The sequence below is a fragment of the Halodesulfurarchaeum formicicum genome (genome assembly GCF_001886955.1).
Taxonomy (GTDB): domain Archaea; phylum Halobacteriota; class Halobacteria; order Halobacteriales; family Halobacteriaceae; genus Halodesulfurarchaeum; species Halodesulfurarchaeum formicicum.
This window is the reverse complement of the sequence record NZ_CP016804.1, coordinates 1,326,897-1,381,278: the sequence shown is the minus strand read 5'-3', so window position 1 is coordinate 1,381,278 and position 54,382 is coordinate 1,326,897. Positions and strand designations below refer to the sequence as shown.

58 protein-coding genes (2 of these 58 only partly in view) are annotated in these 54,382 nt (G+C 64.2%); 31 read left to right on the top strand and 27 right to left on the bottom strand.

Translation table 11 applies throughout. From position 1 onward, the window contains the following. Positions 1–1,872, bottom strand: the 5' portion of a protein-coding gene (locus HSR6_RS07165) for a glycine betaine ABC transporter substrate-binding protein (protein WP_071933225.1). Its footprint begins 153 nt before the window's first position; the window shows 1,872 of its 2,025 coding nt (coding positions 1–1,872); its start codon is at positions 1,870–1,872; its stop codon lies off the left edge, out of view. Positions 1,873–1,896: 24 nt separating this feature from the next. Then, positions 1,897–2,298, bottom strand: a complete 402-nt coding sequence (locus HSR6_RS07160; RefSeq protein WP_083426117.1) for a chemotaxis protein CheW — start codon at positions 2,296–2,298, stop codon at positions 1,897–1,899. A gap of 128 nt (positions 2,299–2,426) precedes the next feature. On the opposite strand from HSR6_RS07160, the gene HSR6_RS07155 reads away from it, so the two are divergent. Next, complete coding sequence (locus HSR6_RS07155) at positions 2,427–2,768, top strand: ArsR/SmtB family transcription factor (RefSeq protein WP_070365222.1); 342 nt, start codon at positions 2,427–2,429, stop codon at positions 2,766–2,768. Positions 2,769–2,832: 64 nt separating this feature from the next. Beyond that, on the top strand, positions 2,833–3,123 hold the full coding sequence (locus tag HSR6_RS07150) for a DUF7521 family protein (protein ID WP_232502973.1): 291 nt from the start codon (positions 2,833–2,835) through the stop codon (positions 3,121–3,123). A 1-nt stretch (position 3,124) separates the two neighbouring features. Here the strand turns inward: HSR6_RS07150 and HSR6_RS07145 are convergent, their stop codons facing one another. The 8 genes from HSR6_RS07145 to HSR6_RS07110 all read right to left on the bottom strand — a co-directional run bounded on the left by HSR6_RS07145 (position 3,125) and on the right by HSR6_RS07110 (position 11,223). Then, positions 3,125–4,042, bottom strand: a complete 918-nt coding sequence (locus HSR6_RS07145) for a MinD/ParA family ATP-binding protein (protein ID WP_070365221.1) — start codon at positions 4,040–4,042, stop codon at positions 3,125–3,127. Between the two features lie 47 nt (positions 4,043–4,089). Continuing rightward, positions 4,090–5,814 carry an archaellar assembly protein FlaJ gene (gene flaJ, locus HSR6_RS07140; protein ID WP_071933223.1) on the bottom strand — a complete coding sequence of 575 codons (1,725 nt, stop codon included), beginning with the start codon at positions 5,812–5,814 and terminating at the stop codon, positions 4,090–4,092. A gap of 1 nt (position 5,815) precedes the next feature. Then, a complete protein-coding gene (locus tag HSR6_RS07135; protein WP_070365219.1) occupies positions 5,816–7,639 on the bottom strand; it encodes a type II/IV secretion system ATPase subunit in 1,824 nt (607 codons plus the stop codon). A 1-nt stretch (position 7,640) separates the two neighbouring features. Then, positions 7,641–8,405, bottom strand: a complete 765-nt coding sequence (locus HSR6_RS07130; RefSeq protein ID WP_070365218.1) for an ATPase domain-containing protein — start codon at positions 8,403–8,405, stop codon at positions 7,641–7,643. After that, positions 8,402–8,854: a flagellar protein G gene (locus HSR6_RS07125; protein WP_071933222.1), complete on the bottom strand. Its 453-nt coding sequence runs from the start codon at positions 8,852–8,854 to the stop codon at positions 8,402–8,404. Before HSR6_RS07125 ends, HSR6_RS07130 begins: the two co-directional genes overlap by 4 nt. Further along, positions 8,854–9,318: a hypothetical protein gene (locus HSR6_RS07120; protein WP_071933221.1), complete on the bottom strand. Its 465-nt coding sequence runs from the start codon at positions 9,316–9,318 to the stop codon at positions 8,854–8,856. Before HSR6_RS07120 ends, HSR6_RS07125 begins: the two co-directional genes overlap by 1 nt. Then, on the bottom strand, positions 9,302–10,867 hold the full coding sequence (locus tag HSR6_RS07115) for a FlaD/FlaE family flagellar protein (protein WP_070365215.1): 1,566 nt from the start codon (positions 10,865–10,867) through the stop codon (positions 9,302–9,304). The genes HSR6_RS07120 and HSR6_RS07115 overlap by 17 nt, the downstream gene beginning before the upstream one ends. A gap of 161 nt (positions 10,868–11,028) precedes the next feature. Beyond that, positions 11,029–11,223: a hypothetical protein gene (locus tag HSR6_RS07110; protein WP_070365214.1), complete on the bottom strand. Its 195-nt coding sequence runs from the start codon at positions 11,221–11,223 to the stop codon at positions 11,029–11,031. A 130-nt stretch (positions 11,224–11,353) separates the two neighbouring features. Between HSR6_RS07110 and HSR6_RS07105 the strand changes: the two genes are divergently transcribed. The 15 genes from HSR6_RS07105 (at position 11,354) to hemE (ending at position 26,215) form a co-directional block, all read left to right on the top strand. Continuing rightward, positions 11,354–12,055, top strand: coding sequence for a TorD/DmsD family molecular chaperone (locus HSR6_RS07105; protein WP_070365213.1), 702 nt, complete (start codon positions 11,354–11,356; stop codon positions 12,053–12,055). A 134-nt stretch (positions 12,056–12,189) separates the two neighbouring features. Then, complete coding sequence (locus tag HSR6_RS07100) at positions 12,190–12,831, top strand: helix-turn-helix domain-containing protein (protein WP_071933220.1); 642 nt, start codon at positions 12,190–12,192, stop codon at positions 12,829–12,831. Between the two features lie 69 nt (positions 12,832–12,900). Continuing rightward, on the top strand, positions 12,901–13,536 hold the full coding sequence (locus HSR6_RS07095) for a helix-turn-helix domain-containing protein (RefSeq protein ID WP_071933219.1): 636 nt from the start codon (positions 12,901–12,903) through the stop codon (positions 13,534–13,536). A gap of 103 nt (positions 13,537–13,639) precedes the next feature. Further along, entirely contained in the window at positions 13,640–14,914 is a 1,275-nt protein-coding gene (gene extH / locus HSR6_RS07090) for a selenite/tellurite reduction operon rhodanese-like protein ExtH (protein ID WP_071933218.1), read from the top strand. Positions 14,915–15,180: 266 nt separating this feature from the next. Then, entirely contained in the window at positions 15,181–17,484 is a 2,304-nt protein-coding gene (locus HSR6_RS07085; RefSeq protein ID WP_070365209.1) for a molybdopterin-containing oxidoreductase family protein, read from the top strand. A gap of 2 nt (positions 17,485–17,486) precedes the next feature. Next, positions 17,487–18,152, top strand: coding sequence for a 4Fe-4S dicluster domain-containing protein (locus HSR6_RS07080; RefSeq protein ID WP_070365208.1), 666 nt, complete (start codon positions 17,487–17,489; stop codon positions 18,150–18,152). 2 nt (positions 18,153–18,154) lie between these two features. Further along, entirely contained in the window at positions 18,155–19,297 is a 1,143-nt protein-coding gene (nrfD, locus tag HSR6_RS07075) for an NrfD/PsrC family molybdoenzyme membrane anchor subunit (protein WP_070365207.1), read from the top strand. A gap of 1 nt (position 19,298) precedes the next feature. Further along, entirely contained in the window at positions 19,299–19,964 is a 666-nt protein-coding gene (locus HSR6_RS07070) for a TorD/DmsD family molecular chaperone (RefSeq protein WP_070365206.1), read from the top strand. Position 19,965: 1 nt separating this feature from the next. Continuing rightward, positions 19,966–20,574 (top strand): helix-turn-helix domain-containing protein, encoded by a 609-nt coding sequence (locus HSR6_RS07065; RefSeq protein WP_071933217.1) that lies wholly within the window; start codon positions 19,966–19,968, stop codon positions 20,572–20,574. Between the two features lie 40 nt (positions 20,575–20,614). Beyond that, on the top strand, positions 20,615–21,604 hold the full coding sequence (locus HSR6_RS07060; RefSeq protein WP_071933216.1) for an NAD-dependent epimerase/dehydratase family protein: 990 nt from the start codon (positions 20,615–20,617) through the stop codon (positions 21,602–21,604). Between the two features lie 62 nt (positions 21,605–21,666). Continuing rightward, positions 21,667–22,725 (top strand): NAD(P)-dependent glycerol-1-phosphate dehydrogenase, encoded by a 1,059-nt coding sequence (locus HSR6_RS07055; protein ID WP_070365203.1) that lies wholly within the window; start codon positions 21,667–21,669, stop codon positions 22,723–22,725. An 83-nt stretch (positions 22,726–22,808) separates the two neighbouring features. Beyond that, entirely contained in the window at positions 22,809–22,931 is a 123-nt protein-coding gene (locus HSR6_RS11295; RefSeq protein ID WP_257785450.1) for a hypothetical protein, read from the top strand. Between the two features lie 68 nt (positions 22,932–22,999). Then, positions 23,000–24,055 carry a guanosine monophosphate reductase gene (locus HSR6_RS07050; RefSeq protein WP_071933215.1) on the top strand — a complete coding sequence of 352 codons (1,056 nt, stop codon included), beginning with the start codon at positions 23,000–23,002 and terminating at the stop codon, positions 24,053–24,055. Positions 24,056–24,103: 48 nt separating this feature from the next. After that, complete coding sequence (locus HSR6_RS07045; RefSeq protein WP_070365201.1) at positions 24,104–25,159, top strand: glycosyltransferase; 1,056 nt, start codon at positions 24,104–24,106, stop codon at positions 25,157–25,159. A gap of 48 nt (positions 25,160–25,207) precedes the next feature. Beyond that, positions 25,208–26,215 carry a uroporphyrinogen decarboxylase gene (gene hemE, locus HSR6_RS07040; protein ID WP_071933214.1) on the top strand — a complete coding sequence of 336 codons (1,008 nt, stop codon included), beginning with the start codon at positions 25,208–25,210 and terminating at the stop codon, positions 26,213–26,215. Here hemE and hemH read toward each other — a convergent pair whose 3' ends face one another. Together hemH and purH are read right to left on the bottom strand one after the other, a co-directional pair. Then, positions 26,216–27,262, bottom strand: a complete 1,047-nt coding sequence (gene hemH / locus HSR6_RS07035) for a ferrochelatase (protein ID WP_071933213.1) — start codon at positions 27,260–27,262, stop codon at positions 26,216–26,218. Positions 27,263–27,305: 43 nt separating this feature from the next. Beyond that, positions 27,306–28,913, bottom strand: coding sequence for a bifunctional phosphoribosylaminoimidazolecarboxamide formyltransferase/IMP cyclohydrolase (gene purH / locus HSR6_RS07030; protein WP_071933212.1), 1,608 nt, complete (start codon positions 28,911–28,913; stop codon positions 27,306–27,308). A gap of 169 nt (positions 28,914–29,082) precedes the next feature. On the opposite strand from purH, the gene purB reads away from it, so the two are divergent. Beyond that, complete coding sequence (gene purB, locus HSR6_RS07025) at positions 29,083–30,462, top strand: adenylosuccinate lyase (RefSeq protein WP_071933211.1); 1,380 nt, start codon at positions 29,083–29,085, stop codon at positions 30,460–30,462. Here the strand turns inward: purB and HSR6_RS07020 are convergent, their stop codons facing one another. The 6 genes from HSR6_RS07020 to dapA are packed head-to-tail and all read right to left on the bottom strand — an operon-like array spanning position 30,463 to position 36,076. After that, positions 30,463–31,536 (bottom strand): M20/M25/M40 family metallo-hydrolase, encoded by a 1,074-nt coding sequence (locus tag HSR6_RS07020; RefSeq protein ID WP_070365196.1) that lies wholly within the window; start codon positions 31,534–31,536, stop codon positions 30,463–30,465. Next, positions 31,533–32,360, bottom strand: a complete 828-nt coding sequence (gene dapF, locus HSR6_RS07015; RefSeq protein WP_071933210.1) for a diaminopimelate epimerase — start codon at positions 32,358–32,360, stop codon at positions 31,533–31,535. The genes HSR6_RS07020 and dapF overlap by 4 nt, the downstream gene beginning before the upstream one ends. Further along, complete coding sequence (gene lysA, locus HSR6_RS07010) at positions 32,357–33,583, bottom strand: diaminopimelate decarboxylase (RefSeq protein ID WP_071933209.1); 1,227 nt, start codon at positions 33,581–33,583, stop codon at positions 32,357–32,359. The genes dapF and lysA overlap by 4 nt, the downstream gene beginning before the upstream one ends. Further along, positions 33,580–34,410, bottom strand: a complete 831-nt coding sequence (locus tag HSR6_RS07005; RefSeq protein ID WP_070365193.1) for a 2,3,4,5-tetrahydropyridine-2,6-dicarboxylate N-succinyltransferase — start codon at positions 34,408–34,410, stop codon at positions 33,580–33,582. Before HSR6_RS07005 ends, lysA begins: the two co-directional genes overlap by 4 nt. Further along, a complete protein-coding gene (gene dapB / locus HSR6_RS07000; protein WP_070365192.1) occupies positions 34,407–35,189 on the bottom strand; it encodes a 4-hydroxy-tetrahydrodipicolinate reductase in 783 nt (260 codons plus the stop codon). Before dapB ends, HSR6_RS07005 begins: the two co-directional genes overlap by 4 nt. After that, positions 35,186–36,076 (bottom strand): 4-hydroxy-tetrahydrodipicolinate synthase, encoded by an 891-nt coding sequence (dapA, locus tag HSR6_RS06995; RefSeq protein WP_070365191.1) that lies wholly within the window; start codon positions 36,074–36,076, stop codon positions 35,186–35,188. The genes dapB and dapA overlap by 4 nt, the downstream gene beginning before the upstream one ends. A 295-nt stretch (positions 36,077–36,371) precedes the next feature. Here dapA and HSR6_RS06990 point away from each other — a divergent pair, with 295 nt between their 5' ends. Genes HSR6_RS06990 through HSR6_RS06960 form a run of 7 tightly spaced genes read left to right on the top strand, consistent with a single transcriptional unit; the run spans position 36,372 to position 41,918 of the window. Continuing rightward, positions 36,372–37,031, top strand: a complete 660-nt coding sequence (locus HSR6_RS06990) for a metallophosphoesterase family protein (protein WP_071933208.1) — start codon at positions 36,372–36,374, stop codon at positions 37,029–37,031. A gap of 24 nt (positions 37,032–37,055) precedes the next feature. Further along, positions 37,056–37,553 carry a LabA-like NYN domain-containing protein gene (locus tag HSR6_RS06985; RefSeq protein ID WP_070365189.1) on the top strand — a complete coding sequence of 166 codons (498 nt, stop codon included), beginning with the start codon at positions 37,056–37,058 and terminating at the stop codon, positions 37,551–37,553. A gap of 45 nt (positions 37,554–37,598) precedes the next feature. Continuing rightward, positions 37,599–38,027 (top strand): universal stress protein, encoded by a 429-nt coding sequence (locus HSR6_RS06980; RefSeq protein WP_070365188.1) that lies wholly within the window; start codon positions 37,599–37,601, stop codon positions 38,025–38,027. Continuing rightward, the gene (locus HSR6_RS06975) at positions 38,024–40,288 is read left to right on the top strand and encodes an amino acid permease (RefSeq protein WP_071933207.1); all 2,265 of its coding nucleotides are present in this window, start codon (positions 38,024–38,026) and stop codon (positions 40,286–40,288) included. The genes HSR6_RS06980 and HSR6_RS06975 overlap by 4 nt, the downstream gene beginning before the upstream one ends. A 37-nt stretch (positions 40,289–40,325) precedes the next feature. Beyond that, positions 40,326–40,784 (top strand): PUA domain-containing protein, encoded by a 459-nt coding sequence (locus HSR6_RS06970; RefSeq protein ID WP_071933206.1) that lies wholly within the window; start codon positions 40,326–40,328, stop codon positions 40,782–40,784. Between the two features lie 46 nt (positions 40,785–40,830). Further along, the gene (locus HSR6_RS06965) at positions 40,831–41,202 is read left to right on the top strand and encodes a nascent polypeptide-associated complex protein (RefSeq protein ID WP_071933205.1); all 372 of its coding nucleotides are present in this window, start codon (positions 40,831–40,833) and stop codon (positions 41,200–41,202) included. Further along, positions 41,199–41,918, top strand: a complete 720-nt coding sequence (locus tag HSR6_RS06960) for a methyltransferase domain-containing protein (RefSeq protein ID WP_071933204.1) — start codon at positions 41,199–41,201, stop codon at positions 41,916–41,918. The genes HSR6_RS06965 and HSR6_RS06960 overlap by 4 nt, the downstream gene beginning before the upstream one ends. 236 nt (positions 41,919–42,154) lie before the next feature. On the opposite strand, the gene HSR6_RS06955 is transcribed toward HSR6_RS06960, so the two are convergent. Then, positions 42,155–42,469 (bottom strand): transcription factor S, encoded by a 315-nt coding sequence (locus HSR6_RS06955; RefSeq protein ID WP_070365184.1) that lies wholly within the window; start codon positions 42,467–42,469, stop codon positions 42,155–42,157. 90 nt (positions 42,470–42,559) lie between these two features. On the opposite strand from HSR6_RS06955, the gene HSR6_RS06950 reads away from it, so the two are divergent. Next, positions 42,560–43,813, top strand: coding sequence for an MFS transporter (locus HSR6_RS06950; RefSeq protein ID WP_070365183.1), 1,254 nt, complete (start codon positions 42,560–42,562; stop codon positions 43,811–43,813). A 39-nt stretch (positions 43,814–43,852) separates the two neighbouring features. Continuing rightward, positions 43,853–44,329 (top strand): DUF5797 family protein, encoded by a 477-nt coding sequence (locus HSR6_RS06945; RefSeq protein WP_070365182.1) that lies wholly within the window; start codon positions 43,853–43,855, stop codon positions 44,327–44,329. Here the strand turns inward: HSR6_RS06945 and HSR6_RS06940 are convergent. Both HSR6_RS06940 and HSR6_RS06935 read right to left on the bottom strand, forming a co-directional pair. After that, positions 44,278–45,351, bottom strand: coding sequence for a DUF5787 family protein (locus tag HSR6_RS06940; protein ID WP_071933203.1), 1,074 nt, complete (start codon positions 45,349–45,351; stop codon positions 44,278–44,280). The two genes, HSR6_RS06945 and HSR6_RS06940, sit on opposite strands and share 52 nt — an antisense overlap. After that, positions 45,348–45,773: a bis(5'-nucleosyl)-tetraphosphatase gene (locus HSR6_RS06935; RefSeq protein WP_070365180.1), complete on the bottom strand. Its 426-nt coding sequence runs from the start codon at positions 45,771–45,773 to the stop codon at positions 45,348–45,350. Before HSR6_RS06935 ends, HSR6_RS06940 begins: the two co-directional genes overlap by 4 nt. 111 nt (positions 45,774–45,884) lie before the next feature. Here HSR6_RS06935 and HSR6_RS06930 point away from each other — a divergent pair, with 111 nt between their 5' ends. Continuing rightward, a complete protein-coding gene (locus tag HSR6_RS06930; RefSeq protein WP_071933202.1) occupies positions 45,885–46,199 on the top strand; it encodes an uS10/mL48 family ribosomal protein in 315 nt (104 codons plus the stop codon). Between the two features lie 18 nt (positions 46,200–46,217). Here HSR6_RS06930 and HSR6_RS06925 read toward each other — a convergent pair whose 3' ends face one another. From HSR6_RS06925 to HSR6_RS06915, 3 genes are all read right to left on the bottom strand, one after another. After that, the gene (locus tag HSR6_RS06925; protein ID WP_071933201.1) at positions 46,218–46,484 is read right to left on the bottom strand and encodes a DUF7513 family protein; all 267 of its coding nucleotides are present in this window, start codon (positions 46,482–46,484) and stop codon (positions 46,218–46,220) included. Then, a complete protein-coding gene (locus tag HSR6_RS06920) occupies positions 46,481–47,953 on the bottom strand; it encodes a Na+/H+ antiporter NhaC family protein (RefSeq protein ID WP_233488533.1) in 1,473 nt (490 codons plus the stop codon). The genes HSR6_RS06925 and HSR6_RS06920 overlap by 4 nt, the downstream gene beginning before the upstream one ends. 289 nt (positions 47,954–48,242) lie before the next feature. Continuing rightward, a complete protein-coding gene (locus HSR6_RS06915) occupies positions 48,243–49,610 on the bottom strand; it encodes a geranylgeranyl reductase family protein (protein ID WP_071933199.1) in 1,368 nt (455 codons plus the stop codon). A gap of 113 nt (positions 49,611–49,723) precedes the next feature. Here HSR6_RS06915 and HSR6_RS06910 point away from each other — a divergent pair, with 113 nt between their 5' ends. Next, entirely contained in the window at positions 49,724–50,044 is a 321-nt protein-coding gene (locus HSR6_RS06910; protein ID WP_070365175.1) for a 2Fe-2S iron-sulfur cluster-binding protein, read from the top strand. Here the strand turns inward: HSR6_RS06910 and phoU are convergent, their stop codons facing one another. Continuing rightward, complete coding sequence (gene phoU, locus HSR6_RS06905) at positions 50,045–50,725, bottom strand: phosphate signaling complex protein PhoU (RefSeq protein WP_070365174.1); 681 nt, start codon at positions 50,723–50,725, stop codon at positions 50,045–50,047. It abuts the gene before it with no gap. Positions 50,726–50,821: 96 nt separating this feature from the next. Here phoU and HSR6_RS06900 point away from each other — a divergent pair, with 96 nt between their 5' ends. After that, on the top strand, positions 50,822–51,352 hold the full coding sequence (locus tag HSR6_RS06900; protein ID WP_070365173.1) for a molybdopterin-dependent oxidoreductase: 531 nt from the start codon (positions 50,822–50,824) through the stop codon (positions 51,350–51,352). 3 nt (positions 51,353–51,355) lie between these two features. On the opposite strand, the gene HSR6_RS06895 is transcribed toward HSR6_RS06900, so the two are convergent. After that, positions 51,356–53,206, bottom strand: a complete 1,851-nt coding sequence (locus tag HSR6_RS06895) for a coiled-coil domain-containing protein (RefSeq protein ID WP_071933198.1) — start codon at positions 53,204–53,206, stop codon at positions 51,356–51,358. Between the two features lie 65 nt (positions 53,207–53,271). Continuing rightward, entirely contained in the window at positions 53,272–54,111 is an 840-nt protein-coding gene (locus HSR6_RS06890) for an MBL fold metallo-hydrolase (RefSeq protein ID WP_199399057.1), read from the bottom strand. Between the two features lie 90 nt (positions 54,112–54,201). Here HSR6_RS06890 and dph2 point away from each other — a divergent pair, with 90 nt between their 5' ends. Beyond that, positions 54,202–54,382 carry the beginning of a diphthamide biosynthesis enzyme Dph2 gene (dph2, locus tag HSR6_RS06885; protein WP_071933197.1) on the top strand. The gene runs 854 nt beyond the window's last position, so only the first 181 of its 1,035 coding nucleotides appear in the window; its start codon is at positions 54,202–54,204; its stop codon lies beyond the right edge, outside the window.

Below are 54,382 nucleotides of genomic sequence, written 5' to 3'. Positions count from 1 at the left end.
CTGGACCAGGTCGTTTCGAACCAGCGGTGCCGGGTTGTAGATCGGGAAGAACTGTCGCCGATCGTCGAGTTCCTCCAGGTCGTGGATGTCGATGAGGGCGTCGACGGTCAGCCCCATGGTCACATCGACCGTCGACCGGCCGATCATCTCGTAGCGCTCCTCCGAGGCGTCGATCGTTGCCGTTCGCTCCCAGACTGCATCCTGGACGTCGGGCTCGAAACCGTGGGTCTCAAGCAGGCCGCGCCAGCCGTCGTCCCGGTCCCGGAAGTCCGGCCCGACCACGGCGGTGACTTCGCCGTCGTGCTCGTTAGCGTAGGTCGCCAGGTCGTCCAGGGAGTGGACACCCGTCTCCTCACACCAGACCCGGGGAGCGAGGATGCCGTAGGTGTTGTTATGGGTGGCTCGTTCGCCGTAGGTTAGCTTGTATGTCGACTCGATTCCCTGCTTGGCCGCCTCGTAGAGTTTGTGAGTGTCCGTGATGGACTCGGTTCGGTCGAGGAACTCCCCGTAGATCGTACCGGTGTACTCCCAGTAGAGGTCCAGATCGCCGTTCCGTAGCTGTCGGAAGTTCTCCTCGGTGACTCCGGTCCCCACCTGATCGACCGGTGAGAGGTCGGTTTCGGCTTCGAGAAGTTCGTAGGCGAGATAGGCGAGGATCTTGTTCGCGGTGAAGGGCTTGGAGCCGATGACGATCGGGGTGGATTCGGCTGCTCCGACACTCTCGCGAGTCTCCGAGTCGAGGGTGGTGACACCCTGGACGTTTCGGTAGTCGTACTCCCCGAGTTGCTCCTCGAGGACGGTGGCCTGTGCGGAGAGTGTCTTCACGTCGTGACCGATCGCGGCGAACTCGCCCTCCTGGGACTCCATCGATTGGACGACGCTGTCTGTCTCCTCGGTCGTCTGCTGGGCCAGGTCATACAGTTCGTCGGCCATCTGTGAGACCTGCTGGGCCGCTTCTGCCTGCTCGGCGGTCGCGTCGTTGATCTCCTGAACCCCGACGTTGGTCTCGGTGGCCTGGTCGGCGATTTGCTCCAGTGATTGGAGGGCCCCCTCGACAGTCTCGATTCCGCTGGAGACGTTCTCGGCCGTCGCGTCGAGTTCGGCCGCGGTGTCCTCGGCGTGACTGTGCACGTCGGTCAGCAGGCTCCCGATCTCGTCGGTCGCCTCCTGGGTCTCCTCCGCGAGGGACTTGATCTCCTCGGCGACGACGGCAAACCCGTCCCCGGCCTCGCCCGCCCGGGCAGCCTCGATGGAGGCGTTCAACGCGAGCAGGTTGGTCTGATCGGCGATGTCAGCGATGAACTCGACGACCTCGTCTATTTCGGCGGTCTGGTCGGTGAGATGCTCTGCAGTCTCGCGAGCCCCGGAGACGCCTGTTTCGATCTGATCGAGTTCCGCAACGGCTCGTTCCGCCGCTTTCCCGCCTTTCTCTCCCCGTTCGGCCATCCGTTCGGACTGATCGGCCACGTCGTCGGCAGTGGCCGTGACTTCCTCGATGGTCGCCGAAACGTTTGCCATCTCCGCGGAGACGGCCTCGACGTTGTCCTCCTGCTCGTCGGTCGCCTCGCTGATCGCCTCGGTCGATTGGCGGACGACCTGGCTCTCCTGGCGGACGTCCTCGATGCCGCGGGTCGCTTCCTGGCTCGTGTCGGTGACATCCCCGGCGAAGCGGTCGACGGTCGCGAAGGTGTGTTCGAGCGATTCGGCGACCGTATCCAGCAGCGATACCGCTTCGGCGAGTTCAGGGTCGTCCGGCGAGACGGCCGGTCTGGCCGTGAAGTCCCCCTCGGCCATGGCCCGAAGTACGGACTGGATCTCGCCGATTGCTTCGCGTCGGTCGTCCCTGGACTCCTCCCGGTCGGTGTCTGTCATTGATGTCGCGTTCATGAGTGTCTTTTACCCGAGTAGCGCCGACGGCTCGACCCAGACCACGAACCGATCATCCACTCTGATGACCCCGCGTGTGGTCGCCGAACTGGTCGACTCGTCGACGGCTGCCGACGTGACCGACAACACCTGGTGAACGTCGTCGATGAGCAGGCCGGTCCCGTCTTCGTCTGCCAGGACGACGATCCGCTGGCCGCTGGTTGTCGTGTCTACATCCAGGGCGACCGTGGGATCGATGATTGTGGTCGTCTCCCCGCGGAGATCCACGACGCCTTCGACTTCCGGAGCCGCGTTCGGAACGGCCGTGATCTCCTCGTCGGCGTCGACGATTTCTTCGACCTGTGTGATGTCGATGCAATATCGGTCGTCTCCCAGCGAAAATTCGAGGACACTTGTATCTTCGTTACTCATTATCAATCTGCTCATACCGGAACCGAATAAGGATTGGGGCTTGGCCCGTTAACTGGTAACTGTCAGCACATTTTCCCACGGAATAACGCCGGTACTCTTTTGCCACCCCCATGATTTGTCGTCAAGTGATGGATCCGGAGGCGGTGTTGCGTGTCCTTGGAAACAAGTACAATGCCCAGATACTTCGGGCAACCCACAAGCCGAAGTCCGCACAGGACCTCTCGGAGGAACTGGATATTCCGATTGCCACCTCCTATCGCCGAATCGAGGAGCTGCAGGACCACGACTTGCTGGCCCTCGAGGGCCAGGAGTTCTCGGATGAGGGCCGCCGGACCAAAGTCTATCGCCGCAAAATCGACGAGATTTCGGTCACCTTCGGCAACGGCGACTGCGAACTGGACCTGACCCGTCGGACGGAGGCCAAGAACAACCTCGTCGACGTATGGTCGGATTTACGGGACCAGGCCTGATTATTGAATGTTGTAATCGGTGGGCAAATTTTAAGTGCCAGTTGCAGGGATTTCTGCGTGTACCGTGGCCCCCATAACACTTATCGAGGCCCTCTTTGCAGCCTTCAGCGGCACGCTCGCCCTCGCTGGTCTCTCGGTTGTCGCGCTCGCCATTCAGGCCTACGCCGACGTCCGACAGGCCGCGATGCTCCACCTGTCGATCGGGTTCGTCCTGATCGTCGCGGCCGCGCTCGGGACGACAATCAGCACGTTCCTCGGCGATTACTCACAGGTGGTCGGTCTCCTGACGGTCAACTACGCCATCACGACCGTTGGGTTTCTCTTCGTCATGTACAGCATCGTCTCGCGAAACTAGCTCATCGCTCGAACCAGGACCGAACCCGACCGAGAAGCTGGGTTCGATCCGCTTCGTTTTCGAGTCCGGCCTCGTCGATGAGCGTCTCGAGGGGGACCTCCATGACCGGACCGGGGTCCTCGTCGATCTCCGCCCCGCTTTCCGGATCGACCCACTCGAATCCATCCGGATCCGCCGGTGAGTCCTCGCCGAATTCGAGTGTCTCCGCGAGCGATGCGGCGAGCCGTCTGTAGGCGACGGCTGCCGGCGTGGATTCGTTCTCGAAGACGACCGGAACGCCCGTTCGAATGCTCTTTTGAACTTCCCTGTCGGCCGGGACGCTGACCGTCACCGAGCCGGTGGTTCCGAGGGCCGTCGCGAGTCCCTCCACGTCGTCGAAGGACCCGGAGCCAGTCCCAGTGAGGACAGCTCCGACGACAGGCACTTCCAGCCGCTCGACGAGTTCGCCGGTCTTGGACGCGTCTGTCAGGGCGTGTAGCTCTGCCGTCGTGACTAAAAGGACGCCATCTGCCACGTCGAGTGCGGCGGCGACGTCGTCGCTCAACCCGGCTCCGGCGTCGAGGACGACCACGTCGAACCTCGATTTGAGTTGGGCGATAACCGCTTCGAGTGACTCCGTGCCGGCGTCGGCGTACTCGCGCAGGTCGGTCGCCCCAGGAACGACCGTGAGCCCGCGGGCCTCGTGCAGTGCGGCTGAGAGCGGTGCTCGCTCGGCGAGGACGTCATGAACCGTCGCCTCGGGCTGGGTGAGTCCGACCATCGCGCCCAGATTCGCCATCCCGAGGTCGACGTCGACGACCGCGACACGGTAGTCTCCGGCCAGGGCCGCACCGAGATTCACCGCGGTCGTCGTCTTGCCGACGCCACCCTTCCCGGAGGCGATCGCCAGGGCGTAGCCATCAGCGTCCGCGTCCGGCATGCTGTCCAGTGTTTTCTGTGTTTTATACATAAGTGTGCCTGCTGCGATCAGATCCCCAACAGGGTGCCAACGAGTTCCAGCGTCCCGGACCCGATGATGGCTCCCAGCCAGGTGAGCGCGACGAAGTGCAGGTAGCTGTTCACCGTGTGGCCCCCGTCGACGACCCGGACCATGAGTGCGGAGATGAGGGCGTTGATCAGGACGGTCACGGTGAGCAGGAATTCGATCAGACCGACGTTGTACACTTCCGTGTGGATGAGCGAGTTGAAGTCGAAACTCCCCGTCGAGGCGAGCCCGGCCGACAGGCCCGAAAGCTGTTCGACGATCCCCAGCCCGATGAAGAAGGCAAACGTGGCGGCGGCGGAGATCCCATAGAGGACGCCGATCAGGGTCATCGTCGACTGGCTTCGGCGCTCTCTCAACTGGAGCACCTCGTTCATGTTCTCGCTAATGAGCTCTCCGAGATGTTTGGGATCGCCACCCATCTGTCGCCCGATGAGGTACATCTCGCTGAACTTCTGGATGAGATAGGAGTGGGCGTCGGCGGTGAAAAACCGCCAGGCTTCCTCGGGCGAGAGCCGCATCTTCAGGCGCGTGTAGAGGTCGGTAACGTTCTCGGTCAAGGGACCGAAGTCCTTCTCGCGAAGCCCCTCCAAAACCGCCGTCGTGGTGGTCTGCTGGGCGGTTTCGCTCGACCCGAGCGCGCGAATGAAACTCACGTACTCGCTGTCTCGATCTTTGATGTCTCCTTCCTCCTGGCGGGCGACCAGCCCCGGTATCAGCAGCGGTGTCGTCGGGAAGGCGGCGTAGATCGGCAGCGGCACGGTGTCTGGGTCGATTCCGGTCGCCCCGAGCATCACCACGAGCGTGGCAGCGATCGCAAGGATGGACAGCGACCCACCCACCAGGACCGCCCGTTGCATACGTCGTTCCGTGGCTGTCGTGTGCTGCTCGGGCACGTACCAGACCGGGTCTGTCGGGGAGACGGTGTAGATCGCGTAGAGAAAGCCCAGTTGGATGAACGAGTACATCACGACGACGGCCGTGACCGTGATCGTGGGATCGGTCCCGGAGATGATCGGCAGCACGGTGCCAAAGACCAGCGCAAAGGTGACCGAGAGGATCATCGAGAGGTACAGATCTTTCATCACTTCCAGGTTCTCCAGTTGCCCCTCGTAGATGGTCGTGTAGTTCTGGATGATCGCCGACTGCTCGCTCACCAGGTAGTTCGAGAGGCTCTCCCCGGCGTTGATCGTGTAGGAGAGCCGATCGAAGAAATCCGAGACCGCGTCGCTGGGGACTTTCTTCGCCCGCATCCGACAGGCGTCGTCTAGACTCTGATTCCAGGTGTCGACAAGTTGAACGATCCGGCGGGTCTCCTCGGAGAGCGGGCCGTAGTCGTCCGTGGCGGCGATCCGCCGGAAGACTTCCACCCGATCGATGTTCGTCGTCGAGAGCACCGTCATGTGGGTCACGTACAGATGAAAGACTTCTTCCATCCGCTTTCGACGCTGGTCCAGTCGGAGTTTGGGGTAAATAAAGGCCGCCACGACGATCAAAAGCCCCAGTGCCGGCATCGGGAGCCGGACGAAAAGGGGCATGTCCAAACCGATTGCAGCCACGATCGTGACCAGGAAAAAGAGGACCCCGGGGAGCAGAATACCCCCGACATAGCGGGAGACGGGGATCTCCATCTGGCGGTAGGCGTCCCTGATGGACACGAGCAGGGTGGAGAGCTCGAACGAAACGCCCTCCTCGGATTCGGTCGCCATCTCAGAGGTCCCGTCGGGCCATCGTGAAGGGGAGGCCCTCGACGCCGTCCCGCTGGAACGCGGCGACGACGTCGTTGAAGTCGTGATAGCCGATCAGGTCCTCCTGGATGATGCGTTCGATGATTTCGGTGCGGAAGTCCATCTCGTCGTAGATTTCGCGGGTGTCCTCGTATCCCAAAAGCGTCGCGATCTGTTCTTCGAGGACATACGAGTTGTTTCGCCCCTGGAAGACGATCTCGTCCTCGACGGGGTCCCAGTAGAAGGCCTGGCGGGTGACGACCCCGCCCATCTCCTTCGAGTAGCCCTCGATCTCCTGGACGCTGGTGACCCGGCGAAGCACGTCGTCGCCCTGTTTCACCCGGTTCTGGAACAGGGCCACGTCGGCGTTGTCCATGAACGTCTCCGGGACGTTGATCGGTTCCCCGGTGAACCGCTGGATCATCGAGACGATGTCGCTGGCGTGGAAGGTCAGCATGACCGGGTGGCCCGTCTGGGCGGCCTGGAAGGCCATCCGACCCTCGGCCCCACGAACCTCGCCCACGATGATGTAGTCCGGGCGGGACCGCAGCGCCGCCGCAACCAGGTCGAACATGTCCACGTCGGCGCTGTTCTCGCCCTGGCCCTCCCGGGTCAGGAGCTGTTGCCAGGTGTCGTGTGGTGGCAGGACCTCCGCGGTGTCCTCGGCGGTATAGATCTTCGAGTCCCGGGGAATGAAGGCCGTGATCGCGTTCAGCGTCGTCGTCTTGCCCGAGGCGGTCTCCCCGACCACGAAGACCGTCTGTTCGTTCTCCAGACAGAGCCAGAGATAGGCCGCCAGTTCCGGGGAGAGCGTGCCCCACTTGGTGATCTGTCCGACCGAGAGGGGGACCTCGTCGCCCTGACGGATGGTGAGCGAGGGGCCTTTGAGACTCACGTCACTGGAGTAGATGATGTTGATACGGGAGCCATCCGGGAGTGTCGAGTCCACGATCGGGTCCGAGTCCGAGACCGGATCGCCCATCCGCTCGCCGATGTTCCGCAGCCAGTTGTCGAACGCCGCCGGGTCCCCGAAGTCCACGGTCGTCGGCAACAGGCCGTAGGTTCCGTGATCGACGTAGGTCTGGTGGGGCCCGATGACGTGGATGTCCTCGTTGTACGGGTCCCGCATCACGGGTTCGAGCGGTCCCAACCCCACGATGTCGCGGTTGAGTCGATAGCGGATCGTGTCGTAGGTCGTCTCCGAGACCGGAATTCGACCCATTCCGAGGGACTTCTCGACGGTCTCCTGGAGGATCCGTCCTGGCCGCCCGGCGGCGGCTTTCGCGTTACTGACCAGCCCGCTCGGGAGGTTCGCCTCGACGTCCACGTCGAGGGAGATCTGGCCGCGCGAGTCCCGGGTGAGCCGATCCGGTGCGGCCGACTTGAGCCGGGTCAAGAGCCCACCACCGGCCGCCTCGCCGATTCGGACCGTGCTCTCCAGCAATTCCTCGATCCGGTCGGTGTACTCCGATTCGGCTTCGGGAGCGGGGTGCTGGACGGACTTCTCGAGGATGCGAGTCCGGACGTCGTCGAAGACGGCCTGTTCGGGGCCGGAGAGTTCCGGCTCGATGGTGTGATACTTGGTGTCTTTTCCCACGTCACCGTAGATGTGACAGAAGATCGGGCCGCCGACGTTGTAGAGGACGTTTGGCTTCTCGGCCTCCCATTCGGAACTCGGCTCCTCGATGTACTCCGGGAACTCGCCGGTGAACTGCTTGAACCGCTGAAGGTACTCCCGGAGATGGGGGTGTCGCCCCGCGGCTTCTCGCAACTCGTGTCCCAGTTCGCGAGAGCCGTGATCCGCCATTTCAAGCCACGCTCCGGCTCTCGATGACGATTCCGGTCCCCGACCGAACCGAGAACCCGATCGAGTCGCCGACCTGTTCGCCCATCCCGGCAAACCGTCGCACCTGGATCGACCGCCGGACGTCGTTGCCGACCTCGGCCATCTGGAGTTCCAGGAACACGTCGGCGATCGATCGGAAGGGACCGATCGCCTCCTCGTCCACCGTCGAGGGGTCGACGGTGAGGACGATGACCTTCCCCTGGGTGACGATATCCCGGAAGAAGGAGATGATCTCCAGGGCCGCCTGTCGCTCCTCGTTCTGGCGGACCAGAGCTTCGAAGTTCGGATCGTTCCGGAGGATGGCGTCGAAGGTGTCGATGATCACCACTTCGGCCTCCCACATCCCTTCGGCCTCCATCAACCGCTTGAGCAGCTTTTTCCGGTTCGTGTCGTCTTTGGCCCCGCCTCTGAGGGCGTTGCCACCGGTGTCCACGTCCGCGTGGAGAAAGAGGAGCCGTTCGTCGAGCAGGTGTTCCTCGACCCCATAGGAAAGGGAGTGCATCTGGTCGATGAAACCCGTGACCGTGAGTTCAGTCGAGAGCAGGGTCACGGAGACATCTTGGTCACAGAGCCCGTAGGCCAGTCGCTGGCTCAACGCGCTCTTGCCGGCCCCGTAATCGCCCTCCACGAGCACGATGCTCCCACGGGGAATCCCGCCGCCGAGTTCGTTGTTGAGCCGATCGCGTTCGTCCAGGCCGAGCGAGTAGAGGCGTTGGTGTTGGCTCATGTTCGGAAGTCAAAGCGTTCGCGGTTGCCATTGACGTTCAGCACGACACGGTGGTCGGTGTCCGTTCCCAGGGTGACATTCGAGACGGTGAGACGGGCGACCGACCCTGGCCCCCACTGGGTGGCATCGAGGATCTCGATCGATTGGTCGGTTCGGTACTGACCGTCGATCACCGTATCGACCGTGGTCGGGTCCGTCGAGAGGGTGTTCGAGCCGGTGTTCTTGAGGAGGAGCGTGACGGTGTTGGTCCCATCGTCGTAGATCTGGCCACTCCCCGGATCGCTGATGACCTCGATATCCGTGCGGATCTCCTGGCTTACATCGAGGCTTCGGTCCTCGAGTGCCTCGCTCAACTGGCTCACCCCGCCGGTCATCGCCCCCGCGACGCTTCCCGCCACGAGCACGGCCGCGATGAACAGGATCAGCGTCTCCGAGGAGACGATCGCCATTAGGGGTAGACCTCCGTGGCTGTGACCCCTGGTCCGGTCACGATTTTCACGGAGATCGGTTCGGAGTGGTCCTCCCGGACCGAGATCGTCAGTTCCTCCTGCGGTTGCCAGAGATCGGTCCCGTCCGCGCCTGCGGTGAGTGTGCCATCGTCGGTACTGACGGTTCGAGTCGTGTTGATCTGGTAGGTGCCGTTTAGCAGGAGGTCCGTGTCAGTGACAGACAGGCTGTTCGACCCCTCGTTTCGAACTGTCACCGCGATCTCGTCCGGGGAGACGCTGGTGTCGTGGGTCACGTTCACGATTTCGACCTCGGTGTTCGCTCGCTCCAGGTCACTCGCCGATTCGATCTCGTTTGCGTCCTGCACACTCTCGTAGCCGTTGTACGCCGTCGTATAGAGCATGCCGGCGCTGGCGACGGCGGCGATGAGGATGATCGCCGTCCCGCCGCTAACGCTGAATCCCATCCCCCTGGAGTGTGGAGATGCGGTCGCCGAAGGCACGATCCAAGTGGCCGGTCCCCAGGTCCTCGATGTATCTGAGGCTCCGGCGGTGATCGTCCATCGTGAGATCCGTGGGGCCCGACTCGTCCCGGTAGGGGTATTCCGCGTCTGCGATTCCCTGGAGGACCCCGATGCAGTGATCGCGCATCGGCTCGCCGATCCAGCCGATTCGTTCGTAGTGATTGATCGCCCGGATGGCGTTCCGGGCGTCGAACTCGCTCACCAGATAATCCAGCCACTCCAGCAGGAGCACATCGGCCAGGTAGCCATTCGGCGGGTCCACGAGGTGTGGCTGGTCGGCGGCGTCAGCTGCGGTCGCCGCCCCGAACTGGAAGTCCCCCTCGTCGGCCCCGTCATCGTCGCCTGGCTGTGGGTCCGTGACTGATTCGGCGGGAGCCGTCGTGTCGTTGTCACCCGCCGAAGCGGGCTCGCTGGGGAGTGGTGTGGATTCGGGCTCGCTTTCCGCGCCGACCTCGACAGTCTCCTCGCCCGCGGCCAGGTCGTCCTGCTGAAAGAGGTCCGCCTCTTCTGTTTCGTCCTCGGCCGTGTCAGCGGCCGGGTCGGCTGTCTCCGTCTCCGCCTCCGCCTCGCCGGACTCCTCAGCTTCGAGATCTGTCTCTTCGGCCCAGTCTGCCTCTCCCGATTCGTACTCGGCTTTCAGTTCCTCGAAAGACGTGCCACCGCCGGAGTCGTCGGTCTCGTCCTCGGTCATTGCTTCCTCTTCCCCGTCGTCCAGGTCGTCGAAATCGTCGAACTCGGTTTCTTCGGCGCCGAGCTCCTCGTCGAAGGTATCCGCCTCGAAGTCATCGAAACTGTCCCCATCGTCCGTCTCCGCCCCTGCATCGAAACTGTCCACATCGTCCGTCTCCGCCCCTGCATCGAAACTGTCCACATCGTCTGTCTCCGCCCCTGCATCGAAACTCTCGTCCTCGAAGTCGTCGAAGGCATCGTCCTCGAAGAAGTCCTCGGCCTCGGCATCCGCGATGTCCGATTCGAGGTCCTCGTCCTCCTCCGCGGTCGACTCCGCTTCATCGTCGCCGAACAGCCCGAAGTCCCCGGACCCGCCCATACCCGCATCGGGGCTCACGTCGTCGACGAAGGGGTTGACCCCGCGGGTCACCATCTCGTAGATCTCGAGCAGTTTCCGGACGTTCTCCTCGACATCGTCGACCTGCTCACTGATCTGTTCGTTCTCGCTGCGGACGGTGTTGGCCGTCGAGGAGACGTTCGCGATCTCGCTTTCCAGGTCCTCGATCCGATTCTCGAGTTCGGAGGAACTCGCATTGTTCCCCTCGTCCATCCCGTCCATCCCGCCGAAGTCGTCGTCGAACCCGTCGACATCGAACTCCTCGTCCATCCCGAACTCCGATTCGTCCTCGCCGAACTCGCCGTCCTCGCCCTCTGTCTCCACGTCGTCGGCGCCGTCATCGCCCAACCAACTCACGAGGCCCACGCCTACGAGGCCCAAAGAGAGGAACTCCGGAAGGACCGGGCCGAGATCGACGAGTACCATTGGTCCCAGTTCACGCGTAGAGTGTTATTAATCTTCGCCTCCAACTATAGAATTTGATAAACGATAAACCGGCGGAATCGCCCGAATTCAGCCCGACACAGTGGTGACTCGTACATTTTGGAGTGGCGTCCGCACGAAACGTGTCCGAAAATCGGGTTGGTTCAGGCGGCTTCTTCTTCGTCCTCGGTGGTCACAATTGAGACGTTCTCCAGATCGGTCTCGGTCACGTCCGGGGATTCGGCGTCGGACACGGGCGGTTCGTCGGCAGCGTCGAGCGTTTCGTCTATCTCCTGGCGGATCCGCTGCTCGCGTTTCTTCTGTCCCTTCCGCTCGCGTCCCCGCTTCGTGTCACCCATGGGTTGTCAACTGTTCCCAATGCACTTAACCGTTCCCGCCGTGCCATTTTTGTCGACTGGGTGTTCGATCGGCGTTCGCTTTGACCCAAAATCGGTGGACTGTTGAATTGCGACACCCGATAATGGATCGATGTCGCACTCGTCCACCGAGGACGTCCCGCTGGATCATCCCGACCGGTGGGCGTCGTTGCACACACTCTTTGCGGAGTGTCTGAAAGCGCCGACGGAGGGATTCGTCGAGGAGGTTCGAGCGGGACGGCTGGAGGCTGAGCTGGTCGATCATGTAGATGTGCTGTCCCTTTCCGTTTCGGATCCGGCCCCACCTCACCCGGCGGATCGGGCCACCCTCCAGCGCGCCTATCTCTCGCTTTTCGAGGCCATGGAACAGCCCTTTGCGCCACCAGTCGAGTCCCCGTACAAGCCCTGGTACGGCGATCGATCGGGCGGGTTGCTCGGTGGCCCCCCGGCCTCGGATATGGAGAACCGATACGAGGCCCTCGGTGCGTCGCCGCCGCCAGCGTACCCGGCCGATCACGTTGCCCTGCTTTTGGAATACGGGGCCTTGCTGCTCGATGCCGGTGCCGTCGAGGAGTACCGCTCGTTCCTCGATGAACACATGGACTGGCTCCCGGCGTTTGCCAAACTCGTCGAAGATGCCAGGACTGACGAGCCGTTCTACGACTGGACGATCGAAACCCTCCGCGAGGTAGTGGCCGACCTGCGGACGCGACTCGACATCCCCTCTCCGACGGAGGCGGCGGTCGAGGAGATGGCCGATCGAGTGGACGGGTCGACCGTACCCGAGCAGGCTGACGCCGTGTTCGACCCCTAAGACGCCATCCTGGCCTGTGCGGGTCGGCAGTTTTGGTGCCGGCGTTGTGGGTGGTCCGTCCACAATTATAAAGCACTGTGGCGAGTATGAGTAACACAGAAGCACATCGCGGCAGTGCCCAGTTTGGAGTTAGTATGCCCCAGCAGACACCCACCGAATCGACGCGGAATCACATGAGCGAGCGGGGCGTCAAGGTCGTCTTCGAGATCGTCCCGAAAGGCTCCTGTTTCATGGACCAACTCGAGGGGCAGGTTTCTGACGTGGAGTTGCACTTCCCGAACGGGGAGTGTCACGCCGACGTCACTGTCTCCGAGGACGACGGCGTCGATCCGTGCCGTGTCGAGGTTATCAACTACAGCGGCGAGGTGTGTCAGAACTGCCCAGGGACGATCTTCGCGGACTACGGTCTCGTGCCGCGTTTTTTGGAACGCAACGACGACGAGTTCGTCGTCCAGACTCATCTCCCGACGAACCACGATCTCTCGGACGTGGTCGCCGACCTCCGTGCGGTCTCCGAGCGTGTCACGGTTGTTCGGATCGTGGACATGCGAAACGAGGACGTTTCGGGGATCTCTGCGGAGATCGATCTCTCCCAGTTGACGGCCAAACAGCACGAGGCCCTGGAAGCGGCCGTGAAGGGCGGGTACTACGGGCTCTCACAGGAGGTGTCACTGGAAGTGTTGGCCGGGGAAATCGGCATCTCGACCTCGGCGCTGTCCCAGCGACTCGCCCGAGCTGAACGGCACGTGTTGACCCAGCTTTTCGAAGAGGAGTGACATGGCTGACTGTTCCCACGGGGCGGGAATTTCGCCATTGTTTTTGCCCAATCGAACGTAGTTTCGATCATGGGTGTTCATCGGTCCGCTGCCGTGCCTGCGGGCTCCTCGCGAAGCGAGGAACGCGAACTGCGGATTGTGCTCGAGATCGAACGGGGCGGCCCGTGTAGCCTGGACGACCTGGCCGGTCGGGTTCTCGATGTGGACGTGCGCCTGGACGAAGAGACCTGTAACGTCGACGCCACGGTCAAGGACGACGAGGACGATCAGGTTCGCACGGTATTTTTTACTGACGACCTCTGTGATCACTGTCCGGGCAAGATCTTCGCGAAACACGACTGCCTGCCACGCTACAGACGAATCGACGACGGTTCCTTCGTCATGGAGACCTACGCATCGGATACGGACACGGTCGCGGAGATCGTCAACGAGGTCCGTACCATCTCCGATCACGTCTCGGTCAAGTCCATTGTTCCGACGGACGACGGTGAGGTCTCGGAGATCGACATTGTGGATCTCACCTCGCTGACGAACAAACAGCGACGGGCGCTCCACTACGCGAAGGAAGCGGGCTATTACGATTCCGGGGAGTCAGTCCCCCTGGACCACCTGGCGGAGCGAATGGGCGTCTCCACGTCCGCGCTCTCCCAGCTGCTTCAGCGTGCAGAGGCAAACGTCCTCCGACAACTCGACTGTGATTGCTGATCGGGCTGTGTGACTGATTCCCACGAAATGTGGGGCACCCCTTATAAAACCTAAACCGATCCCGAGTCACGGTCATCCTTGAAGCACTCCTCTACTCACGTGTATGGAGCGAAACATCAACCGTCGACGGTTCCTCGAGATCTCCGGTGCCGCAGGAATGGCCGCGATCGCCGGCTGTGCCGGTGATGGTGAGGACACGCCGACAGACACGCCGGAACCGACCACGGCGGAACCGACCACGGAAGAGCCTACGACTGAAGAGCCCGAGGCGGATTATACACCGCCAAGCGAAATCGAGAACGCGCTGGTCGAGCCGGCGACGCTCAAAGAATGGGTCGACGCAGGGCTCGTCAACAGCGACGACGTGTACGCCGATCCGCGTGTTTCAGTCATCCGTGTCGACGCCGGTAACTACGATTCGGGTCACGTTCCGGGCGCCGTTCCACTGGCCAGCAACGACGCCGAGGGATCGGCGACACTTGCCACGACCCGTGTCGAGGGGCTCGCCCAGACACAGAAGCTCGTCCCGCACGGGGAGACCGTCGACCAGATCATCCAGAACGCTGGTGTCGGTCCGAACACGACGATCGTGCTGTCCGGGGACAACCCGATGTACAGCGCACGGGCCTACTGGGTACTTCGGTTCTGGGGCTTCCCCCGCGAGCGCGTGAAAGTCCTTCAGGGCGGTTCGAGTGCCTACGACGACGAGTTCGGCCTGGTATTCGAGGACGTCGAAACCCCCGACTCGAACTACACTGTCGAGGCCTTCGAGGAGCCGAACTACACCCGGCGCAAGGGCCTGAACGAGCTGATTCAGGACGTCGATGCTATCAACGCGGGCGAGGAGGCTCCGTCGATCATCGACCAGCGTGGTGAGGGAGACGGCGAGGGCGAAGCGAAGATCGCCGGCAGCCATATCGACCAGGCTGGAGCCTACATCGACGGCGACAGCTTCACCGCGGCGAACCCGTGGAAGTCCGCTTCCGAGATCGAGGAGCACGTCAACGGGTACGAGGGTGTCGACGCGGCGAACGGCGATATCGTGACGATGTGTCACAGCGGGTTCAAGGGCACCATCGCCTTCTTCGCTCTGGACGGGATCGTCGGCAACGAAAACGTCGCGCTGTACGACGGCTCCTGGACCTTCAGTTGGAGCCAGTACAACGGCGAGCAGGACCCAACTCCCAACGAAGCGTGGCGGACCGACATCAACGAACGGACCGTTGGCGAGATCACGGACACGAGTCAGCTCGACATCGATCCGGATCTCAACGCGGAGCTGACCGAACTGGCGACACTTGAGGCGAACCAGGTCAAGAAGGACGCCATCGAGTACATCGTCGGGGACACGAGCGGCGGCTTCGGCTGCGGCTCGTAAGCGAACCGACACGGCCCAGTGTTTTCTCCGATTTTTCGAGTTCGTCGAGCGGTGTCTCACTCCCTCGATATCGTGGGATGAGTTCACACGGCCGTTATAAAACCTTAACCGGTCCCGAGTGTGGGCTATCTCGATGGGGCCCCCCTTTACTAGATGTAGAGAGCCATGCGCTTACCGAGCAGATATACATCGGATTCGACGGTGATCCGAGGACAAGACGACAGTTCGGAACCGCCCACGGCTGGGCGGTGTGGAGGTGCCGATCGATGAGTAACCAGGCCCAGAGTTCCAGCGGGCTGACCCGCCGGACGCTTTTGAAGGCTGGAAGTGCTGCCGCCGGCGCCGTCGCACTCGGTGGCTGTCTCTCCAGTGACGATGGAACCGACTCGGGCGGTGCGGATGTCTCCAAAGCCTTCGGGAACTGCTGGATGTGCTCGCACAACTGCGGGCAGGAGGTGACCGTCGTCGACGGGTCGGTCGTGAACATCACCGGTGTCGATGGTCACCCACGGGGTAGTGCCGGCCCGGGGACCGAAGGAACCCTCTGTCCGAAGGGACTGGGACAGCAGGACAAGACCCACGACCCCAAACGCATCAAGGAGCCCCACATCCGGAAAAACGGCGAGCTCCAGAAGGTTAGCTGGGAGGAGGCCTTCGAGTTCACCGCCGACCGGCTGGTGAGCTTCGCTGATGAGTATGGCGAGGAGACGCTTCTCGACGCGACGAGCTGGGCCGAGACGCCGATTTTCTCGACGGTGTGGCGCGAACTCTACGGCACACCCGAACGCATCAGCCGCGGGATCCACGTCTGTGCGGGACCGACCTTCGTCACTGGCGGCATGATGGGCGTGGGATCGAACAACCGCGTCCCGGACTACCAGAACAGCGACTACATCATCGCCTGGGGCCGCAACCAGCTCAACTCCTTTGCCGGACAGTTCGAGGCCAAGGGCACACTCGAGGCCATCGAGAACCGGGGCGCGACCCTGGTCACGATCGATCCCCAGCACACCATCACCGCCGAGAAGTCCGACAAGTGGCTGCCGATCGAGCCCCGGACTGACGGCGCGCTGGCGCTGGCGATGGCGAACGTCATCATCGAGGAGGACCTGTACGACCAGGAGTTCGTCGAGAATTACACCCACGGCTTCGACGCCTACAAGGAAGCGGCCGCGGACATGCCGCCGGAGGACGCGGCGGAGATCACGGGCATTCCCGCCGAGGACATCCGCGAGGTCGCTCGTGGCTTCGCCGAGGCGGCCCCGCGGGCCGGTATCTCGGTCTGGACGGGCACGGCCCAGATGGGCAACGGCTGGAAGGCCACGCAGAACATCACGGCGCTCAACGGCCTCGTCGGCAACATCGACCGGCCGGGCGGGCTTCGCCTCTGGGAGTACGCAAGCACTGCCTCGTTCGGCGAAGTCTGTGAGATGGACTACACGAACCGGGCTCAGTTCAAGGAGCCGGCGATTACGAAGTACGAGGAATACTCCGACTACCCGGTCCGTCACATCACGGACATCGCCCATAACCTCGTTCCCGAGATGGTCGATAACGGTCACATCAACGGCATCGTGGTTCACCACGACGATCCGTTGAAGGACGGGAACGCGGAGGAGTGGGTCCGGGCTATCGAGGAGATGGCACTGGTCATCTCGATCGACGCCTACTGGAACGGCGTCTCCCGAAACGCGGACGTCGTTCTTCCGGAAGCCACGTCTCTTGAGAAGGACACGCTCGGGACCGGCAACTGGTCAGCCTATCCCAACCACAAGTGGGTCACCGGCGGCAAAGCGGCCGTCGACCCGCAGTGGAACACGAAGCCGGACTTCGACATCCTGACTGGCATCGCGTCGGCGATGGCCGAGAAGACGGACAACGACGACTGGCGGATCTTCGAACAGTGGGACTCTCACGAGGACTTCATCGACGACCAGCTTTCGACGCTGGATCTCACTCTCGAAGAACTCTCGAGTGGCGAGAAGAACTACGAACTGGTCGAGGAGTACGACTACGAGAAGTGGAAGGACAACGACAACTTCGTCTTCCGCTTCGACCTCGATCAGGTCGGAAGCTTCGCCCAGGCTGCGGAGGAAGCCGGCATGAGCACGGCCCCCGAGTGGATTCCGCCGGGAACCTATGGGGACTCGACCAGCGACGAGTACCCGCTTGAGTTCTACGACGTGCGCTCGGTGTTCTTCTCACACGGGAGCAACCAGCCCCAGGAGCGCCTACAGGACCACTTCGCGAAACGCAACGATCTCAACGAGGAGGACTACCGGGGCAACTATCTCCACATCAATCCCGAGGACGCCGAGGCACGGGGCATCGAGACCGGCGACATGGTGACCGTGGAGTCAAAGACCGGAAGCGGGGAACTCATGGCACACGTCACCGAGAACGCCCGTCCCGGCTTTGTCACCGCCGAGTATGGCTTCGGCGAGACCTCGGCGACGCCTGATGGAGAGGGCATGAACACGATGACACTTCACGACAAACAGATGGACCCGATCACGGGACAGGTGGACAGGCACATCGCCGTTGACGTCAAACCCGAGGGGGGTGACTGACGATGGCAGTCGAAAGCGAACACTGGGTCTTCTACTTCGACCCGAACCGGTGTATCGGCTGTCACGCCTGTTCGATCTCCTGCAAACAGTTCCACGGCCGCGGTTCGGACACCGACGACTGGCGAACGGTCACTCACCACCAGACGGGGACCTACCCCGACGTCGAGGACGTCCCGCTGTCGATGTCCTGCATGCACTGTCACGACGCCCCGTGTGAGAAAGTTTGTCCGACCAACGCCATCGAGAAACGCGAGAGCGACGGGATCGTGACGATCAACCGGGACGACTGCATCGGCTGCAAGTACTGTGGCTGGGCCTGTCCCTTCGGCGCGCCGACCTACGGCGACGAGGGGCTCATGTCCAAGTGCAACATGTGTCTCGGCCAGGGTCCCGGCAGTGGGGCCGACGTCGAGGACACACCTAAACACGAACTCGAAGATCAGGTCGAGCCCAATTGCGTCTCGGACTGTGTCGGCGAGGCCATCAAGGCCGGCCCGCAGAAGGAGATCATCGAAGAGGCCTCCCAGGCCGCCGCGGAACGGTTCCGGTCTGGGGCGGTGGCCAACGGTCGCGTGATCGTCGAACCGCTCCAGGATAGCACCTCGGCCGTCGACGGACGCGTCGACGGCACGAAGGAAGTCACCACGCCGTACAACGCAGGGGACTAAGCATGAGCGCGATAGGAGCCAGTGAATGGCTGTGGTTACCCCACGTCCACTGGGGCGTGTTCATCGCCACGTACCTCTTCCTGGGGGGCGTGGCCGGCGGCTCGTACCTCACCTCGGCCTGGGCCAGCTTCATGAAGAGTCTGATGGACGCCGACAACTGGCTCGGCCGCCTGCTACTGGCCCGGACCGACGACCCGGAACACCGCTTTGCGTGTGCGGAGACATCCCGCTGGGGCTCGGTCATCGCGCTGATCGCCATCGGGGTCGGGAGCATCGCCTTGCTCTCACACCTCGGCGCGCCGCTGCGCGCGCTGACCTTCGCGTGGAACTTCACGAACTACGGCTCCTGGATGGTCATCGGGACCTGGATGATCATCACGTTCTCCCTGATCGCAGTCCTGGAGACCCTCTGGCTGCACTTCGGCCGGGATCTGCGGGACGAATCCGGTCTGAGCCTCTTCCCCCGAAAGATTCTCGGCTGGATCGACGGGGTGATGCCCTGGCGGACGGAACGGGGGATCGTCTGGCTCCTCGACCGGCTCGCGGACATCACGCGGCTCCCGAACCGTGTCTGGGGTGCCTTCCGGACCTTCGGCGCGGTCGTTGCCGTGCTCGTCGTGGTCTACACGGCGATGCTCCTCAGCGACATCGCGGCGGTGCCGGTCTGGAGCCGAACCTACCTCCCCTTCATCTTCCTGATGAGTGGGGTCTCGACCGGGATCTCGGCTGCGCTCCTGGGAACGGTCATGAGCGGTGGCGCGCTGACCCGTGTCAATCACCGGTTCTGCCTGACCGACGACGCCATCATCATCGTGGAACTGGTCGCCATCGGAGCGCTGCTGTCTTTCCTCTCCGGGTCGGCTAATCTCGGGGCACAGGCGACACTCTCCGAACTGCTGGGAACCTACCAGCTGGCCTTCATCGGCGGGGTCCTGATCCTCGGGACCGGGCTCCCCGTGGTGATCTCGCTGACGGTGACCATGTTACACCAGTTCACGGACTTCGGCGAGACGCCCTTCGGGCGCAAAGTGCTCACCGGTGGCTACGCGACGAAGTACGTCCTGGTGCTGGTCGGCGGCTACCTGCTGCGCTATGTCGTGTTGCTGGCTGCCGTGAAAACCCCGCTTGCCGTCCCCGGACTCTAGCATGGAAGACCACCATCGTGAGGAACGGACGTTGCCGGCTCGCGGGTCCTGGGAACAGCTCCAGGTGCTGCTGTCGAACTGCCTGCGCCACCCCGACGAGGACCTCCGACGGGCCATCGAGGACGGGAGCCTCTACGAGGACCTCTCCCGAACGATGGCGGACGTGGGGCTCGCTGAGCCCTCGCCTCCGCCGTCGATCGACGGCCGGGACCTGACTGAAGACTACGAGGCTCTGTTTGGAGCGTTTCGACAGCCCTTCGCGCCACCCGCTGCCTCCCCGTACAAGGAGTGGTACGGTGATCACGAGGGCGGCCTGATGGAGGGCCCACCGGCGACGGCGATGGAGCGACGCTACGCGGCCATGGACGCCGCCGTTCCGGAGGCTTACCCGGCCGATCACCTCGCGCTGGAACTGGAGTACGCCAGCGTGTTGACCGAGGCCGCGGAGATCGACGAGCTGGCGACGTTCGTCGAGTCGGAACTGGACTGGGTCGACCCCTTCCAGGAGCTGGTTGACGCGGCCGTCGCCGAGGCGCCGTTCCACCGGTGGTGTGTGGACGTGCTGGGCGAGGTTCTCGATCACCTTCGGGCGACCCTCGGCGTTTCGGCACCGGAACCGAAAGCGGTCGAACAGATGGCCGAGCGAGCGAGATCGAACGTCGAGTGACATGGACGACCCGACCGGGTTGAATCGCAGCTCCTACCGGCTCGAATTCCGGGTCAGACCGACCCGAACGTGTCCGGTCCGTGAGTTCGATGGGACGATAACGGATATTTCTGTCTTCCGCACGGAGGACGGGATCAACTGCGAACTCGTCGTCCGCGCGGAGGGCGAAACAGCCGTGAAACAGCTCGAACGGCCGCTTTCTCGCCCGTGTGCGTGCACGGCGGTCTTCGACTCCGGGTCCGTGCCCCGGGTGCGTCCGTCTCGGTCGGCGGACGGGGAGCTGCTGGTGACTACCTACGTCGACTCCTTCGAGGCGGCCCAGTCGATCCGGGCCGAGCTGGACGACGTCGCGGACGCTGTCGAACTGGTGGACTACTGGAAGGTCGACCGCGAACAGACAGCCTGGCCCGCCCAGATCGATCTCGCGGCACTCACCGATTCACGGCGGGCGGCGTTGTTCCGCGCGATCGACGCGGGATACTACGAGCGCCCGCGACAGACGACACTTTCGGAACTTTCCTCGCTGGCCGGCCTGGACGAGTCCGCCTTCGAAAGTCGGCTTCGCGAGGCCGAACGGGAGATCCTCGGCCAGATTTCCACCTCGCGGTAGCGGTCGCTATTGTTTTTCCAGTTGGGCTCGTCCCCTCCCCATGACCAAGGCGTTTGTCATCGGTGGGACCCGCTTTATCGGCCGGCATCTAATCGAAGAGCTGCTCACCCACGGGGACGACGTAACGATTTTCAATCGCGGGCGACACGAGAACCCCTTTGCGGACGAGCCAGACGTGGATCACGTCACCGGCGACCGAACCGATCGCGAGAGCCTCGAAGATGCCGCCCAAGCGGTCGCACCGGACATCGTCTTCGACATGGTCGCCTATCACCCCGGAGCCGTGGAGCACGCGACGCGGGTGTTCGCCGACGCCGACGCCTACGTTTACGTTTCAAGTGGGGCCGCGTACGCCGCGGAGGAGGTGCCCAAACGAGAGGGCGAAACTCCCCTCGAACCGTGTTCGCCCGCCCAGGCCACGGACGACATGCCCGAAACCTACGGAAATCGGAAAGCAGCCGGTGATCGAGCGGTGTTCGAGGCCGCTGAGCAGGGTGTGAACGCGATGGCGGTCCGGCCGCCGATCGTGTACGGGCCCCACGACTACACCGAGCGACTGGCCTACTGGCTGCACCGGATCGAGAACGAGGAGCGAATCGTGGTGCCCGGGGACGGCACGAACCTCTGGCAGCGAGCGTACGTCGAGGACGTGGCCCGTGGTCTCCGGCTCGTCGCGAAGCGTGGCACGCCGGGCGAGGCGTACAACGTCGGCGACCGCAACGCCGTCACCCTGGATCGAATGGTCGAGTTGGCCGCGAGGGCCCTGGAGACCGACGTGGATGTCGTCCACGCCAGCAATCGCGAACTCTCGGTCGCCGACCTCGATGCCGAGGCGTTCCCGCTCTACCGGCCCTATCCACACCTGCTCTCGACGGCCAAGATCGCGGCTCTGGGCTGGGATTCGACCCCGGTCGAGACGGCGATGGCCCGCACGGTAACTGACTTCCAGGAGAGTTCCAGAACCGGTATCGAGAACGGCCCCGATCGCGATGCGGAGGAGCGTGTCCTTGCGGTTCTGGATACGCTTTGAGTGAGCGGTGGCGTCGGTCGGCTCCCGTGGTTGTTTATGTGTCCCGCCGAAGAAGCCAAACCATGTTCGAGAAATCGACCTGGATTCGGCTGCCCCGGAACGTCGTGGTGGGCCACGACGTCCTTTCCGAGGCCGGCGAGGTCATCACGAGCACCCACCTCCACGGTCGGCCGCTGGTCGTGACGAGCGAGACGCCGAAAGCGGTGGCCGGGGACTTCCTCCTCGAACGACTCGAAGCGGCGGGTTTTGATCCGGCGGTCGTCGTTATCGAGGCGGCCTCCTTCGGAGCGGTCGAGCGCGTGCTGGAGGCGGCAGAAACGGTCGAGCCCGGCTTTCTCGTCGGCGTCGGCGGGGGCAAACCCATCGACATCGCGAAGATGGCCGCGGACCGGCTTGACGTGGGGTTCGTCTCGGTCCCAACCGCTGCCAGCCACGACGGCATCGTGAGCGGCCGCGGATCGGTGCCCGAAGGTGATACCCGCCATAGCGTGGCGGCCGCGCCCCCGATCGCCGTCATCGCGGACACCGGGATCATCGCCGAAGCGCCCTGGGAGCTTCTGACTGCCGGGTGTGCGGACATCATTAGCAACTACACCGCGGTCAAGGACTGGAAACTCGCCAATCGGCTGAAGAACGTCGAGTACTCCGAGTACGCCGGGGCCCTCTCACAGATGACGGCGGAATTGCTCCGGGACGCCGCCCCTTCGATCAAACGCGGACTGGAGGAGTCCGCCTGGATCGTGGTGAAGGCACTCGTCTCCTCGGGCGTGGCGATGAGCATCGCGGACTCCTCACGACCGGCCAGCGGCGCCGAACATCTCTTTAGCCACCAGCTCGACCGGATCGTCCCCGGGAGCGCGCTTCACGGCCATCAGGTCGGGGTCGGTTCGATCCTCACCGAGTACCTCCACAGCGGCGCGGACGGGGAGTGGCGAGCCGTGCGGGACGCGCTTGCGAGTATCGACGCCCCGACCACCGCCGACCAACTCGGGATCAGCGACGAGGCGGTCATCGAGGCGCTCACGACGGCCCACCAGATTCGCGACCGCTACACGATTCTCGGGGATGGCATCGAGGAGGCGGCCGCGATCGAAGCGGCCACCAGAACCGGCGTCATCTGATTTTGGCTAGCCTAAAAAACCTGCAGTTCCCGCCCGTTCTCGAAGGGGTTTATGGATTGCCCCGTTTCTCTGAGGTACGAATCATGCGAACCGAACCCTATCAGAAGTGCCAGTCCTGTGGCCGGCCGCTCGAACACTCGACCGTCTATCGGAATCACGCGTACTGTGGACAGTGTTCGCCAGGTCTCGGCGGAACGACCCTGTAGGGCTTTCGCCCACGCCTTCGACAGCGGTGTGAAACCTTTAAGCAAGTCCATCCCTCACGCCAGTCGGGATGGATACGCTACGCACCGGACTCTCCTATGACGACGTCTTGCTCGTGCCACATCGTTCGCCAGTGGACAGCCGCGATGAGGTCGACCTCTCGACCAACCTCACACCGTCGATCGAGCTCGAAAATCCGCTTTTGAGCGCGCCGATGGACACGGTGACCGAGGCCGAGACCGCGATCGAACTTTCCCGAATCGGTGGATTCGGTACGATCCATCGGTTCCTCTCGATCGAGGAGCAACTCGCGGAAGTCAGGGCTGTGCGGGCGGCCGGCGAACGGGTCGGGGCCGCAGTCGGAATCAGCGAGGACTACCTGGAGCGGGCCGAGCAGACGATCGAAGCCGGCGCGGTCGCCGTCATGGTCGACGTGGCCCACGGACACCTCGAACGGGCCCTCGATGCCGTCTCGGACATCGAACGGGAGTTTCCCGACGTGGATTTGATCGCCGGGAACGTCGCGACTGCTGAGGGGGTCCAGGACCTGGCTGCAGCCGGTGCGGACGCGGTCAAAGTCGGCATCGGACCTGGCTCACATTGCACGACCCGAGTGGTCGCCGGGGCCGGAGTGCCACAGCTCACCGCCGTCTCTGATGCCGCCGAAGCCGCGGCGGACCTGGATGTCCGGATCATCGCCGACGGCGGCATCCGGAACTCGGGGGACGCGACGAAGGCACTCCTGGCCGGCGCGGACACCGTGATGATGGGTCGGTTCTTCGCGGCGATGAAAGAGTCGCCCGGCGAGATCGTCGAGGTGGACGGCGAACAGTACACACGCTCCCGTGGAATGGCGACCACGGCCGCGAACGACGCTCGCACCGACAAGGAAAACAGCGAGCCGACCGCCGACGAGGGCGTCGAGGCGCTGACGCCGCTTGCTGGCCCACTGGCCGAGGTGACGACGGAGTTCCTCGCAGGTATCCGCTCGGGGCTGAGTTACGTGGGCGCAGCGACGATTCCTGCGGCCAGGGATCGCGCCGAATTCATCCAGGTCGCACCGGGGGCCCGACGCCGAGAGGGCGCCCACTTCGATCACGACTGGGAGAACCCGACGGTGGAGTGACCGGGCGGAACTGAAACCTTTTTTAAACCGGTCGCCGTGCCCGATAGTATGCGGCTGGCCTTCGTCTCGGCGACGACGATTCATCACGCCGACACCGACGGCGCAGCCCGGTTGAACCGTCTGGCCACGGCGCTTTCCGAACGCGGCCACGAGGTGACGGTCATCACGGCGAAGTGGTGGCAGGGGGACTTCGTGGAGTTCGAACAGGACGGGCTCACCTATCACGCGGTCGGTGACGGCTCGACCGGTGGGCTATCCACACCGCTGGGGGTCGTCAACGCCGTTCGGGAGGTCAGTCCTGACGTGGTGCATGCAGCGTGTGAACCGCCGAACTGGGTCGTCGCGGCGCGGATCGGCGCGACCATGACGGGGGCCGGCCTGCTCGTGGAATGTTACGACCCACCGGAGACGACTGGTGGATTTTCGCGCTGGCTCAGATCTGCCGGGCTTCGTGCGGCGGATGCGATCGTCACGCCCTCGACGACGGTCGAGACCACTGTAAGAGCGCTGGGTGTCGATGCCGCGGATATCCAGGTTATTCCGACGGGGATCGACATGGAACTGCTCAGGGAGACAACCCCAACCGAAAGCGGGGACATCGTCTACTCTCGCCGGCTTGATGACGGCGCGAACCTCGAAACGCTGCTCCTGGCCCTGGCGGAGTTTCGCGAGTACGACTGGACGGCGACGATCATCGGTGACGGCCCCCGTCGGGCGGCCTACGAACGCCAGGCCCGGGACCTCAGGATCGACGACCGGGTGACTTTCGTCGGGGACCTCCCCGTCGAGGAACGCATCGCCCGGTTCAAGGCAGCACACGTCTACGTCCACACCGCCGAATACACGCCGTTCGCCCACGACCTGCTTCGCGCGCTCGCGGCCGGGTGCGTGTCGGTAGTCGAGTACCACGAGGCGGCGAGCGCTCACGAACTGGTCGAGCACGAGGAGCGTGGGTTCACGGCGACCAGCCCGGAGGAGCTTACCCGCCGACTCGCCGCGGCCGGGGACCTCGAACGACGAAGCTTCGACGAGGCGTTCGCCCGGTTCGACGACGACGCCGTGCTGGAGACGTACCTCGATGCCTATCGATCGATCCGGTCCTGAGTCGCTGGTTGGTCAAGCCTTTTGGTGACTCCACACGATCGTTCGACGATGCGATCACACTTCTTGCAGGCGGCCCGCGGGGAGGAAACTGCTCGGCCGCCGGTCTGGCTGATGCGCCAGGCGGGCCGCTATCTCCCCGAGTACCGCGAGCTTCGGGCCGATTACACCTTCCGCGAGGCCATCTCCACCCCGGACGTGGCGACCGAGATCACGTTGCAGCCTTTCGAGCGCTTCGGCCTCGACGCCGTCGTGATCTACTCGGACATTTTGGTCGCCCTGGAGCCGCTGGGCATCGACTATCACCTCGAATCCGGCGTGGGGCCGGTCATCGACGACCCGATCGAGACGTCGGAGGCGGTCCCACACCACCACGAACCGGTCGCCGAACGGCTCGACTACGTGGGCGAGTTGATCGAGCGCGTGAGTGACCACGTCGGCGACCGGGCGGCGACTCTGGGATTTGCCGGCGGGCCCTTCACCCTCGCTTCCTATGCGGTCGCGGGCGAGCCCGCCAAAAATCACATCCCCGTGCGGGGGTTCCGTGCGGCCCATCCCACGGCCTTCGAGGACCTGCTTTCGACGTTCGCGGACGTTGTTCGGGAGTATGTCCAGTTCCAGGTCGACCATGGGGCCGACGCCATCCAGCTATTCGATACCTACGCGGGACTCCTGGGGCCCGAGGATTACCGCGACTACGTGTTGCCGCTCCATCAGGAGATCCTCGAGGCCGTCGACGTGCCAACGATCGTCTTCGTCCGGAACATGGGCGGTCGGTTGCCGACCCTGGCCGAGAGCGGCGCGGACGTGGTCGGGCTCGACTGGACGGTCGACATGGCCGAGGCCCGCGAGACCCTCGGCGAACAGCCTGTCCAGGGCAACCTCGATCCGACCGATCTGCTGGGCGACCCCGAGTTCGTCAGGCGGCGCACGGAGTCGGTCATCGAGGCCGCCGGCCCGGAGGGACACATTCTCAATCTCGGGCACGGCGTGAATCGCTCCACGCCCGTGGAGTCGGTCGCGGCCTTCGTCGAGACGGCGAAATCCTGGGAATGGTAATTACTCGACGGGCGCGTTCAGGCAGTAGGTTCCCGGCTCATCCCGGCATTGACACTGGCGAAGCTGGTGGTAGGCGGGGTCGAAGTCGGCGAGGAACGGTTCGATCAGGTCCCCGAGGACCGTCGCGAGCCGCGGATCGTCGTGTGGCACTGGCACCCGGTAGAACTCCAGCCCCTGTGTTTCGGCTGCCTCGCGAAGTTCGACGTCGAGTTCGTGAAGCGTCTCGGATTGCTCGTGGAGGAAACTCATCGGCTCGACGACGACCCGGTCGGCCTCGATCGATTCGAGGGCGTCCTCGATGTCCGGTTCGGTCCAGGGGATGTCCCGGTTCGCGTGATTCTGGAAGCCCAGCGTGTAGGACTCCCGGCCCAGCAACGCGGCCATGGTGTCCGCGTACTCCGTGACGTACTGGTCATAGCGGCTGCCGGCCTCCAGGTACGAGGTGGGAGTCCCGTGGGCCGAGAAGAGGAGTTCGGTCCCCGGGGTCCCGAGGTCGACTCCCTGGGCCTGGAGGAACGACTGGACGTTCTCCACCCGGAGTCGGGTGTACGTCGCGTGCCGATGCCAGCCGGTGACGGCACGGAACTCCACGTCGGCGTCGTGCTCAGCCAGCGCCGATTCGAAGTCCCCGACGGCAGCGATGTTGGTCGAGGGGCCCGAGAGTGGATACACCGGGACGACGATCACGCGATCGAGGTCCTGGGCAGCCATCTCGGCGGCCACGTCGTCGATGAGCGGGTCGGTGTACTGCATCGCCAGGGACACCACCGGGTCGAATCCCCGGGCGGCGAGTTCGTCCTCGACGGCCGACTTCTGGGCCTGGGCCTGCTCGTCGAGCGGGGAGCCACCGATGGTCTCGTACTCCTCGATGAGGCCGCTCGCCCGACGGTTGGCGAGTTCGCTGGCTCGCTCGCGGGCTGCGGCCTCGCTGTCGAAGCGTTCCAGATTCGCGTTGTCCAGAAAGATACGTTCGAGGAAGGGTTCGACGGCTTCCCGGGTCGGTTCGGCGGGTTCGCCGAAGTTGAGCAACACGACGCCTGCGTCCATACCGTCCCAAACGAGAGCGTCCGGGGTATAGTTGTGGGAACCCTCAATCGTGCCGGAAGGCACGGGTGCCCGTGAACACCATCGCCAGATCGTGCTCGTTCGCGGCTTCGATGACGGCCTCGTCGTTGACCGAGCCACCCGGCTGGATCACGGCCTCGACGCCTGCTTCGGCCGCGAGTTCGACCCCGTCCGGGAAGGGGAAGAAGGCGTCACTCGCCATGACACTCCCTGCTGCGGACTTGCCCTCGGCATCCCGTTCGGCCTTCTTGGTCGCCAGGTCGACGGCGTCGACTCGACTCGCCTGTCCCATTCCGATCCCGACCGTCTCGGTGCCGGACGCCAGGACGATGGCGTTTGACTTGACGTGTTTGGCGGTCTGCCAGGCAAAGAGCAACGACTCCAGTTCGGCCTCGGTTGGCTCGCGGTCGGTTACCGTCTCCAGATCCGCCGCCTGGGGGGCCTGGAGGTCACGCTCTTGGACCAGCCGACCCCCGACCAGCGGCTTCTCGACCTGTCCCAGCGTGTCGCCATCGAATTCGCCGACGTCGAGCACGCGGAGATCGTCTTTTTCCGTCAGTACGTCGAGGGCGGCATCTGTGTACCCTGGTGCCACCACAGCCTCCTTGAACGAGTCGACGATGGCGGTCGCGGTTGGCTCATCACAGGGTCGGTTGAGGGCCACGATCCCGCCGAACGCACTCTTGGCGTCCGTGGCCAGGGCGTCTTCGTAGGCCTCGCTGAGACTGTCGCCCACCGCACACCCGGCCGGGTTGGTGTGCTTGATGACCGCAGCGGCCGGCGCTTCGAACTCCCGGATCAGGTTCAGGGCGGCGTCGGCGTCGTTATAATTGTTGTAGGAGAGTGCCTTGCCGGTGGGATTTCGCTGGTCGGCGTCGACCACGCTGGCGGCCTCGCTTCGCGGATCGGCATAGAGGGCGGCGTCCTGATGGGGGTTCTCCCCATACCGTAACTTGCGAACCCGGTCGGCGGAGTTAAACCGCCGATGTGGAAAGGCCCCGCCGTCCTCCGTGACCGTGACCGAGTCTCCCTCGATTGTCACCTGTCCCGCTGCGATCATCGCGATCGCCCGGGGATAGGCCGTGAACTCGCCCTCGTAGAGGACCCGGCGTTTCAGATCAGCCGGGTCGTCCTCGGGGTAGACCGGCACTGGCTCCTGGGTGATGATCGGGCCCGCATCGACGTGCTCATCGATGACCGAGCCATCCTCGGCGACGGCGTCGGTTACGAGGTGAACAGTACACCCGGAGACGGCGACGCCAGCATCGAGGGCCTGCTCGTGGGCGTTATCGCCCGGGAAGGACGGCAACAGCGAGGGGTGAACGTTGAGCGTCGGCGGCGCGGCTTCGAGGAACGTCTCGGACAGAATTCGCATGTAGCCATCGAGCGCGACGAGATCCAGGTCGTAGTCGGAAAGCACCTGCAAGATTCGTCGTTCGTGTTCCCGGCGAGCCATTCCCGGGGAGCGCTCGACGACGGCGGTGTCGATCCCTCGATTTTCGGCCTTTTCGATGATCGGCGCGTCGGCGTGGTTCGACACGACGACCCCGAGGGTCGTGCCCCCCGGCTGTCGATCCTGGATGTGCATGAGATTGCGACCGCGGTTGCTCGCGAGTCCGGCGATGATTGGCATACTGGATAGCCCGGCGCGCATTCGCAAAATCGTTGTGGTCCCTCCGCGAACGATTATACACTCTCGTGCATATCTCCGTGGCTCCAGGCGTGAAACGGGACGAATGTATTCACGAACGTGGAACGACTCGACCGACATTCTTAACCGGCGACCGCGGCCACACCGACACATGTCAAACGATCGTGGCCCGCTCTGGGCCGTCTCGCCGCTCGACGGCCGGTACGCCGACCGTACTGCTCCGCTCGTCGAGTACGTGAGCGAAGCGGCGCTGCAGCGTGCCCGCGTGACCGTCGAGGTAGAGTACACTATCGCCCTCGCTGATCTCCAGGCGACCCCCGTCGAGATCGATCCCGACCTCCGGGCGTCGATGCGGGACTGCTATCGGGACTTTGATGAGTCGGACGCCGAGTTGATCAAGGCCATCGAGACGACCGGGGCCAAGGGGTATGCCGCGACCAACCACGACGTCAAGGCCGTCGAGTACTATCTGCGGGAGGCCACACCCGAACGGGTCCATCCCTGGTTGCACTTTGGCCTGACGAGCGAGGACGTCACCAACCTGGCCTACCGCATGCTGATCCGGGACGCCATGGAGTCGGTGTTACTGCCTCGACTGCGGGCGATTCGTGAGGAACTGACCGAGTTTGCACACGCACATGCAGATCTCCCGATGCTTGCCCGAACCCACGGCCAGCCGGCAACGCCGACGACTTTCGGCAAGGAGATGGCGGTGTACGCCGCCCGCGTGGGCCAGGGAATCGCGGCCGTCGAAGCGGCGACAGACTCGCTCGCGGGCAAACTCGGCGGGGCGACCGGGACGTTCGCGGCCCACGCCGTGGCCTACCCCGACGTCGACTGGCCGGCCTTTGCCCGCGAGTTCGTCACGGATCTGGGACTCTCCTACCTGCAGCCGACGACCCAGATCAATCCCGGCGACGACCTGGCGACGCTTTTCGACGCGCTGGCCCGTGTCAATCGGGTGCTGATCGATCTCGATCAAGATGCCTGGCAGTACGTGAGCCGGGGCTATCTGGGCCAGGAAGCCGCGGCGGGCGAGACGGGTTCCTCGACGATGCCCCACAAGGTCAACCCGATCGACTTCGAGAACAGCGAGGGCAACCTCTCGCGGGCCAACAGCGATTTGGGCTTCCTCGCGGAGACCATCACGACCTCCCGCATGCAGCGGGACCTCTCGGACTCGACGGTCAAACGGAACATGGGGGTCGCACTCGCCCATTCGCTTTTGGGCTACGTGAAACTCGAGACCGGCCTGGCGAAGGTCGTGCCCCGCGAGTCGGTCATGGCCGAGGACCTCCAGGCCAATCCGGCGGTGATCGGGGAGGCGATCCAGACGGTCCTCCGGCGCGAGGGGAATCCGGACGCCTACGAACTGGTGAAGGAAGCCACCCGTGGCGAATCCGTCACCATGGCGGACTTCGAGGCGCTCATCGAGGACCTTGACGTCGATGCCTCGACGAAAGAAACGCTCCGTTCGCTCACCCCGGAATCGTACACCGGCATCGCCGCCTCGCTCGCACGAGACGCGTAATTATCCGGCCACGAGAAGCGTCTCGAGTCCCTCGGTGAGGATCGTTCCGGCCCGCCGGACGGCGTCGATCGAGACGTACTCCCGCTCGCCGTGCGCGACCGGCCCCTGTTCGTCGGCCAGCACGCCCGGCCCAAAGACCACAGTCGGCGCGACCGCCGCAAAATAGGCGGCCTCGGTCGCGGCTCCGAAGGTTCGAGGTTCGCCCGCGCCGGCAGCGACCAGCGCCTGACTGACCGCCGCGTCGGAATCCGTCTCGAACCCTTCCAGAAACGGGGTCTCCCGCTCGGCCGGCTCGACCGCGACGGTGAGATCTTCGGGGACGACCGAGCGCAAGTGTGCCTGGAGCGACTCGAAGAACTCGGGTGCCCGCTCGGGCGGCACGCTCCGTCGATCGATTGTGAGAGTTGCTTCCGACGGGATCCGGTTGGTGGCTTCGCCCCCAGAGACGAGCGTGGGGGTCAGTGTGGGGGCCCCGAGCCGTGGATGGGTCGCGGGCCCGTGTTCGGCGTCGTAGCTCTCCAGGCCCGCGATCGCCTCTTTGAGTCCCGAGATGGCGTTCACGCCCGATTCGGGCGTGGCTGCGTGAGCGCCCCGCCCACCCAGGCGTACCGTCCCCTGAAATCGGCCCCTGGCGGCCACACATACGTCGAGCCCGGTCGGTTCGCCCACGATGAAACCGTCTGCGTCCAGTTCGAGCGCCGCTGCGCCGGTCGACTCCTGTTCCTCGTCGGGCGTGAGCGCGAGGGTCAGCCGACCCGTTTCGGGCTCCGTGCGAATGAAGGCCGCGAGCATCGCCGCGAGTGGCCCCTTCGCGTCGCAGGACCCTCGCCCCCGGATCTCCGTCTCGGTCCGTTCGAGCGGGTGGTGGGGCGGGACGGTGTCCAGGTGCGTGTTGAGAACGATCCGTGGCTCTTCGCTCCCTTTCTCGGCCAGCAGGTTTCCGGCGTCGTCGATCCTGACTGTTTCACCGTTCGCTTCCAAAGTCTCCCGGACCAGTTCCCGCATTGCCGTGACCGACTCGGTCGAGGGAGTTTCGACGGCCGTTTCGAGGAACTTGATCGGGTCGAAGCTCATCGGTTCGCCCCCTCGAACTCGACCGTTCCCTCGCGCTCGAAGACCGTTGGGCCCGCAAGCGTGGCTGGCCCGTCTGTCGGGACGGTCACCGTCAGCGTGCCGCCCGGTGGCGACACCTCGATCGGCGTTCCAGCCTCGGCCAGTTCCTGTCTGACGGCGACGGCGGCGATCGCGACTGCGCCGGTCCCACAGGACTGGGTCTCACCCTCGACGCCCCGCTCGTAGGTGCGCTGTCTGAACTCGTTGGGCCCGACGTACTCGGCAACCGTGACGTTCGTGCCCGCCGGAAATTCATCCGCGTAGCGGATCGGCTGGGCCATGGCCTCCAGGGCAACCTCCTCGACCGACCGGAGGAACGCCACCGCGTGGGGCACACCCGTGTTGACAGCCGAGATCGTCAGCCCCTCGAAGGGCTCCTCGATCATCGGTCCCTCCGATTCCACGGGGATTTCGGCCGGCTCGAAGGTCGGTTCGCCCATCTCGACGGTCACGTTGGTCTGGTCCGCATCAACGTCCGCGAGTCGGTCCCCGGCCGGGGTGTCGAGGCGAAACTTTCGATTTCCAGTCTGTTCGTGGGCCCACCGGGCGGCCACCCTGGCTCCGTTGCCACACATCTCGGCCGTGCTGCCGTCCGGCTGGTAGAGTGTGAAGCCGACCCGGGTGGGATCGGTTTCGGGATCGAGTTCCAGAAAGAGGATCCCATCCACCCCCAACTCCGCACAGGCCGACTGCGCAAACGCCGCCCGGTCGGTCTCCAGAGCCGCGGCTTCGACGACCGCGAATGCGTTGCCCGTCCCGTGGTACTGGCGATAGGGAACGTTCATCTGTCCACCTCCGAGTCGATCACGTCCTCGACAGTTTCCCGGCGTCTGACGAGTTCGGTCGCGCCGTCTTCCATGGCGATCACGGGTGCTCGCGGCCGGCTGTTGTACTGGCTCGCCATCTCGATGCCGTAGGCGCCGGTGAAGCCGAGTGCGTACAGCTCACCTCGCTCTGGCTTCGGGAGACGTCGGTCCCGGGCGAGCACGTCGGTACTCTCACAGATCGGGCCGACGACCGAGACCGTCTCCCTCTCTCCGGCCCGGTCCTCGCTGAGTGACCTGATCGGGTGGTAGGCGTCATACAGGGCCGGTCGGAGCAGATCGGTCATGCCCGCGTCGACGCCAGCCAGGACGCCGTCGCCGGCCGGCTTGACGGTGTTGACCCGGGCCAGGAGGACCCCGGCGTCGGCGACCAGATAGCGGCCCGGTTCGATACGGAGCTCGGCGTCGACTTCCGAGAGAGCTTCTCGGGTTGCGGTCGCGATCGCGTCCAGGTCGAGCGGTTCTTCGTCGGGCCGATACGGAACGCCGAACCCGCCGCCCACGTCGACGAACTCCAGGTCGGTGTCCAGGTCCGTCGCGACCGACGCGATCGTCTCGATGACCTCTTGGTGGGCCGCCAGTCCGTCGTTCAAGATGCCGCTCCCGGCGTGGGCGTGCAGGCCGACCACATCGAATCCTCGCTCGGTCGCGGCCGCAACCGCCTCCGGGACCCGATCGACCGGGATCCCGAACTTGGCGTCCGCGCCGGTCGCGACTGCGTCGCTGTGGCCAGCACCTGTCCCTGGGTGGATTCGGATCGCGATGTCCCCGGTAAAGCCACGCTCGGCGAGGCGGTCGATGGTGTCCATCGCGTCGACGGTGATGGTGATCGTCCCGCCGCCATCGATCAGGAGGCCATCGAGGTCTCGGGCTGGCGCGTTGACCGGGGTGTACTGCACGTCGGCGGGGTCGAAGCCGGCTTCAAGCGCCCGGCTCACCTCCCCGATGGAGGCACACTCGGCGCCGACACCAGCGTCTGCAAGTGTCTGCAGAACTGCCCGGCCGGCATTGGCCTTGACAGCGTACAGCAGTCTGGCGTCCGGAAACGCCGTCTGCAACCGGTCCAGGTTCTCCCGGACCCGGTCCAGGTCGATGACGTAAGCTGGGGTCCCGTGGGTTTCGGCGATCTCCTGCAGCGGGTCTCGGTCCCAGTCGTCAAGTCGGCGAACGGTCGGTCCGGTCATGAACTTCGAAGCTCCGCCTCGCGCTGGGTTGCGTCCCGTGTTTCGGCCTCGATGTCCATGGCAACCACCGCGGGCTTGTACGCGCCGTCGCTGAACAGTTCGTGATCGCCCACGCTGGATTCGACAAAGCGGGTGAATGCTCGCCGGTTTGGCGGCAGTTCGCCGTAGCGGATCTCTTCCTCGACCAGGTCATAGACCGGTACTCTGGGGCTCAAAAGCGTGTTCTCGCCGACGACACTCCCCTCGCCGACGACGAATCCGGAGGTTACCCGGGTGCCGGCACCCAGGGAGACGTCGTCTTCGATGACGACCGGCGTGTCCTCGACAGGTTCCAAGACTCCGCCGATCAGCGTGTTTCCGCCAAGCTTGACGTTCTCGCCGATCTGGGCACACGAACCGACCGTGTTCGCCGAGTCGACCAGCGTGCCGTCGCCCACGTACGCGCCGATGTTGACGAAACTTGGGCTCATCAGGATCGCGTCGCTGCCGACGTAGGCTCCGCGGCGAATTGTGGTGCCATTGGGCGTGTTCCGGGTGCCGCGCTCGCCCAGATCAGCGGTTTCTCGGAGTCCCAGCACGTCGTGGTAGGTCACGTCGCCGTAGGTCCGGGGCTCGATCTCCCGGAGCGAGAAGTTGAGCAGAATTCCGGTCTTGACCCACTCGACGGCTTCCCAGCCGCCGTTGCGGGGTTCGGCGGCCCGAATTTCGCCCGCTTCGAGGGCGGCGAGGAACTCCGCAAGTACCTCGCGTTCGTCCGCGCCCAGTTCCGTTACCTCGCCCGAATCGTAGCGATGCTTGAGGTCGGTGATGTCGGCTTCCAGCGTCATTGGTCGGTCTCGCTCAGTTTCGCTGCGATCGCTGCAAATCGGTAGAATCCCGGTTCCTGGTCGACGAGCCAGCTCGCGGCGTCGAGAGCTCCCTCTGCGAAGACCGAGCGTGAGCCGGCCCGGTGAGTAAGCGAGAGGGTCTCTCGGTTGCCTGCGAGCAGGACCTCGTGTTCGCCCGTGATGTCGCCGGCTCGGCGAGCGTGAACGCCGATCTCGCCGGCTTCCCGCGGGGCCTCGCCCTCACGACCGTGCACCCGCGCTGCGGGCTCGCCACGGGCCTCGTCGATCCGGTCGAGAATCAGCGAGGCAGTCCCGGACGGGGCGTCGCGTTTGCCGTTGTGGTGGGTTTCGGTCAGTTCGATGTCGTACTCCGAGAGTGACCCCACGGCTGCCGTCACGGCGTCGATCAGGGCCTGCACCCCGCGGGCGAAGTTCGCCCCCAGCAGGACCGGACTCTCCTCGCCGGCGGCCTCGAGGGCGGCCCGCTGCTCGTCGTCGAAGCCAGTCGTGCCAGTCACGATGGGAACGCCGGCCTCGGCCGCCAGGGTGACGTACTCGACAGCACTCTCCGGGCCCGTGAAGTCGATGATTGCGTCGGGTTCGGTCTCGGTGAGTAGGGTCTCGAATCGACGCGCCGGCTCCACGTTCTCCAGCTGTGGGTCGGCGTCCCGGTTCACGGCGAAGGCGACGGTGAGCCCGCGTTCTTCGGCTGCGTCCCGGACTGCCTGGCCCATCCGGCCGGTCGCGCCGGTGACCCCGATTCGGCGGCCCTCGCTCATTCGGCCCCCTCCGCGAGGTCCGCGAGGACCGATTCGAGTTCACGGCGGTTCTCCGGGCTGATCGTCGAGAGCGGGGAGCGAAGCCGGCCCGTGCCGTGTCCGCGGATCTCCATTGCGGCCTTGACCGGGATCGGGTTCGTCTCGGCGAAGAGAGCGTCGACCAGTGGGGCGAGTTCCCGGTGCACCTCACGGGCCTGCTCGTAGTCACCATCGAGCGCACCGTGAACCAGTTCGACGGTGCGCTCGGGTTCGACGTTCGCGGCGACGGAGATGACCCCTGTGCCGCCGACCGAAATGATCGGGAGGGTCAGGCCGTCGTCACCGGAGAGGACCGAGAACTCCTCGGTGGCCGTGCGCCGGGCGACCTCGCTGACTCGGCCGAGATCGCCACTCGCGGCCTTGTAACCCACGATGTTCTCGTGGCTCGCCAGGTTCACTGCCGTCTCGACGGCGATGTTTCGGCCCGTTCGCGAGGGGACGTTGTAGATGATCTGTGGCAGGTCGACCTCGTCCGCGATCGCGCGGTAGTGGGCCTCCATTCCGGCGGGTTCGGGCTTGTTGTAGTACGGCGAGATGAGCAGGAGCCCGTCCGCCCCGGCATCCTCCGCTCCGCGGGCGAGGACGAGGGCCTCGTGGGTCGCGTTACTTCCGGCCCCGGCGATCACGGGCACATCGACAGCTTCGACGACTGTCTCGACGACGTCGACGTGTTCCTGGTGGGTCAACGTGGCGCTTTCGCCAGTCGAGCCCACAGGGACGACGCCGTCGACGCCGGCTGCTTCGAGCCGACTGGCGTTCGCCGCGAGTCGATCGTGGTCGATACTTCCGTCTTCGAGGAACGGCGTCGTCATTGCCGGGTAGACGCCGGTCGTGAGATCGTGTGTCATTGGTGGTCGGTTGGTCGGTGGGGTGTTCCATTAGTGTGCTGATACGGGCGAGTGATGAGCGGCCAGTCAACTACTGGTCGCCGGATAGGAGACGACCCGAAACGGGGTCCGAACCCGCAACGAGCCATGTGATCACTGCCCACGTTTCAGAACAGGTCGAAACTCGCCCCCAGTTCCGCCGTGACCGCCGGTGGAAGCGAGTATCATGCTCGAAGGCTGATCGTCCAGGGTTAAAGCTGTTTTGGGCCCGGCCTGTCGCCCGGTTTTTCAAGGGGGCGCTCCAACAGGGAATCGAATGCTCGTCCTGGGTGACGCCCACGCGAACACGCCCGATCGCCGTGCAGCCCTCATGCGCGCCTATCGGGCCGCAGACCCGGACGTGGCCCTCCAGCTCGGGGACCTCTTTTACTATGACCTGCCGGTCGAGACCTACTTCATCGCGGGCAACAACGAGGATTTCGACGTGATTGACGCGCTCCGACATGGCCGGGTCCGCAGCCGGAATACCAGAAACGCCCGGCTGCTCGATAGCCGCGCCGTCGAACTCCAGGGCCTGCGAATCGGCGGGTTGTCGGGCAATTTCGCACCCACCCAGTACGAGAAGCCCCGATCCGCGCTTCGTGGCGACCGGCGACGACACTTTGTCCGGGGTGACGTCGAGGCCCTCAAACGGGTGGGTTCGGTCGATGTGTTGCTCACCCACGAAGCGCCACACGGGACCGACGTCGACGAGGAGTACGCCGTTGGATGTCGGCCGGTCGATGAACTCATCTCGGCGCTCTCACCCGATCTCTGTTTGACTGGACACCACCATCAGCACACGGAGACGACTTTCGGAGACACACGCGTGATTACCGCCGCGCCGGCCTGGGACTCCTACTACGAACTGGATCCGGACACGCTCGCTGTGACTCGCCACGAGACCCCCGGCCCGGACGAGGAAGCGGAGGTTTAACATCGCACGGGAAGACGGGCAGGTATGACCTCGATCCATCCCGGACAGCGCGTTGCGGTCCTTGCCGACGCGCAAAACCTCTATCACTCCGCACAGAGTCTTCACTCCCGGAACATCGACTACTCGAAGCTTCTCTCGAAGGCCGTGCAGAACCGCGAGCTCACTCGGGCCATTGCCTACGTCATTCGGGCCGACTCCCCGGAGGAGGAGAGCTTCTTCGAGGCGCTTGCCGACATCGGCTTCGAGACCAAGATCAAGGACATCAAGACCTTCCAGGACGGCTCGAAGAAGGCTGACTGGGACGTGGGTATGAGTCTGGACGCGGTGACGCTGGCCGATCACGTGGACACGGTCGTGCTCTGTACGGGCGATGGCGATTTCTCGCGACTGGTCTCCCATCTCCGTCACGAGGGCGTCCGCGTGGAGGTCATGGCCTTCGAGAGTTCGACCGCCGAGGAACTCAGGGACGTCGCCGACACGTTCATCGATCTGGGAGATCGGATCGAGACGTTCCTGCTTTGAGGCAATTCGAACGGTTTTAACTGCCAGTCCACAATAGAGACGGGTATGAACGAGACGCCCACCGACCGGAATCGGGACCTTCTCGGGCGCGTGCTGGTCCCGGTCGCAAACGTGGACGACGCCGAGAAAACGGCTCGAATTCTCGCAAAGTACGATCCGGGCGAGGTCGTCGTGCTCCACGTCGTCGAAAAAGGCGAGGGCGTGCCGGACAAGACGCCGGTCGAGCAATCAGAAGCGATCGCGGCGGAGAGTTTCGCCGTCCTGCGCGAGCACTTCCCGGATGCGGAGTCCGAGACGGCCTACGCCCGGGACGTGGTGGGCGCGATAATCGAAACGGCCGCCGACGTCGAGGCGACTTCGATCGTCTACCGTCCGCGATCGGGCGGTCGGCTGATGCACTTTCTCTCCGGTGATCTCTCACTCAAGTTACTCACCCGTGCTGACCGGCCGGTAATCTCTCTCCCCGAAACATGACCGAGGAAGAACTCGCGAAAGACCTGGGCCTGATCTCGGCGATGACCATCGGGATCGGGACCATGATCGGGGCCGGGATCTTCGTGCTCCCCGGTGTTGCAGCCCACGCTGCCGGGCCAGTCGTGGTGCTCTCCTTCGTCGTCGGGGGCGTGATCGCGATGGTGAATGCGCTCTCGATCTCCGAACTCGGGACGGCCATGCCCAAGGCTGGCGGGGGGTACTATTACATCAACAAGTCCCTTGGGCCACTGTTCGGCTCGATCGCCGGCATGGGTGACTGGATGGGGCTTGCCTTTGCCTCAGCCTTCTACTCGATCGGGTTCGGTCAGTACCTCGCGGTCTTCGTCTCGCTCCCGGACTTGGGCTTTCTCAACCAGATCCAGGTCGGGGCACTGATCGCGGGCGTCGTGTTTGTCGGGGTCAACTACATCGGTGCGAAGGAGACTGGTGGTGTGCAGACGGTTATCGTCTTCCTGCTCCTGGGCATTCTCACGTTGTTTTCGATTGCCGGCTTCTTCTCCTTTGACTACGCCACGCTCACGAGCGAGGGTGGTCTCGCTCCCCTCGGCCTCGGCCAGATCCTTCCGGGAACGGCCCTCGTATTCGTCTCGTTTCTGGGGTATGCGAAGATCGCCACCGTGGGCGAGGAACTTCGCAATCCGGGACGCAACCTCCCGATCGCGCTCATCGGAAGTGTGGCCATCGTGACGGTCATCTATGCGATCGTCGTCTCGATCATGCTCGGCGTGGTTCCGTGGCCCGAACTCAGCACGGACGCTCCGGTCGCTCAGGCGGCGGAAGTGGCCTTCCCAACCGCTATCGGGCCGATAACCGGGGTTGCGGGGGCAGCGGCTGGGGTGATGACCGTCGGAGCGCTTCTGGCGACAGCCTCCTCGGCCAACGCCTCGATTCTGGCCTCCGCGCGGATCAACTTCGCGATGGGCCGTGACAAGATCGTCACGGACTGGCTCAACGAGGTCCACCCGAACTTCTCGACGCCCTACCGGTCAATTTTGGTCACGGGCGTGCTGATCGTCGTATTCATCGCGCTTCTGGGTCGGGAAATCGCGGTGCTCGCGAAGGCCGCGAGTGTGCTCCATCTCATCGTCTATGCCCTGATGAACGTGGCCCTGATCGTCTTTCGGGAGGCAGAAACCCCGGAGTACGACCCGGACTTCACGGTGCCGTTGTATCCCTACACCCCAATTCTCGGGACCGTTCTCTCCCTGGGGCTCGTCGCGTTCATGGACAATTACGAAATCGCGTTAGCCGGGGCCTTCGTGGCCGGCGCGGTGGTCTGGTACTTCCTCTACGCGCGGGACAACACGACCCAGGAGGGCGTGCTCTCGGATTTCATCTCGTCACGGGAGGAACAGTTCCCCGACCAGGTGGTTGATGCCGCAAACGCCGTCGCACCGAACGGGGACGAAGGGCCGACGATCATGGTGCCGGTCATGAACCCCCGGACGGAGACCGCGCTCATCACCCTGGCGAGCATTCTCGCCCGCCAGCAGGGGGGTCGCGTGCTCGCGACACACATCGTCACCGTCCCCGACCAGACGTCGTTGCAGGCCGCAGCGCGCAATCGAGACCAGATCGACGCGCGGTCCTCGGAGCTTCTTTCGGCGGCGACCGAGGACGCGACGCAGTTTGGGGTGCCGATCGAGACCCGGACGATCCTCTCTCACCGGGGCCTCGAAGAGGTCTTTGATGCTGCGAGAGACCACGACGCCGACACGGTTGTCATGGGGTATGGCGGGGCTCGCTTTGCTGGCGGTCGCGCCGAGCGGGCACTTGACGAGTTGACCCACGACCTGCCCTGTGACTTCCTGGTCCTCGACGCCGAGGAGTTCGATCCTGCGGAGGTCTTGCTCCCCACGACGGGTGGGCGCTCCTCGGAACTCTCTGCCGACGTCGCCAGGGCACTCCAGGCGGCAGTCGATTCCTCGGTCTCGTTGCTTCACGTGGTCGACGCGGGCGAGGAGGCCGCTGGCGAGAAGTTCCTCACGGAGTGGGCCACGGAGAATGGCCTCGAAGACGCCGAACAGATCGTGGAGACGGGATCCCCGTCGTCGGTCATCGGTCGACTCGGCGGCGAGTACGACCTGGTCGTTCTGGGCGCGACCGAGCGGGGCCTGCTCTCCCGGGTGATACAGGGCTCGCCGGCGCTTCGGAGTCTCGAAGCGCTCGACGTGCCAGTACTACTGGCCGAACGGCCGTCCGCCCGCTCGCTCTGGAGTCGACTGTTCCGGCGGACGTGAACGAAGCCGCTAAACCGCTCCCGACCCCAGGACGGCCATGCACTCGGCGGCACAACTGCGCACCGTAGCCGACTACCAGTTCGGGGCTGGAGCCGGGCAGGCACTTTTTCCACCCGGCGTGGACCGGACGATCCAGCGCTCCGCATCCGGTCGCCCGCGCCAGGTCATCCAGGACGGCGACCGGCTGGTGAGTCTGGGGACGGACGGCCGCTTCACGCTCGGTCTGGCCGGTGGGCAGGATCTTCAGGCAGCCCTCGATCCCCCGGCCTACCGCGTCGTGGTGGGTGACGAGAGCGAGCCATACGTCAGAGACGGGAAGAACGTCTTCGCGAAGTTCGTCCAATCGGTCGATCCGGCGGTGCGGGCGGGCGACGAGGTGCTAATCGAACACGAACGCGGCGAACTCATCGCGGTGGGCCGGGCCGAACTCGACGCGTCGGCGATGCTCGACTTCGAGACGGGCATGGCCGTGCTCGTCCGCGAGGGCGCTCGCTGAGTGTCCCAAACGCCACGCTTTTCTCCCCGGCTTCCAACCCTCGGGTATGTTCGGAGGCGGCGGCATGAACCCGCGCAAGATGGAACAGCTCATGGACCAGATGGGGATCGACCTCGACGAACTCGACGCCGTCGAGGCCACGATCACCCTCGAAGACGGGACCAAACTCCACTTCGACGAGCCCGAGGTCACCCGCATGGACGCCCAGGGCCAGGAGACCTACCAGGTCGTCGGCGAACCAGCGGAACACGAGGCGGAGTCCGAGGAGAGCGAGTCCCCGGCCGAGTCCGGGACTGGGATTCCCGAGGCCGACGTCGAGATCGTTGCCGAGCGGGCCGGGGTTCCGACGGAGACAGCCCGACAGGCCCTCGAAGCGGCGGATGGCGACCTCGCGGCGGCCATCGACGACCTCGAGTGATTCTCCTCGTCCGCGGCGACCGGGAGTTTCTGGTCGAACCGGGTGCGGAACTTCACACCGATCTGGGGGTCGTGCACGTCCCCGAGGACGTCGAACCCGGCCAGCAGGTCGAGAGTCATCTCGGCGAGGCCTTTGGGGTCCGGGCCCTGCGAGGACCGGACCTGTTCAACCACCTGGAGCGAACCGGCGCGCCGATGATGCCAAAGGACATCGGCCTTCTGGTCGGGCACACGGGCGTCGCGGCCGGCGACCGGGTGCTCGACGCCGGTACCGGAACGGGCGTGCTCGCGGCCTACCTCGGTCGAATGGGGGCCGCGGTTACGACCTTCGAGCGCGACCCTGACTTTGCCGACGTGGCCCGCGAGAACATGAAACTGGCTGGCGTGGCCGAAACCGTCGAGGTCCGAACCGGTGACCTGACCGAGGCACTTGGGGACCTGGGTGGCTTCGACGTGCTCACCCTCGACACGGAAGACGCCCCAACCGTCGTGGCTCGGGCACCCGATCTGCTCGTCTCCGGCGGCTTCGTGGCCGTCTACTCGCCGTTCATCGAGGCCGCTCGCGAGGTCGAACACACGGCTCGCGAAGCGGGTCTGGGAGACGTCGAGACGACCGAGACCATCCAGCGGCGGATGGACTTCGACGACCGTGGGTCCCGTCCCGCCACGAAGGGGGTCGGTCACACGGGCTATCTTACCTTCGCACGGATGGAATAACGGAGGCGGTCACACCCGCTTCACAAGTGGGACGGCAAATTTCCGCTATGGTCTGGGGCCGTTCCCATGACAATTGATACTGGGTGAGAGAAGTAGCATCCGCGAGAGCGGGTTCGAAGAACCCGCTCGAAGCGGTTCTCCGCGCCGTCGGCGCGGCTTTTTTGGTCCAGATATTTGGAGACGGGGTTCCGCAGCGAGGCAGCGAGCAAGGAACCCCGTCTCGAAAAAGGTGGGTGTCAGTGATCGTCTTCTCGCCAGCGGTGATCGCACTCCGTGCAGACGAAAAAGCGGGTCTCTGACTCGTCGGCCGAGCGAATCTGTTGCATGTACCAGTAGGCCGTATCGTTCCCACACTCCGGGCACTGGGTCTCGGTCGTCGGAAGCCCGGTGTCACCGCCGGTTCCGGTTTCGATGACCTCGCTGACCTCCTGTTCCTCCGAGAGGACGTAGTTCGCGTCGGGGTTCTTGGGCTGTCGGTTCTCACAGCTGGTACACACCCAGAACTCGCCGTCGGCTCGCATCATCGAGCCGCATTCGTCACAGAACTCCATTGGGGGTCCGTTCTCGATTCGCGGGCTTAAGGCCGTTGCTCGCGCGACCGGTTTCCAAACAGGGAAGGCATCGAGTCAGTAATCCCCATCATGGCCGTTTTCGGTACCGACCGTCGGGTCCTCGTGCTGGCATTCGCACGGATGGCCGACGAGATGGGCAACTCCTTTCTCATCATCGTCCTGCCGCTCTACATCGCCTCCGGCCAAATTCAGCTCGACGCCCTGCTGGGCACCCAGGTCCCGATCATCTCGATCACGGTCACCGAATCGCTGCTGATCGGCCTCGCGCTCTCGATGTTTGGCTTTCTCAACAGCTTTAGCCAGCCCTTCACGGGACGGTTGACTGACCGGGCGGGCCGGCGGAAGGTCTTCATCCTCTTCGGGCTCGCGGTCCTAGGGATCGGGAGCGGTGGGTACATCTTCGTCTCACAGTACCGCTGGGTCCTCTTCTTCCGGCTGCTCCAGGGAATCGGGGCGGCCTTTACCATCCCGGCGACGGTTGCACTCGTAAACGAGTTCGCGACGAGCGCTCGGACCCGCGGCGGCAACTTTGGGGTCTACAACACTTTCAGACTCATCGGGTTCGGCTTTGGCCCGATCGTCGCCGGGGTCGTCGTCGAATTCTGGGGCTTCGATGCGGCCTTTCTCGTCGCGGTCGCGGGGGCGTTTCTCAGTTTCCTCCTCGTGTCTCTCTTCGTCGAGGATCCCCCGGAGACCCGGGCGAGTGCCGGAAGCGACCTCTCCATTGCGGTCAGGGGGCCACCGGGCTATCTCCTGGATCCGGTTTTCACCCTTGGCCTGGGCACCGTGGCGATGGGGATCGCGATCGCACTCTTTGCGCCCCTCGAAGGCCAGATCAACGCTCGCCTGGGACAGTCGACGGTTCTTTTCGGGATCCAGTTCGGGGCGGTGACGATCGCGAACATCCTGCTGCAGATCCCGATCGGGCGGGCGAGTGACGGGTATGGGCGTCGTCCGTTCCTCGTCGCCGGATTCCTGATTCTCGTTCCCTCGACGCTCGCGCAGGGGTATGTCCTCTCGCCGCTTCTGATGACACTCGCTAGGCTCGCACAGGGGGTCGCCGTCGCGATGGTCTTCGCGCCCTCGCTGGCGCTGGCCGGTGACCTCGCCCGCGAGGGGGCCTCGGGAACCACGCTGTCGGTGCTTACCATGGCCTTCGGGTTTGGGGTGGCGGTGGGGCCGCTTTCGGCCGGCTTTCTGGAGCGCTTTGGCTTTCACGTGCCCTTTCTCGCGGGGAGCGTCCTCGCCGTGCTGGCCCTCCTTTTGGTCTACACACAGGTCGAGGAGACGCTCACGGACACAAAATCTATCTTCGGCTCCTGAGCCAGAAAGGGGAAATACCTCGCCTTAATCCCCGTAGATATGCCCCTCTCCGAGACGGCCCGGTCGCGGCTCGCGGATATTCTGGAACGTGAACCCACGAAGAACAGCGAGCTCCAGGCGGCCTGGGATATGGACAGCGGCAGCGAGGTCCACCAGTACCTCGAATCCGAACTCAAACCCTACTACTATCGAGACGATAACAGCTTGATCCGGGTCACGCCGGAGGGTGAGGCGGTGCTTTCCGGCGAGACAGGTGATGGGCCGGCCGTCGCCTTTGCTGGAATCGAAGCGGCGGTCTTCGAGGCGGTTCCGGGCCCCGAGGAGCGCTCGGCGAGTGTCGTCGCGATCCTCCACGAGGTGCGCGATCAGGGGGAGCCAAACGCCGCGGTCGAGGAGGTCCGTGCCGCGCTCCGGACACTCACCCAAAAAGACGTCCTGGAACGGATCGACCGAACCGTTCCGACCTACCGGCTGGCGGTGCCCCGATCGGACGTGACAGTGCTGGAGACGGAGTGACGCCTCGCGCTCCGTTCTCGCAAGATTCGCTTGACCGTCTGCCCGGGTCCGCCCTCAATGGGCCAGCCACCCTGTCGGTGCTGGGGCGGTTCGGGCTGGAAGTGTGGACAGCTACCCCGACACTCCCGTGGGGTCTGGGTCCGATCGAAGGCTGTACACGTCGGTCTGTAGCCGTACCGACCAACGGTCAAATCGAAGTGTGCACAGTCCGGCCGCATCGACTCGACGTAGTGACGCCACCCCCGCTCGTAGGCCCGCTCGGCGATGTCGTATCGTTTCTCCGATTTTGCGGCCCGTGACAGCACCTCGAACTGGGCTGCTGACTGATCGTGTGATCCGCCTTCGGATCGGTCGAGGATGTCGATACCAGCTTGCTCCGTGTCGAGGGTGCGCGGTCGCCAGCGCACGTCAACTCCCTCGGGCCCCAGCGTGAGAATTCCGACCTCGGAGGGGATCCGTTCTAAGAGCGCTGGTTCCACTCGCGAATCGGTGCCGGTCGTCGCGAGCCAGACCTCGTCGGCGATCCCGGCGGCGACATCTCGTTCTAGCTGGTCCGTGAGTCGCCGGGCGGCGCTTGCATCCAGGTCGGGTTTGTTCTCGATCGCGATGATTCGGTCGACCCAGTCGGGGTACTTCTCGACCCGGCGGATCTCGATTTGGCCCCCGCGCTTGCGGGATTCGAGGGCGTCACGGGCCGTCGCCTCGTGGATCGACTCCCTGACGTACCGCCAGGGATAGCCCGGGTGTGGAAGGGCCTCGCGGTAATAGGTCCAGGATTCCGGGGCGTGCTGGAGGACGTGCCGAAGGTCGCTGTTGAGCCGCTCGGGGCCGAACGCGGCGCGGGTCTCGAAGGCCCCGGGATCGACCTCGATCACGATGGTATCCCAGCGACGCTGCTGCCAGCCCAGTTGGCGGGCGACGATGGCCGGTGTCGGCTCACCCGTTGGTGGCCACTCCTGTTCGGCCCAGGCACAACTCGCCAGTTCGAAGGCGAACTCGCTGTCCCCGGGTGGGAAGCTCACACGTCCAGTTCGTCGATGTGCTCGTGGGCGTCCCGCAGGATGTCCCGCGGGCCGTCCTGGGTAATCGTGTTCAGTGCTTGCTGGTAATCACGCCACTGGTGGTCCCGGTGTTCGTGGGACAGTTCGGCACTGGCCTCGTAGGACTTCGCGACGAACAGGTGTACGGTCTTGTGGATCCGGTCCCCGTTCGCCTCGAAGACATAATCGTATTCCTCGCGGAAGCCATCGAGCAGCCTGAAATCGCTGATTCCGGCTTCCTCCTGTACCTCTCTGATCGCCGTCTGCTGGAGTTCTTCGTCCCCCTCGACGCCGCCTTTGGGGAATTCCCAGTCCCCGGGGCGGCTCTTCAGTAGGAGGTATTCACGCCGGCCCCGCGTGTCCCGATAGAGAATGGCCCCGGCGCTTGTCGCTTCAACCGTCATTACTAGAGCGGTACACGGTGGCGTAATAAGAGAATGTCGGAGTGTGTGACTCCACGACAGACTCGACTCGCATACTACAGGCTTTTCCCGTCGCTCGTCCTCCCTTGGCTCATGACCACCGTCCTCCACCTCACGCTGAAGAGCGGCGATCGGGAGACACTCGATTCCGTCGTCGAGACGATCAAACGGACCGTCCGCCGGAAGGGAACCGAGCTCAAAGGCCCCCACTCGGACGCCCCGACGGAATATCGCGTGCCGCTTTACAAGCAACTCGACGGCGATTCGACGGCCCGATACGACGACTGGCAGTACACGGTCTATCAGCGTCGCTTCGAGCTTCGCGGTCGGGAGGAGGTCGGTCGGCAGGTCCTCGAGTGGGACTATCCGGAGTCCGTTCGCGTCGAGGCGACTGTCGACCGCACCTGAAAAAGAAACCCGAACGGCCTAGAAAGCGCTCTCGCCGACCGTCTCGAGGTAGGTCCCTTCGCCGATGTGGTCCTCGGTGTCCCACTCGTCGACCTTGACCATCACTCTCGTGTTCAGCCCGTCCTCAGGCACCTCCTTGATCCGGAGGACCGAGTCACCGATTCGGGCCTTTGCTTTGCCGTTCTGCATCGATGTGACCATCACCTCGATCTTCTCACCCGGCTCGTAGTCGGGTTTTGCGGTCCGGAACGTCCAGCCGGCCAGCCACTTCTCGAGGACGCTCATACGCGAGCCACCTCCTCGGAGCGCCGGTCGGCAATGTATTCACGCCCGAACCCGGTGATCGCCGCGATGATGAAGACGAACAACAGGAACCAGCCGTGGAACACGTACGGTACCACTTCGATCGGGTTGACGATCATGGCGTCTCCGTACTGGGCACCGAGCCCGTCCGGACCGACCATGACCTGGTATCCGACCAGGACACCACCGGCCCACGGGAAGATGTACCCGAGCGCGGAGGTGTTCGCGTCCAGGATGTTCGCCCGGCGGTAGCCGTTGATGTTGAACTTCTCGCCGATTCGTGCGATGTACGGCGCGATTGCGATCTCCGCGGCCGTGTTGATCGTGATCATGCCGTTGATCGCGGCCGTCCCCAGAACCATCGTCAGCTCGGCACGTCGCACCGTCGTCGCGACGCTGTTGAGCAGGATGTCCTGCATCGCCTGGAAGCCACCGCCCTGGATCATGATGCGAGCCATCGAAACGATCAGCAGGGTCAGCACGATCAGCGGGAAGAAGCCGAGCGCACCGGCGTACAGACTGCCACCCACGCCGGCTGCGTCACCCACGACCACGAACGGCAGGGCCGTGAAGGCTCCGGGTTCGGTGACGGTGAAGGCGACGATGTCGCTCACCGTCGAGAGCCCGAAGATCAAGTTGAACGCGATCGCGGCGATGATACCCCAGGAGATCGCCTCGACAATGTGGCGACCACGGATGGCCGTCACGATGACGATCCCCATGGAGACGAGGTGCAAGAGCCCAGGTGCAGTTCCCTCCAGGGCGGCCTGGCCCTGAAGGTCGGCACCGGGCATGATCGAACCCATGACCAGGAACGCGATGAACGCCGGTACCGCGGCGGCGATCGCGTACTTGAACCGGGAGGCGACGACGCCCCCAATGTCCGAGTCCTGGGTCACGGCACTCACAATCGTGGTGTCACTCACCGGGGCGAGGTTGTCCCCGAACACGGCTCCCGAAAGGATTGCCGCGAACAGGAGGACTGGACTCGCGCCGAGCAGGACCCCGGCCGGGAAGAACAGCGTGACGAACGCGACAGTCGTCCCGTACCCGGTACCGATTCCGGTTGCGAGCAATCCTGCGAGGATGAACGCTGCGGCGGGGAACGTCGCGGCCCCGACGTTGAGCGCGTCTGCGGCATAAATCAGGCCGTCGACGAAGCCACCAACCTGCAGCGTTTCGGCGAACATGCCGGCCCACAGCCAGGCCACGATCGCCGTCGCGGCCACTCGCTGTGTCATCCCTTCGAAAATCGTATTTGCGTATGTTTTCCAGTCGCCCTTCGCGAAGAACATCCCGATGATCGTCGCGACCAGGGCCCCGATTACCAGCCCGTTCGTGTCCCCGATACCGAGGACACCACTCTGGAAGATGGCCCAGAGAATGAACAGGAGTAAGGGGATCGTACTTGCCCAGCGACCCCCGTAGAATTCGATCCGCGGTCCTTCCATTGCCTCCTCCGCTTCCTTGAGCTCATCCGATACAGACGTTTCGCTACCACCAGACGAACCTGCCATGTTTGTGTATCACCCACACTATCCATCAACGACCACCTACTTAACCGATTTGGTTGTTTGGGTCCCCGCTGGGGGTCGATTCCCCCGAATCAAGCCGCCATTTCGAATTACCGGCAGCTATTGGTAAGGACGTGTTAACCCCGATCGCGCATCGGCCGTAACGTCAGCCACCCGACAGACGCCGCTTGGCTCGGTGAGGATTCGTCTGAGGACACAACACCGCTCAGTACTTTGGCGACGCCCCGGTCACCTGGTAGACCGACTCCATGATCGCATCTCGTTCTCGTTGCCACTCGGCAAACTCGGCGGGCGACTCGGGGTAGGTCTCGTAGTGGTCAAGCAGGCGGTCGGCCACGTCTTTGGTCTGATACAGCTGGTAGAGCAAGCCCAAGTGACCCAGACTCCCCAGCATGGTCCGGAGTTTGAGCCCCAGGCCGAAATCGGCTGTCCCGGCATAGAGTGCCTCCGAGACCTTCTCGGCCGGAATCGAGGCCAACAGGTCCATGAGATCCTCGACCTCGACGGCCGTCGTCAGGATGTTGTACACGTCCAGGCTGGCGTATCGGCCGCCGAAGTGGTCCATGACTCGCTCGTTGTACTCCCAGAGCACGTCCTCGCTCGCGTCGTCGGCTTCGAGCGCGTCGATGGCGCTTTCGCCGGCGTACGTGCCGGCATAGGCTGCTCCAGCAATGCCCCCGCCAGTCGTGGGGTTCACGTGGCCGGCGGCGTCTCCCGCCGCGAGATAGCCCGGTGCGACCGCGGAGTCGTAGGGGCGGCGAGTTGGGATGGCCGCGCCGAGTTTGTCGAGCACTTCCGCGTTCTCGAACTCCGGTCGGGATTCGAGGTCCTCCCTGAGAGCCTCGACCAACTGCATTGGCTCCGCGGTCATCTGGAACCCCAGGCCGGCGTTTATCTCGGTGGCGGTCCGGGGGAAGTACCAGATGTACCCTTCCGCGCGGTCTGTCGGTTTGAAGACCAGGGCGTCCTCGTAATCGACCGGCTCCTCGACCTCGATGATCTCTCGATAGGCCGAGGTGAACTGCCGGTAGTTCACGTTCGTGTCGAAGGTCGTCTCCTCGAGGTCGGCCTTGTCTTGCAGGAGCGAGAGCGCCCCCGCAGCATCCACGACGATCGGGGCCTCGAAGGCCTGGGGCTCGCCGTCTTGCATCGCTGTAACGCCTGTAACCTGCTTTCCGTCCTGGAGTACGTCCGTGACGACGGTGTCGAACTCGAAGGTGGCTCCCGCGATCTGAGCGCCGTCGATGATCGCCTTCCCGAACGCCAGTCGGTCGATGACGGCCAATTCTCCCGGCACGGGGATGTCGACGACCGTGTCGGCCTGTGGGATCTCGAACCGGCCGTGATCGACGTCCGGGTTGCTGATCGCGTGTTCGAAGGTTGATTTCGGAATCGAGTCGGGGAACTCGTCGGCCCCCTTCAACGCGTCCCCGCAGGCGATGTGTCCGGCTTCGTCCTCGGGTTTCCGTTCGAGTACCGTCACGTCGTATCCGGCGCTGGCGATCGTCGCGGCGGCGTAAGCACCTGCGGTGCCGGCCCCGACGACGATGGCGTCTCTCTCTGCGGGAGGCATGCACACGGGTAGACACCCCTGATGAAAACCGTTGTCGGTCGGCCCCATTCCGAGAGCCGGCCGGGGCCACGTGGGAGAAAAGGGTTATAGGGGTGATTTCCCTACACGACTGCATGACAACACACACCGTCGAGTTCGTCGGGACCGGCGAGGAAATCGAGGTGGCAGAGACCGAGACGATCCTCGACGTCGCGGTTCGGGAGGGAATCTCCCAGGAGTACTCCTGCCGTGTCGGGATGTGTCTGGCCTGCTCGGCCGAGATTATCGAAGGTGAGGTTACGCAGCCGGGCGCTCGTGGACTCACGGAGGCGGAAGCCGAGAACTACGCGTTGACCTGTATGGCTCGTCCGGAGACGGATCTCAAGCTGGATCGGGGCTCCTATCCGCCGAGTATCGAGGCCGAGGAGCCGACCGGCGAACCGGCTGATGACTGATCAGTAGATTAGCTGGTCATCACCCTCGCTCATGTAGAGGGTCCGCGCGGCGATGTTCGTCGCGTGGTCCCCGACCCGTTCGAGGTCCCGGATAGTGAGCAGGAGCCGCGAGACGTCGTTCATCAGCTGTTCGATCTCCGCGTCGTCGGTCCCGTTCGAAATGTTTCGCTCCATCAGATCACGGACAACGGCCTCGGAGGCTTTTCGGCACATCTCGTCGACCTCCTCGTCCCGATCGGCGATCGCCAGGCAGGTGTCGTGATCCTCGGTTTCGAAGGCCTCCATGGCCGTCTCGAGCATGTCCAGTGTCTCGTCGCCGATCGACTGGATGTCGACCTCCGGGAACACGTCCCGTTCGGCGTCCAGACTGTAGTCGGCGAGGTTCGTCGCCAGGTCCCCGATGCGTTCGAGGTCCGTGATGATCTTGAAGGAGGCCGCGATAAATCGGAGATCGGAGGCCACCGGCTGCTGAAGGGCCAGCAAGTCGACACAGTCCCCTTCCAGATCGAGATACAGTTGGTTGATCTCGGCGTCGCCCTCGATAACGTTCATCGCCGCCGTATCGTCTTTCGATTCCATCGCAGACAGCGCCGTCCGTAACCGGTCCCCCACGAGTTCCCCCATGTAAAGCACGTCGCTGCGCAGTTGATCGAGCTGCTCTTGGTAGCTCTCTCGCGCCATACCTATACCGTGGGCGTCCCCGTAATGTACTCTTCGGCAGCCACAGATAACCCGTGACGAAATGTATAGAAGCCGCGGGGCCTAACGATCGACGTAATGGACGATTACGGGTCACTCGCCGACGCACTCGCGTTCGGACCGCCAGTGACCGTCGACGGCCCCGATCGAGTCGCCGTGACCGAAGCCCGGCTTGCGGACTTCGAGATCACGACCGAGGCCGTCGAGATCATCTGTGCGACGGGGAGCAGCTACACCGCCGACTGGACCGGCCCGACAGTGGGCTCGTTGCTTGACGCGGCTGGCGTGGCGCCGGACACGACTCACCTCCTCGTCGAATCCGCCGACGAGTACGCCGTCACGATTCCGATCCGCGAGGCCCTGGGCGGCGTACTTGCCTTCCTGAAAGACGGCGTCCCGATCGGGGCCCACCAGGAGTACACGAACCGGCTGGTTACCCCCGGGACCGAGGGGGCACGAGATATCAAGGGTGCAGCCCGCATCGAACCGCTCACGCTCGAACCCGGTGAGGACCCGGAAGCCCTCGAAAACCTCTTCCCCGAGGGCGAACGGTTCACGGCAAATCGAGTCGAACACGACGCGGACGAAACGGCGGACCGGTCCCCGTAACGCTCAGAAGACGTCCGAAAGCTGGTCGCTGACCTGCCGAATGCGATTGATGTCCTCCTCGAAGTTCTCGAACTTCGTTTCGAGTTCCTGGACGGTGAGCTGCAGGTCCTCGACGTCCGCGAGTCGCTCGTCCATCGCGTCCAGATCGCCCTGGAGGCGCTCGATCCGTTCGAGTTCCGCCTCCATCTGGGCCGTGTCTTCGGCGACGGATTCGACTGTGTCGGCCAGTTCGGCCCGTTTTTCGACTGCCGACTCGATTTGTGACTGAATGGACTCGATCTCCGACTGGAAGTCGGCGACGGTCGATTCCGCGCGCTCGACCGCGGACTCCAGCCGGTCGACCGACTCGGCCACCTCGCTCGCCTGCGCGTCGACCGTCTTTACGGTTTCTTCGAGCCCGTCGACGGTGCCTTCCAGGTCCTGGTGGTCGGTCTGGAGATCCTGCAGCCAGGAGATCTGCTCGGCCTGCTCCGTGGCGAGTTCCTCCAGTTCCGCTTCGGTGGCCTCCTGTGCTGTTGCGAGCTGGGATTGCTCGTTCTGGAGAGATTCGAACTCGTCGTCGACCGTCTCGACCTGCGATTCGAGGTCGGCAACGTCCTGCTGTGTCTGATCGGCCGTCTCCAGGAGGTCCGCCTGCGTGGCCGCGAGGTCCGCGATCTCGTCGTCGAGGGCGTCCTGATAGCCGGCCAGCTCCTCCAGTTCGGCGTTCAGATCGTCCTGGTCCGTGGTCAGGTCCTCGACGTCGTCTTCGAGATCCTCGATGTCGTCCTCGAACTCGTCGAACTCCTCGTCCAGATCCTCGACATCCTCCACGACGGCATCGAGATCGGTTTCGATGTCGTCCTGGCCCGCTTCGAGGGCCGTCTGGCCGGATTCGAGCGTGTCCAGGCGAGATTCGACGGCCTCGAACTCGGGGGCGAGCATCGTCGAGATGTCCTCGCTGGTCCCGGCCGCGTCGATGAACGACTCCAGGGCGTCCGTGTAGGCCTCCAGTTCGGCCACGCGGGACTGGAGGTGTTCGACCTGCACTGACTGGCTCCGCGACCCCGTCGAGAGCGCCGACGCGAGGGCTTCCCTGTCGGTCTCGTCGACGGCGCCCGATTCCAGTTCCGCCACGAGGGCCTCCACGATCGTCTCGAAGTCGGATTCCCCCTCGATCGTTTTCGATTCCGGCTCGGGCTCGGCATCGTCCTCGGCGTCCCCACCGCCGACGGCCGCTTCGACCGTCGCCTCCGTGTCGAGGCCCCCGTTGGTTTCCGTCGCGGCCGATTCCGAGGCCGTTTCCGCATCGGCCGCGGCCGTCTGAACCGACGAATCACCGGTTACGGACGGCGCCGTTTCTGTCGATTGTGTCTTCGAGTCGGCGCCGCCGTTCGACGGCGATCCGCCGATGATCTCCGCGTCGTCGTCCGGCAGGGACTCCGCTGTGGCCGTCGACTCGGCTGTCTCGCTCGCACCCAGGTCCTCACGCGAGTCTGTTATGTCCTCCCCAGCCGGGTTGATCGGCGCGGGGTCCACGGCCAGGGATGGTTCGTCGAGCAGCGGTGTCGGATCCGTCCGGTCGTCCATGCGGATCCCGTAGACGGTCGTAAGCGTCTCCGCCGGGACGAGTTCGCGCTCGAACCGGAGCGTGCCGTCGCTCCGGGCCGTCCAGTGCTCGCTCCCGTAGTCCGGGTGAAACCCGATCTGGTCGATGTCGAACTGATCGGGTACCGTCTCGGTCAGGCGAACCGAGACTGGCTCGCTCCGTTCGGACGCGATTTCCATCCGTACGGCGGGGACGGGAAACCCCTCCGCATCGAAGGACTTCTCGACGGTGATACCGTCTACCTGGACGACCTGTTCCTCAGTCATGGCGACCCCCTCGGCGTGTCATGTGTACACGAAAAGGGTGGGTCAACAGCCTCTTAAAGCCGTGGTTACTGCAGATCGACTCGATCGCCGATCTCCACGATGTCGATTCGAGCGGGTGCCTGTCGTGAACGACGGTGATCGAACAGGGCAGTCGGATCGGCCGTCAGCCCCTTCCACATGTCCCAGTGGGTCGGCAGGAGCCGATCGAGTGAGAGTTGTTCGGCGGCGTCGATGACCTGGGTCTCGTCGCTGTACCACGTCGTCTTCTTCGGCTCGCGGGTGGTTTTGTCGGGGATCATCCCGGTCGAACCGAACGCGAGGATTCCCAGATCGATGTCGTACTCCCGGCCGATTTTCTCCAGGGCTGGGTCCGGCTTCGTGTCCCCGCCGTGGAAGACCGTCAGGCCGTCGTACTCGATCAGGTAGCTCACCGGCTCGGCCGCGTCCGGATCGAAGGCCGGTTCGACGTGGACGGTCACCGCTCCGAACTCGCGTGATTCGCCCGTCGAGACGACGTCGTACTGGTCGGGTTCGACGCCGTAGGTCTCCGTCCAGGTCTCTTCCTCGCGAGCCTTTCGGACGCTCTGCTCCGGAGCAAGGAACGTGGCCCCGGTTTCCGTGAGGATGGGGCCCTGGCTCGGGCCGTGCACGTGGTCGGTGTGCTCGTGTGTCGCCAGCACGGCGTCGGCCGCCTGAACGTCTCCTGGCTCGAAGGGAATCGGGATCATCCGAACCGTCCGGGGAGGATCGCCGGTCCCCAGGTACGGATCGATGAAGAGGGTGGTTCCGTCACCGGCCTTCAGAATGAAGCCGTTACAGCCGAGATACCACAGGGCGAGGCCGTCCGGATTCGCCGCGGCGACGGCCTCGGGTAGCCAGTCGCCCCAGTCGCTGTGAATCGCCATATCGGCGGTTTGTCGGCCTGGCCTAAGCACCTTCGGTGTCGAGTGTGGGGACCGGACGGGTTATACCTCCCTACCCAATAGAGCGGCGTAATGACCGATACGGACGGCTGGGAGGGTGATCTCCGGGATACCGGCCTCGCCCTGAAACACGACCGGGAGTGGGATTACGAACTCGAACGAGTCGCGGAGGCAGTAACGGAGCAGGCGGCCGAAACCGTTGGCCTGCAGTTCCCCGAGGGGATCAAGCGACGCGCGCCGAACGTGGCAAGCG

What these genes read in the sequence shown, in the direction of transcription:
- HSR6_RS06985 (WP_070365189.1), top strand. Translation starts at nt 37,056, where the DNA reads ATGACCTCGATCCATCCCGGACAGCGCGTTGCGGTCCTTGCCGACGCG.
- dapF (WP_071933210.1), bottom strand. Translation starts at nt 32,360, where the DNA reads ATGAACGTTCCCTATCGCCAGTACCACGGGACGGGCAACGCATTCGCG.
- HSR6_RS07080 (WP_070365208.1), top strand. Translation starts at nt 17,487, where the DNA reads ATGGCAGTCGAAAGCGAACACTGGGTCTTCTACTTCGACCCGAACCGG.
- nrfD (WP_070365207.1), top strand. Translation starts at nt 18,155, where the DNA reads ATGAGCGCGATAGGAGCCAGTGAATGGCTGTGGTTACCCCACGTCCAC.
- lysA (WP_071933209.1), bottom strand. Translation starts at nt 33,583, where the DNA reads ATGACCGGACCGACCGTTCGCCGACTTGACGACTGGGACCGAGACCCG.
- HSR6_RS07105 (WP_070365213.1), top strand. Translation starts at nt 11,354, where the DNA reads ATGTCGCACTCGTCCACCGAGGACGTCCCGCTGGATCATCCCGACCGG.
- HSR6_RS07115 (WP_070365215.1), bottom strand. Translation starts at nt 10,867, where the DNA reads ATGGTACTCGTCGATCTCGGCCCGGTCCTTCCGGAGTTCCTCTCTTTG.
- HSR6_RS07070 (WP_070365206.1), top strand. Translation starts at nt 19,299, where the DNA reads ATGGAAGACCACCATCGTGAGGAACGGACGTTGCCGGCTCGCGGGTCC.
- HSR6_RS07045 (WP_070365201.1), top strand. Translation starts at nt 24,104, where the DNA reads ATGCGGCTGGCCTTCGTCTCGGCGACGACGATTCATCACGCCGACACC.
- HSR6_RS06910 (WP_070365175.1), top strand. Translation starts at nt 49,724, where the DNA reads ATGACAACACACACCGTCGAGTTCGTCGGGACCGGCGAGGAAATCGAG.
- HSR6_RS06890 (WP_199399057.1), bottom strand. Translation starts at nt 54,111, where the DNA reads ATGGCGATTCACAGCGACTGGGGCGACTGGCTACCCGAGGCCGTCGCC.
- extH (WP_071933218.1), top strand. Translation starts at nt 13,640, where the DNA reads ATGGAGCGAAACATCAACCGTCGACGGTTCCTCGAGATCTCCGGTGCC.
- HSR6_RS07065 (WP_071933217.1), top strand. Translation starts at nt 19,966, where the DNA reads ATGGACGACCCGACCGGGTTGAATCGCAGCTCCTACCGGCTCGAATTC.
- phoU (WP_070365174.1), bottom strand. Translation starts at nt 50,725, where the DNA reads ATGGCGCGAGAGAGCTACCAAGAGCAGCTCGATCAACTGCGCAGCGAC.
- HSR6_RS07050 (WP_071933215.1), top strand. Translation starts at nt 23,000, where the DNA reads ATGGATACGCTACGCACCGGACTCTCCTATGACGACGTCTTGCTCGTG.
- HSR6_RS06945 (WP_070365182.1), top strand. Translation starts at nt 43,853, where the DNA reads ATGCCCCTCTCCGAGACGGCCCGGTCGCGGCTCGCGGATATTCTGGAA.
- HSR6_RS07130 (WP_070365218.1), bottom strand. Translation starts at nt 8,405, where the DNA reads ATGAGCCAACACCAACGCCTCTACTCGCTCGGCCTGGACGAACGCGAT.
- purB (WP_071933211.1), top strand. Translation starts at nt 29,083, where the DNA reads ATGTCAAACGATCGTGGCCCGCTCTGGGCCGTCTCGCCGCTCGACGGC.
- purH (WP_071933212.1), bottom strand. Translation starts at nt 28,913, where the DNA reads ATGCCAATCATCGCCGGACTCGCGAGCAACCGCGGTCGCAATCTCATG.
- HSR6_RS07135 (WP_070365219.1), bottom strand. Translation starts at nt 7,639, where the DNA reads ATGGCGGATCACGGCTCTCGCGAACTGGGACACGAGTTGCGAGAAGCC.
- dapA (WP_070365191.1), bottom strand. Translation starts at nt 36,076, where the DNA reads ATGACACACGATCTCACGACCGGCGTCTACCCGGCAATGACGACGCCG.
- HSR6_RS07005 (WP_070365193.1), bottom strand. Translation starts at nt 34,410, where the DNA reads ATGACGCTGGAAGCCGACATCACCGACCTCAAGCATCGCTACGATTCG.
- HSR6_RS06925 (WP_071933201.1), bottom strand. Translation starts at nt 46,484, where the DNA reads ATGAGCGTCCTCGAGAAGTGGCTGGCCGGCTGGACGTTCCGGACCGCA.
- HSR6_RS07125 (WP_071933222.1), bottom strand. Translation starts at nt 8,854, where the DNA reads ATGGCGATCGTCTCCTCGGAGACGCTGATCCTGTTCATCGCGGCCGTG.
- flaJ (WP_071933223.1), bottom strand. Translation starts at nt 5,814, where the DNA reads ATGGCGACCGAATCCGAGGAGGGCGTTTCGTTCGAGCTCTCCACCCTG.
- HSR6_RS06990 (WP_071933208.1), top strand. Translation starts at nt 36,372, where the DNA reads ATGCTCGTCCTGGGTGACGCCCACGCGAACACGCCCGATCGCCGTGCA.
- HSR6_RS06965 (WP_071933205.1), top strand. Translation starts at nt 40,831, where the DNA reads ATGTTCGGAGGCGGCGGCATGAACCCGCGCAAGATGGAACAGCTCATG.
- HSR6_RS07155 (WP_070365222.1), top strand. Translation starts at nt 2,427, where the DNA reads ATGGATCCGGAGGCGGTGTTGCGTGTCCTTGGAAACAAGTACAATGCC.
- HSR6_RS07100 (WP_071933220.1), top strand. Translation starts at nt 12,190, where the DNA reads ATGCCCCAGCAGACACCCACCGAATCGACGCGGAATCACATGAGCGAG.
- HSR6_RS07095 (WP_071933219.1), top strand. Translation starts at nt 12,901, where the DNA reads ATGGGTGTTCATCGGTCCGCTGCCGTGCCTGCGGGCTCCTCGCGAAGC.
- HSR6_RS06975 (WP_071933207.1), top strand. Translation starts at nt 38,024, where the DNA reads ATGACCGAGGAAGAACTCGCGAAAGACCTGGGCCTGATCTCGGCGATG.
- HSR6_RS06970 (WP_071933206.1), top strand. Translation starts at nt 40,326, where the DNA reads ATGCACTCGGCGGCACAACTGCGCACCGTAGCCGACTACCAGTTCGGG.
- HSR6_RS07120 (WP_071933221.1), bottom strand. Translation starts at nt 9,318, where the DNA reads ATGGGATTCAGCGTTAGCGGCGGGACGGCGATCATCCTCATCGCCGCC.
- HSR6_RS06935 (WP_070365180.1), bottom strand. Translation starts at nt 45,773, where the DNA reads ATGACGGTTGAAGCGACAAGCGCCGGGGCCATTCTCTATCGGGACACG.
- HSR6_RS06900 (WP_070365173.1), top strand. Translation starts at nt 50,822, where the DNA reads ATGGACGATTACGGGTCACTCGCCGACGCACTCGCGTTCGGACCGCCA.
- HSR6_RS06980 (WP_070365188.1), top strand. Translation starts at nt 37,599, where the DNA reads ATGAACGAGACGCCCACCGACCGGAATCGGGACCTTCTCGGGCGCGTG.
- HSR6_RS07160 (WP_083426117.1), bottom strand. Translation starts at nt 2,298, where the DNA reads ATGAGTAACGAAGATACAAGTGTCCTCGAATTTTCGCTGGGAGACGAC.
- HSR6_RS06930 (WP_071933202.1), top strand. Translation starts at nt 45,885, where the DNA reads ATGACCACCGTCCTCCACCTCACGCTGAAGAGCGGCGATCGGGAGACA.
- HSR6_RS06920 (WP_233488533.1), bottom strand. Translation starts at nt 47,953, where the DNA reads ATGGAAGGACCGCGGATCGAATTCTACGGGGGTCGCTGGGCAAGTACG.
- HSR6_RS07055 (WP_070365203.1), top strand. Translation starts at nt 21,667, where the DNA reads ATGTTCGAGAAATCGACCTGGATTCGGCTGCCCCGGAACGTCGTGGTG.
- hemE (WP_071933214.1), top strand. Translation starts at nt 25,208, where the DNA reads ATGCGATCACACTTCTTGCAGGCGGCCCGCGGGGAGGAAACTGCTCGG.
- HSR6_RS06915 (WP_071933199.1), bottom strand. Translation starts at nt 49,610, where the DNA reads ATGCCTCCCGCAGAGAGAGACGCCATCGTCGTCGGGGCCGGCACCGCA.
- HSR6_RS07085 (WP_070365209.1), top strand. Translation starts at nt 15,181, where the DNA reads ATGAGTAACCAGGCCCAGAGTTCCAGCGGGCTGACCCGCCGGACGCTT.
- HSR6_RS06955 (WP_070365184.1), bottom strand. Translation starts at nt 42,469, where the DNA reads ATGGAGTTCTGTGACGAATGCGGCTCGATGATGCGAGCCGACGGCGAG.
- dapB (WP_070365192.1), bottom strand. Translation starts at nt 35,189, where the DNA reads ATGAGCGAGGGCCGCCGAATCGGGGTCACCGGCGCGACCGGCCGGATG.
- HSR6_RS11295 (WP_257785450.1), top strand. Translation starts at nt 22,809, where the DNA reads ATGCGAACCGAACCCTATCAGAAGTGCCAGTCCTGTGGCCGGCCGCTC.
- HSR6_RS07110 (WP_070365214.1), bottom strand. Translation starts at nt 11,223, where the DNA reads ATGGGTGACACGAAGCGGGGACGCGAGCGGAAGGGACAGAAGAAACGC.
- hemH (WP_071933213.1), bottom strand. Translation starts at nt 27,262, where the DNA reads ATGGACGCAGGCGTCGTGTTGCTCAACTTCGGCGAACCCGCCGAACCG.
- HSR6_RS07060 (WP_071933216.1), top strand. Translation starts at nt 20,615, where the DNA reads ATGACCAAGGCGTTTGTCATCGGTGGGACCCGCTTTATCGGCCGGCAT.
- HSR6_RS06895 (WP_071933198.1), bottom strand. Translation starts at nt 53,206, where the DNA reads ATGACTGAGGAACAGGTCGTCCAGGTAGACGGTATCACCGTCGAGAAG.
- HSR6_RS07145 (WP_070365221.1), bottom strand. Translation starts at nt 4,042, where the DNA reads ATGCCGGACGCGGACGCTGATGGCTACGCCCTGGCGATCGCCTCCGGG.
- HSR6_RS06950 (WP_070365183.1), top strand. Translation starts at nt 42,560, where the DNA reads ATGGCCGTTTTCGGTACCGACCGTCGGGTCCTCGTGCTGGCATTCGCA.
- HSR6_RS07020 (WP_070365196.1), bottom strand. Translation starts at nt 31,536, where the DNA reads ATGAGCTTCGACCCGATCAAGTTCCTCGAAACGGCCGTCGAAACTCCC.